Source organism: Nonomuraea jiangxiensis, from assembly GCF_900099965.1.
Taxonomy (GTDB): domain Bacteria; phylum Actinomycetota; class Actinomycetes; order Streptosporangiales; family Streptosporangiaceae; genus Nonomuraea; species Nonomuraea jiangxiensis.
In genome coordinates this window covers 167276-224946 of sequence record NZ_FNDJ01000009.1, presented here as the reverse complement: position 1 = coordinate 224946, position 57671 = coordinate 167276, and the positions used below count along the sequence as shown (strand labels likewise).

Annotated in this window: 45 protein-coding genes (2 of these 45 running past the window's edge); 24 read left to right on the top strand and 21 right to left on the bottom strand. The window is 69.2% G+C overall.

What is annotated here, in order from left to right; translation table 11 throughout:
- Nucleotides 1-1973: the 3' portion of a LuxR C-terminal-related transcriptional regulator gene (locus BLS95_RS21170; RefSeq protein ID WP_090933817.1), read on the top strand. 877 nt of this gene lie to the left of the window's left edge; 1973 of the gene's 2850 nt are visible here — the last part of the coding sequence; its start codon lies off the left edge, out of view; it ends in the stop codon at nucleotides 1971-1973.
- Between the two features lie 100 nt (nucleotides 1974-2073).
- Here the strand turns inward: BLS95_RS21170 and BLS95_RS21165 are convergent, their stop codons facing one another.
- From BLS95_RS21165 to BLS95_RS21130, 8 genes are all read right to left on the bottom strand, one after another.
- A complete protein-coding gene (locus tag BLS95_RS21165) occupies nucleotides 2074-3681 on the bottom strand; it encodes a tryptophan halogenase family protein (RefSeq protein ID WP_090933815.1) in 1608 nt (535 codons plus the stop codon).
- 196 nt (nucleotides 3682-3877) lie between these two features.
- Nucleotides 3878-5335: an MFS transporter gene (locus BLS95_RS21160; protein ID WP_090933813.1), complete on the bottom strand. Its 1458-nt coding sequence runs from the start codon at nucleotides 5333-5335 to the stop codon at nucleotides 3878-3880.
- 340 nt (nucleotides 5336-5675) lie between these two features.
- A complete protein-coding gene (locus BLS95_RS21155) occupies nucleotides 5676-6263 on the bottom strand; it encodes a hypothetical protein (protein ID WP_090933811.1) in 588 nt (195 codons plus the stop codon).
- Nucleotides 6260-6937, bottom strand: a complete 678-nt coding sequence (locus BLS95_RS21150) for a hypothetical protein (protein ID WP_143043815.1) — start codon at nucleotides 6935-6937, stop codon at nucleotides 6260-6262. The genes BLS95_RS21155 and BLS95_RS21150 overlap by 4 nt, the downstream gene beginning before the upstream one ends.
- Before the next feature lie 73 nt (nucleotides 6938-7010).
- The gene (locus tag BLS95_RS21145) at nucleotides 7011-8036 is read right to left on the bottom strand and encodes a COG1470 family protein (RefSeq protein WP_090933807.1); all 1026 of its coding nucleotides are present in this window, start codon (nucleotides 8034-8036) and stop codon (nucleotides 7011-7013) included.
- A 98-nt stretch (nucleotides 8037-8134) separates the two neighbouring features.
- The gene (locus BLS95_RS21140; RefSeq protein WP_090933806.1) at nucleotides 8135-8776 is read right to left on the bottom strand and encodes a hypothetical protein; all 642 of its coding nucleotides are present in this window, start codon (nucleotides 8774-8776) and stop codon (nucleotides 8135-8137) included.
- Between the two features lie 117 nt (nucleotides 8777-8893).
- A complete protein-coding gene (locus tag BLS95_RS21135; RefSeq protein ID WP_218135895.1) occupies nucleotides 8894-14074 on the bottom strand; it encodes a ThuA domain-containing protein in 5181 nt (1726 codons plus the stop codon).
- A 250-nt stretch (nucleotides 14075-14324) separates the two neighbouring features.
- The gene (locus BLS95_RS21130) at nucleotides 14325-15605 is read right to left on the bottom strand and encodes an ROK family transcriptional regulator (RefSeq protein WP_090933803.1); all 1281 of its coding nucleotides are present in this window, start codon (nucleotides 15603-15605) and stop codon (nucleotides 14325-14327) included.
- Nucleotides 15606-15847: 242 nt separating this feature from the next.
- Between BLS95_RS21130 and BLS95_RS21125 the strand changes: the two genes are divergently transcribed.
- From BLS95_RS21125 to BLS95_RS21110, 4 genes are all read left to right on the top strand, one after another.
- Nucleotides 15848-16186, top strand: coding sequence for a hypothetical protein (locus BLS95_RS21125; protein WP_090933801.1), 339 nt, complete (start codon nucleotides 15848-15850; stop codon nucleotides 16184-16186).
- Nucleotides 16187-16663: 477 nt separating this feature from the next.
- The gene (locus BLS95_RS21120; RefSeq protein ID WP_245765190.1) at nucleotides 16664-18010 is read left to right on the top strand and encodes a molybdopterin-dependent oxidoreductase; all 1347 of its coding nucleotides are present in this window, start codon (nucleotides 16664-16666) and stop codon (nucleotides 18008-18010) included.
- 107 nt (nucleotides 18011-18117) lie between these two features.
- Nucleotides 18118-18507, top strand: a complete 390-nt coding sequence (locus BLS95_RS21115) for a hypothetical protein (RefSeq protein WP_218135894.1) — start codon at nucleotides 18118-18120, stop codon at nucleotides 18505-18507.
- On the top strand, nucleotides 18504-20312 hold the full coding sequence (locus tag BLS95_RS21110) for a glycoside hydrolase family 15 protein (RefSeq protein WP_090933795.1): 1809 nt from the start codon (nucleotides 18504-18506) through the stop codon (nucleotides 20310-20312). The genes BLS95_RS21115 and BLS95_RS21110 overlap by 4 nt, the downstream gene beginning before the upstream one ends.
- Nucleotides 20313-20430: 118 nt before the next feature.
- Here BLS95_RS21110 and BLS95_RS21105 read toward each other — a convergent pair whose 3' ends face one another.
- On the bottom strand, nucleotides 20431-21723 hold the full coding sequence (locus BLS95_RS21105) for a retropepsin-like aspartic protease (RefSeq protein WP_176993300.1): 1293 nt from the start codon (nucleotides 21721-21723) through the stop codon (nucleotides 20431-20433).
- Between the two features lie 479 nt (nucleotides 21724-22202).
- Between BLS95_RS21105 and BLS95_RS21095 the strand changes: the two genes are divergently transcribed.
- The 4 genes from BLS95_RS21095 to BLS95_RS21080 all read left to right on the top strand — a co-directional run bounded on the left by BLS95_RS21095 (nucleotide 22203) and on the right by BLS95_RS21080 (nucleotide 23914).
- Nucleotides 22203-22412, top strand: a complete 210-nt coding sequence (locus tag BLS95_RS21095; protein WP_090933791.1) for a heavy-metal-associated domain-containing protein — start codon at nucleotides 22203-22205, stop codon at nucleotides 22410-22412.
- A gap of 73 nt (nucleotides 22413-22485) precedes the next feature.
- The gene (locus tag BLS95_RS21090) at nucleotides 22486-22908 is read left to right on the top strand and encodes an MFS transporter (protein WP_176993299.1); all 423 of its coding nucleotides are present in this window, start codon (nucleotides 22486-22488) and stop codon (nucleotides 22906-22908) included.
- Between the two features lie 14 nt (nucleotides 22909-22922).
- Nucleotides 22923-23381: a GNAT family N-acetyltransferase gene (locus BLS95_RS21085; RefSeq protein WP_090933789.1), complete on the top strand. Its 459-nt coding sequence runs from the start codon at nucleotides 22923-22925 to the stop codon at nucleotides 23379-23381.
- 32 nt (nucleotides 23382-23413) lie between these two features.
- A complete protein-coding gene (locus BLS95_RS21080; RefSeq protein ID WP_218135893.1) occupies nucleotides 23414-23914 on the top strand; it encodes a GNAT family N-acetyltransferase in 501 nt (166 codons plus the stop codon).
- A 204-nt stretch (nucleotides 23915-24118) separates the two neighbouring features.
- Here BLS95_RS21080 and BLS95_RS21075 read toward each other — a convergent pair whose 3' ends face one another.
- Entirely contained in the window at nucleotides 24119-24319 is a 201-nt protein-coding gene (locus tag BLS95_RS21075) for a hypothetical protein (protein ID WP_090933785.1), read from the bottom strand.
- Between the two features lie 572 nt (nucleotides 24320-24891).
- Between BLS95_RS21075 and BLS95_RS21070 the strand changes: the two genes are divergently transcribed.
- Nucleotides 24892-25740 (top strand): tryptophan 2,3-dioxygenase, encoded by an 849-nt coding sequence (locus tag BLS95_RS21070; RefSeq protein ID WP_090933783.1) that lies wholly within the window; start codon nucleotides 24892-24894, stop codon nucleotides 25738-25740.
- Between the two features lie 92 nt (nucleotides 25741-25832).
- Nucleotides 25833-26093 (top strand): ATP-binding protein, encoded by a 261-nt coding sequence (locus tag BLS95_RS21065; RefSeq protein WP_342742741.1) that lies wholly within the window; start codon nucleotides 25833-25835, stop codon nucleotides 26091-26093.
- Between the two features lie 108 nt (nucleotides 26094-26201).
- Here BLS95_RS21065 and BLS95_RS21060 read toward each other — a convergent pair whose 3' ends face one another.
- Nucleotides 26202-26873 carry a nitroreductase family protein gene (locus BLS95_RS21060; protein WP_090933780.1) on the bottom strand — a complete coding sequence of 224 codons (672 nt, stop codon included), beginning with the start codon at nucleotides 26871-26873 and terminating at the stop codon, nucleotides 26202-26204.
- Between the two features lie 400 nt (nucleotides 26874-27273).
- On the opposite strand from BLS95_RS21060, the gene BLS95_RS59065 reads away from it, so the two are divergent.
- Nucleotides 27274-27399, top strand: a complete 126-nt coding sequence (locus BLS95_RS59065; RefSeq protein WP_281250023.1) for an acyl-CoA dehydrogenase family protein — start codon at nucleotides 27274-27276, stop codon at nucleotides 27397-27399.
- Nucleotides 27400-27895: 496 nt separating this feature from the next.
- Here BLS95_RS59065 and BLS95_RS21050 read toward each other — a convergent pair whose 3' ends face one another.
- From BLS95_RS21050 to BLS95_RS21020, 8 genes are all read right to left on the bottom strand, one after another.
- A complete protein-coding gene (locus BLS95_RS21050; RefSeq protein ID WP_090933778.1) occupies nucleotides 27896-28669 on the bottom strand; it encodes a hypothetical protein in 774 nt (257 codons plus the stop codon).
- 18 nt (nucleotides 28670-28687) lie between these two features.
- Nucleotides 28688-29521, bottom strand: a complete 834-nt coding sequence (locus BLS95_RS21045; protein WP_090933776.1) for a hypothetical protein — start codon at nucleotides 29519-29521, stop codon at nucleotides 28688-28690.
- A gap of 133 nt (nucleotides 29522-29654) precedes the next feature.
- Nucleotides 29655-30239, bottom strand: a complete 585-nt coding sequence (locus BLS95_RS21040; RefSeq protein WP_218135892.1) for an O-methyltransferase — start codon at nucleotides 30237-30239, stop codon at nucleotides 29655-29657.
- A 154-nt stretch (nucleotides 30240-30393) separates the two neighbouring features.
- Nucleotides 30394-30525 carry a hypothetical protein gene (locus tag BLS95_RS59060; RefSeq protein WP_281250019.1) on the bottom strand — a complete coding sequence of 44 codons (132 nt, stop codon included), beginning with the start codon at nucleotides 30523-30525 and terminating at the stop codon, nucleotides 30394-30396.
- Between the two features lie 175 nt (nucleotides 30526-30700).
- Nucleotides 30701-32338 carry a glycoside hydrolase family 27 protein gene (locus BLS95_RS21035; RefSeq protein ID WP_090933775.1) on the bottom strand — a complete coding sequence of 546 codons (1638 nt, stop codon included), beginning with the start codon at nucleotides 32336-32338 and terminating at the stop codon, nucleotides 30701-30703.
- 15 nt (nucleotides 32339-32353) lie between these two features.
- A complete protein-coding gene (locus BLS95_RS21030) occupies nucleotides 32354-34165 on the bottom strand; it encodes a family 43 glycosylhydrolase (protein WP_090933773.1) in 1812 nt (603 codons plus the stop codon).
- Between the two features lie 112 nt (nucleotides 34166-34277).
- Entirely contained in the window at nucleotides 34278-34523 is a 246-nt protein-coding gene (locus tag BLS95_RS21025) for a hypothetical protein (RefSeq protein WP_143043814.1), read from the bottom strand.
- Entirely contained in the window at nucleotides 34520-37240 is a 2721-nt protein-coding gene (locus BLS95_RS21020) for a beta-L-arabinofuranosidase domain-containing protein (RefSeq protein ID WP_090933770.1), read from the bottom strand. The genes BLS95_RS21025 and BLS95_RS21020 overlap by 4 nt, the downstream gene beginning before the upstream one ends.
- A gap of 785 nt (nucleotides 37241-38025) precedes the next feature.
- Between BLS95_RS21020 and BLS95_RS21015 the strand changes: the two genes are divergently transcribed.
- Nucleotides 38026-40809, top strand: coding sequence for a glycosyl hydrolase family 95 catalytic domain-containing protein (locus tag BLS95_RS21015; protein ID WP_245765189.1), 2784 nt, complete (start codon nucleotides 38026-38028; stop codon nucleotides 40807-40809).
- Nucleotides 40810-40814: 5 nt separating this feature from the next.
- Here BLS95_RS21015 and BLS95_RS21010 read toward each other — a convergent pair whose 3' ends face one another.
- Complete coding sequence (locus BLS95_RS21010) at nucleotides 40815-41585, bottom strand: FadR/GntR family transcriptional regulator (protein WP_176993298.1); 771 nt, start codon at nucleotides 41583-41585, stop codon at nucleotides 40815-40817.
- A 150-nt stretch (nucleotides 41586-41735) separates the two neighbouring features.
- On the opposite strand from BLS95_RS21010, the gene BLS95_RS21005 reads away from it, so the two are divergent.
- The 4 genes from BLS95_RS21005 to BLS95_RS20990 are packed head-to-tail and all read left to right on the top strand — an operon-like array spanning nucleotide 41736 to nucleotide 45885.
- The gene (locus tag BLS95_RS21005) at nucleotides 41736-42983 is read left to right on the top strand and encodes an ABC transporter substrate-binding protein (RefSeq protein ID WP_218135891.1); all 1248 of its coding nucleotides are present in this window, start codon (nucleotides 41736-41738) and stop codon (nucleotides 42981-42983) included.
- Between the two features lie 4 nt (nucleotides 42984-42987).
- Nucleotides 42988-43884, top strand: a complete 897-nt coding sequence (locus tag BLS95_RS21000; protein ID WP_090933762.1) for a carbohydrate ABC transporter permease — start codon at nucleotides 42988-42990, stop codon at nucleotides 43882-43884.
- Nucleotides 43884-44711, top strand: coding sequence for a carbohydrate ABC transporter permease (locus BLS95_RS20995; protein WP_090933760.1), 828 nt, complete (start codon nucleotides 43884-43886; stop codon nucleotides 44709-44711). Before BLS95_RS21000 ends, BLS95_RS20995 begins: the two co-directional genes overlap by 1 nt.
- Before the next feature lie 25 nt (nucleotides 44712-44736).
- Entirely contained in the window at nucleotides 44737-45885 is a 1149-nt protein-coding gene (locus tag BLS95_RS20990; protein WP_218135890.1) for a mandelate racemase/muconate lactonizing enzyme family protein, read from the top strand.
- A gap of 59 nt (nucleotides 45886-45944) precedes the next feature.
- Here the strand turns inward: BLS95_RS20990 and BLS95_RS20985 are convergent, their stop codons facing one another.
- The gene (locus BLS95_RS20985; RefSeq protein WP_090933756.1) at nucleotides 45945-46685 is read right to left on the bottom strand and encodes a FadR/GntR family transcriptional regulator; all 741 of its coding nucleotides are present in this window, start codon (nucleotides 46683-46685) and stop codon (nucleotides 45945-45947) included.
- A gap of 311 nt (nucleotides 46686-46996) precedes the next feature.
- On the opposite strand from BLS95_RS20985, the gene BLS95_RS58010 reads away from it, so the two are divergent.
- The 7 genes from BLS95_RS58010 to BLS95_RS20950 form a co-directional block, all read left to right on the top strand.
- Nucleotides 46997-49351, top strand: a complete 2355-nt coding sequence (locus tag BLS95_RS58010; RefSeq protein WP_090933754.1) for an RICIN domain-containing protein — start codon at nucleotides 46997-46999, stop codon at nucleotides 49349-49351.
- A gap of 110 nt (nucleotides 49352-49461) precedes the next feature.
- A complete protein-coding gene (locus BLS95_RS20975) occupies nucleotides 49462-50913 on the top strand; it encodes a sugar ABC transporter ATP-binding protein (RefSeq protein WP_090933752.1) in 1452 nt (483 codons plus the stop codon).
- On the top strand, nucleotides 50914-51921 hold the full coding sequence (locus BLS95_RS20970; RefSeq protein ID WP_090933750.1) for an ABC transporter permease: 1008 nt from the start codon (nucleotides 50914-50916) through the stop codon (nucleotides 51919-51921). It begins immediately after the preceding gene.
- Complete coding sequence (locus BLS95_RS20965) at nucleotides 51918-52868, top strand: ABC transporter permease (protein ID WP_090933748.1); 951 nt, start codon at nucleotides 51918-51920, stop codon at nucleotides 52866-52868. Before BLS95_RS20970 ends, BLS95_RS20965 begins: the two co-directional genes overlap by 4 nt.
- Complete coding sequence (locus BLS95_RS20960; RefSeq protein ID WP_090933746.1) at nucleotides 52855-54090, top strand: ABC transporter substrate-binding protein; 1236 nt, start codon at nucleotides 52855-52857, stop codon at nucleotides 54088-54090. The genes BLS95_RS20965 and BLS95_RS20960 overlap by 14 nt, the downstream gene beginning before the upstream one ends.
- 56 nt (nucleotides 54091-54146) lie before the next feature.
- Nucleotides 54147-54980: a sugar phosphate isomerase/epimerase family protein gene (locus BLS95_RS20955; RefSeq protein ID WP_090933744.1), complete on the top strand. Its 834-nt coding sequence runs from the start codon at nucleotides 54147-54149 to the stop codon at nucleotides 54978-54980.
- A gap of 40 nt (nucleotides 54981-55020) precedes the next feature.
- A protein-coding gene (locus BLS95_RS20950; RefSeq protein ID WP_090933742.1) for a ThuA domain-containing protein crosses the window boundary here: on the top strand, nucleotides 55021-57671 show its 5' portion. It continues 829 nt past the right edge of the window; the window shows 2651 of its 3480 coding nt (coding positions 1-2651); its start codon is at nucleotides 55021-55023; its stop codon lies beyond the right edge, outside the window.

Here is a 57671-nt window from a genome sequence, read left to right as displayed (position 1 = left end):
ACCTGTCCACCTCTGCCCGGCAAACCCTTGACATCGCCGCCGTCCTGGGGCCCACGTGCTCCCTGGATGACGTCGCGGAGATGTTGTCGACCAAGGCCGCCTCACTAGTGCCCGAGTTCCAGGAGGCGATGGAGGCCCGGTTGCTGACCAGCAGGTCCGACGAGATCGCCTTCGTGCACGAGGGAATCTGGCAGATGGTGTGGGAGAGCGTGCCCAGCGCCGTGCGGGCCGCGCTGCACCGTCAGGCGGCCGAGATGCTGACCGCCAAGGGAAGCTCGCTCGTCGAGGTGGCCATCCACCTCATTCACGGGGCGCAGCCGAGCGACGACGAAGCGGTCGAGTTGCTCTGCCGGGCGTCCGAGGAAGCGGTCACCGTCGATCCGAAGCGCGCCGCCGAGCTGGCGATCTGCGGGCTGGAGGTGGCCGAGGCCGGCTCCGGCTACCGGCTACCGCTGGCCTGCAACGCCGTACGCGCCATGGTGCTGGTCGGCCCGCTGGACCGGGCGGTCGAGCTGGCCGAGCGAGAGCTGGAGGGCGCCCGGCTGGAGGGCGAGAGCATTCCGCTCAGGCTCTGGCTGGCGGCCGCCCTGCTGCTGCGCGGACAGGCCGGCCGGGCACGCGAGCTGGCCGAACAACTGCTCGAGCACGCTCACCTCCAGCCTGAGGTTCGGGATAATCTCCAAAACACTCGGTTGCTGGCGATCGCGGAGGAATCGTCGAGCGCCGCGGTGCGCAGCGCCACCGAGACGACCACCATGCAGCCGGTCACGTCGCCGAGCCGGGTCGTGGGGCTGACGATCCTGGCCAGGGAACAATGGCAGCGCGGCCGGTTGACCGAGGGGCTCCGTCTGGCCAAGGAGGCGACCGACCTCCTGGGCCAGGGCGAGCGGGTGCTCTGGTACGTCACGCCGCAGGCGACCCTGGCCACGATGCTCATCGTCCTCGGCTCCTACGACGAGGCCTCGTCCCTGGTGGAGCGGCTGCGCGAGGATCTGTCCGTCAAGGGCGCCCAGGTACTGGCCGGGATGTCGCGGATGCTCGAAGCCTTCATCCACCTGGGCGCCGGCCGGCCCGACGAGGCGGAGAGCGAGGCGCGGGCCGGGCTGGAGGCCAGCGCCGACGTCGGCAGCCCCCAGCTCACCTGGATGGCCTGGCTCGTGCTGGCCACGCTGGCGCTGCGCCGCGGCGACCTCGCCGCGGCGGCCGAGCACACCGCGCAGGCCGAATCCCTGCCGGGCACCCCGCTGCCCGTCATGGTGTGGCTCAAGGCCCAGTTCGCCGCGGCGGAGGGTGACCTGCCCAGGGCCATGGAGGTGCTCGCCCCGCTCTACGAGGACCGCGAGCTCCGAACGCGTCTGCTCGCCAACTCGCGCATCGCGGCCGCCTGGCTGGCTCGGACGGCTATCGCGGCCGGCCTGCCGCACCGGGCGGTGGCCGTCACCTCCGCCGCGGAACGGATCGCGGCCGACAACCCCGACCTGCCTTCGATGCTCACCGCCGCCGCGCATGCCCGGGGTGTCGTGGACGGCGACACACAGCTGCTGGAGCATGCGGTCAAGGAGCACATCGATCCGTGGGAGCAGGCCTCGGCCGCCGAGGACCTGGCCGCCGCGCTGGCCGACGTCGACCGGGAGGCGACGGTCTACTGGCTGGAACACGCCCTGGTGGGATACGAGTCGGTGCAGGCGGGCCGGGACAGTGCCCGGGTACGGCTGCGTCTTCGCGACATGGGGGTGCGCCGGCGGCACTGGTCCTACGCCAAGCGGCCGGCCACGGGCTGGGAAAGCCTCACCAAGACGGAGTGGGCGGTCGCCACCTTCGTCGCCCAGGGGCTGACCAACAAGCAGGTCGCCAAGCGGATGTTCCTGTCGCCGCACACCGTCGGCTTCCACCTGCGGCAGATCTTCCGCAAGCTGGAGATCCGCTCACGGGTCGAGCTTGCGCGGCTCGGCCAGGAGCGCACCGTGATCTGACCCGGAGCGCGACCGGGCCTCCGAGCCTCATCCGGATCTTCGCGCCTCATGGGAAGGGGCCCAGACCGATGGTCTGGGCCCCTTCCGCGCATGACGAACTTCAGTGCCTCTGCTCCGTGTGCCCGTGCAGGCTGCGCAGGAACTCGTAGTTGGTCGGCAGACTCTCGACGAGCCTGCGCTGCTCCTCGCTCACCCGCGTGAACAACGCCTCGGCGCTCGCCACGGATTCGGGCATGTGAGCCAGCAGCGGCAACGGGCGCGGCGGCAAGTGGTCCAGGCCGGCCAGCACGCAGTAGTAGTTGCCGTTGTTCCAGAAGTTGCGGAACTCCTCCTCAAAATTGGCGTAGTAATGGCTGGCGTCGTCGCTCGGCGGATTGTTGATGGGCAGCCCGGCGCGATACATGTCCATCTTGTCCTGCATGCCGTCGCCCAGCTTGAGCTCCTTGTTCGCCCGCCAGAAGGGCGTGTCGTCGCGCGGCGCGAAATGGAAATGCGCCTGGATGAAGTCGCGGGTGTCGTCGAACATCGTCTCGATCTCGCGGTTGAACCGATCGATCAGCACCGGGTCGAAGCTCTTGTCCGGGAAATGTTTGACCAGCTGGTACAGCGCGGCGTAGATGAAGTAGATCCCGGTGGACTCCAGCGGCTCCACGAAGCAGGACGACGTGCCGATGCTGACGCAGTTCTTCACCCAGGCACGCCTGTTGCGGCCCACCCGGAAGCGGATCAGGTTCAGATCCGTCCGGTCGGGATCCAGCTCCCACAGGTCGCAGAATTCCTTGACGGCCTCGTCCTGGCCGGCGAACTGGCTGGAGTAGACGTAACCGGTGCCGAACCTGCCCAGCATGGGGATCTTCCAGGTCCAGCCGGACTTCATGGCGATGGCCGAGGTGAACGGCTCCACACCGGTGGTCGCGTCGTCGTTGGGCACGGCCGTGGCGACCGCGCTGTCGTTGAGCAGGTGGTCGCTCATGTCCACGAACGGCTCGTTCAGCGCCTTGTTGATCAGCAGGCCGCGGAACCCGGAGCAGTCGACGAACAGATCGGCGGTCAGGACCCGGCCGGTGGCGGTGCGCAGGCTGGTGAGGTAGCCGTTGGCGTCGAAGGTGACGTCCTCCATCCGGTCCTGGACGTGCTCGACGTCGAGCTTGCCGGTGGAGAAGCGGCGCAGGTAGTCGGCCACCAGGTGGGCGTCGAAGTGCCAGGCGTAGTTGGCGGCGCGCGTGCCGTCCATCCAGCGCGGCGCCTTGTTGGCGTCGAGCAGCAGCGGCTCCCGGTAGCAGGCGTGGTCGAACTCCTGCGCCGTCCGGCCGAGATGTTTCTTGCGCACCCAGTAGTGCGACAGCGGGATGCCCTCGTGGAAGGGGAGCAGGCCGAAGATGTGGTAGAACTGATCGCTCCTGCCGCCGGCGGACCTGGGCCGCGCCGAGCCCTCTCCTCCGGTCCGCCAGTTGATGAACTTGATGGCGATCTTATAGCTGGCGTTCACCTCTCGCATCCATTCGTCCTCGGCTATCCCGAGGAAATCGAAGAATGCCGTCTGGAGGTTGGGGATGGTCGCCTCTCCCACCCCTAGCTTGGGAATGTCCGGTGCCTCGAGCACCGTTATCCTCGCCGTCCCCTGAAGGGCTTTTCCGAGATAGGCAGCGGCCATCCAGCCTGCGGTGCCGCCGCCGAGGATCACGATATTCCTGATGCGTGAATCCATTAACCGACCCCCTGCTCGAGGATTTGCGGGCAGCACCGAGGCTAATCCGGCGGACCGATGATCATCCGGCCGCCGGAAAAACCAGCCGATGTGCGGGGTGCGGTTCTCCCCGGGTGCCGGCACCGTGGCATGAAAGCCCGCGCGATCACATGGGGTGCGCGAGAGGCCGGAACGCGGGCGCCCCGGTTCGGAGAGGTCAGAACGCGTGCGCCCCCGGCTCCACACGCGCGCCGGGCGCGGGCTTCGGCACCAGCAACGCGAGCAGGGCGCTGAGGACGAACACCGCTATCTGGAACAGCAACGCGTTGCCGAAGGCCCCGAGGTAGGAGCCCGCGCTCAGCGTCCCGAAGTACACGACGCCGATCAGCGCCACCCCGATCGCCGCCCCGAGCTGGCCGGCGGTGATCAGGATGCCGGAGGCGGCGCCCGCGTCCTCCGACCGCACGCCCACCAGGACGATGTCGGCGATCGTAGGCGAGACCAGGCCCATGCCGATACCCGCGATCAGCAGTCCTGGCACGAGGTGCCAGGAGGTGAGGCCCTCGCCTGCCCCTGTGACCATGACCATCAGGACGGCCATGCCGACGGCCTTGATCAACGCGCCGATGACGATGAGGAGGCGTCCGAGCTTGGGCACCAGCCCGAAGGAGGCTCCGGCCGCGGCGGCGATGCCGAGCGCGTACGGCAGCAGCGAGAGCCCGGCGTGCAGCGCCGAGAAGCCGAGCCCGGTCTGCAGCGTGATGGCGAGGACCACCAGGAAGCCGGTCACGCCGATGAAGAAGGTGATGCCGGTGAGCAGCCCGCCGGTGAAAGCCCGCTGCTTGAACAGGCGGGGCGGCACCAGGGGCGTGGCCATCCTGCGGTCACGGCGCCCCTGGTACCAGGCGAACAGCGCGAACGCCGGGACGGCGGTGGCCAGCATGACGAACGCCCACAGCGGCCAACCGAGCTCGCGGCCCTGGATGAGGGGGTAGAGCACCAGCAGCAGTGCGAGGGTGAGCAGGCCGACGCCGGGAAAGTCGAAGCGCTGGGCCTCCTCCGACTTGGACTCGCGCAGCAGGATGACCGAGGCGATCAGGGTGAGGATGCCGATGGGCAGGTTGATGAGGAAGATCGCGCGCCAGCCGTACCCGAACAGGTCGGCCTCGATCAGCAGGCCGCCGACCAGCGGGCCGCTGACCTGGGCGATGCCGGAGGCGGCACCGAAGATCGCATAGGCCTTGGGCCGCTCGTCCGGGGTGAACGCCACCTGGATCATGGACAGGATCTGCGGTGTCATGAGCCCGGCGAACACGCCCTGCGCCAGCCGGGAGACGATCAGGACCTCGGCGTTGGGCGCCAGCCCGCACAGGGCGGAGGCCACGATGAAACCGGCCACCCCCCACAGGAACATGCGCCGCCGGCCGAGCGCGTCCCCCATCCGCCCGCCGGTGACCAGCATGACGCCGAAGGTCAGGGGGTATCCGGCGACTATCCACTCCAGCGCTGCCGGGGAGGCATTGAGGTCCGCCTGGATCGACGGGAGTGCGAGGGAGACGATCGCGACGTCGATCAGGTCCATCACCATCGCCAGCATCATCACCCAGAGGCCGAGCCATCGGCGCCTGGCCGGCTCCACGCTCGGGTCCGAGCTTGCCGACTCCTTGAGGGGCATGATTCACCTTCCTCGGACAGTTAACTGCTGAACTCACGTCAGTATAGCCTTGAGTGAAGTTCTGAACCATGCATTGCTGAACTATCTCAATCACGCCGACCGGCTCTGGCTTGCGGCGTTGTCCTGGCTGGTGAACCGCCGCCAGTGGTCGGAGATCCTCCCGGGCCAGGATTCTCGGCATCAGCGACCCCCGGACAGGCATCGACGCTTCCATCGGCACGTCGGCGAAGCGCTCAGTTGGCGGCCTCGTGGCGGGTTCGGGACGGTGGCTCGGGGAAACGGGCCGGTGGCACCGTACCCCGAGCCGGCCGCACGAGCTGGCCCGCAGGCGGGATCTCCTTCAGTGCCGGACGTCTACGCGGTTGCGCCGCCTGGCGAGGCCCATCCAGGTCGCGAGGGCGAGGAGGGCCACGAGGACGATGATGCCGATCTTGAGGGGAATCCCCATCGCGCCGCCTTCATCGTTCATCACGGTCGCCGGCGCGGCGGCCTTGTTCCGCGCGGACGGCGTCGCCGGGGCCGGCGTGGGTGCGGTCACCGCCACGGGCGCGACGGCGACCGTACCCGCCTTCACCGTCACCGTCGCTTTCGCCTTGGAGGGCTCGGTCGCGGTCACGGTGACCTTCCACTCGCCGTCCGGCAGCGGCTCGGCGGAGTGGTAGAGATTCTGGCCCTCGGGCGCCGACCTGAGCGGCACCGGCCCGAAGGAACGGCCGTCGGCCGAGGTCGCGATCAGCGTCGCCGCGACGATTTTCGTGACGGGATGACCGTCCTTCTTGTACGTCACCAGCACGTTGACGTTGTCGGCGCCGTCTCCCGTCACCTCCAGCTTGATAGGTCCGCCGTGGGCGAGGGCCGCCGGTGCGCCGAGCACCAGCATCAGCCCGGCCAGCAGGACGGTGAGGACATATGCCGGTGCCTTGTTCACGAGTCGTGACTCCCCTCGGGTGCGGTGTCGGGGGTGAGCGCCCCTTCGCCGGGTGATGTGGGTAGGAACACGTGCTGGTGACCATAGCCCGCGTCGACGTTCACGGCGTCGAGAGCGGTGGCTCCGACTGACCAGGTGAAGAGCGCGTCGGCGCGTTGTCGTACGGCCAGGTCCATGGCGGCGGTGCGGGCCAGTCCTGTGAGGTCCCGCGCGACCGCGTAGGTGTCCACGGTCGTGGCGATCTGCCGTACGGCGGCGGCGAGACTCGACCTCGCCACGTTGGTGGCGGTCTCACCGGACGGCGGGTCGGCGAAGCCTTGGACGGCGTCGGCGGCCGCCTTCCGCCAGTTCTCGACGTCGGCAGCGGTCACCGCGGCGGGCCCTGCGGTGCCGTCGGCGGGCATGGCCAGGCCCAGCCCGTCGAGCACGGGAACGAGCCGGCCCCGCGTGCTGCGGGCCAGCTCCGTCAGGGTCTTGATCTGCGCTCTGTCTCGGAGGGCGGACTCGGTACGGAGCTGATCGGCCGTCTGCTCGATCGAGCCCGGTCGGGTCACCCAGAACACCACACCACCGGCAATGATCGCGCCGAGCGTGAACGCGACCGTGAGCGCGAGTACGCGGCCCCAGATCGCGGGCCGTACCGGCGTCGGTTGCCTGGGTCGCTTGATGGTCACCACCTCCAGAGGGGCGGATGTCGGTCATCGGGGATGTGAGAGAGGCCACGCGACAGGTGTCGCACCTCGGTGTTCACGCCTCCTGAGGCGTTCCTCGGCCGTTGAGGATGATCAGCTTCTCGATACGCCTGCGGCGCCGGGCACCGATCACCCGGATGGCGACGAGGACAAGGGCGAGGAGGGCGAGGAGGGCGAGCTGTGGCCACGGTAGAGCCCAGGTCGTGAGGTCGATCGCCACCCGATCGGCGGTGACGCCCGGGGGCGGATCGCCCGCGGGCGCGGGAATCGCCGTGATCGTCGTGCCGATGGGCCCCAGCGGCCAGACCCCTGGCACCCGCGCGGCGAACGTGTGGCTGCCGCCCGGCAGGATCTCCCTGGGCCTGGCCTTGGACGTGTCACTCCAGTTGCTTTCACCCGCGAATGTGGAAGTCAGAATCCGGTTGTCCGTGACCAGCCGTACGTTGCCGACATTGACCACGGTGTAGGTCACCTCGACGGATCCCGCGGCGAAGGGGTTCCACGAGCCCGTGTATCCGGCCCGCACGCCGGTCACAGCGACTTTGGCCACGTAATCGCCGGTGACGCGGATGTTCAGGCGGACGCCCACCCGGTTCTGGACCCGCACCTGACCGGAGATGGTCTCCAGGGACGCGGTCACACCCACGGGGTGATCCCCCGGCGTCGCGTTATGGGGGATCGACACCTTCACCGGCACGATGGAGGTGGCTCCGGCGGCGATGGTCACCTTGTCGGGAACTTCCAGCCACGCGCCGCCGTCGGTCGGTGTGGCGTCCGAGGGCCGCATGTCGAAGTAGCCCTTGGAGGTCAGGTAGCCGTCGTTGGCGTCGATCGCGAAGTCGGCCGGCTCGGTGGAGCGGTTGATGACCGCCACATGTTCGACCACCTGCTGTCCCCCGGCGAGTTCGAGGTCGATGACGCTGCGGCCGTCGGGCCCTGCGGCGTTGGCCGGCACGACCGACCAGGTGGTGTCGGCGTCGGACGGGGCGGCGAACGCGACCATGGCGACCAGGAGGGTCGCGCAGACACCATGAAGGACGGCGAGGTGGGCGATGGCGCCCCGCGAACGGCTTTTGGTCAACAGAGGTGTCTCCTGTCTCATCGTGAACGTCCGGGACGCGTGCCGGTAGCGCACGGGTCCCGGACGCGCACAGCGGGCGATGGCGTCCTGCCTCCGGTTCAGGACTGGTTGAACAGGGAAAGCGTCAGCGTCGAGTGGTATTCGCCGGCGGCGACGTCGACGGGAGTCCGCAGCGCGAGGTCGGCGTTGACCTGCCAGGTGCCGATCTCGTCGGCGGAGTTCGCGGTCGACACCAGCAGTTCCTGGCCCTGCAGACCGACGGTGGGCGCTCCGGTGCCGTCGGAGATGACACTGGAGACGGGCTCACCGGCCGCCACCGCCCCGGTGGAGGTATCGCTCAGCAGCCGCGGTTGCCAACCCAGGTACTGCGGGCCGATGGGTGGCGCGGAACCGCCCGTCGAGGTGAACTGGCTCGCCTGGCCGACGACCGCCCAGAAGTCGCCGTCGGGGATGTCCTCGGGACGGCGGGTGTCGGTCACCGTGACCGTCGGCAGGGTGCCGACGAACTGGCGGGCGGCGGCGTTGGATCCGTCCTCCCGCAGGGGCACTCCGCTGTTGTCGGCGACGGTCATGGAGACCTGACCGGGAGTGGTGTTGGGTTCGATCGTCACCGAGACGTCGATGCCGTTGTCGGGGTCGGGGTCCGCCATCGCTGGACCGGCCACGCCGACGCCGGTGCCGGCGAGCGCGACACCGAGCGCCGCCGCGGCGAGTAACTGCATGGTCCTGTTGCTTTTCATGTGATCGCTCCATGTATGGGGGGCGGGGCCGGTCGGCTGATCGTCCGGCCGGCCCCGGTTCTGCTTGGCGGTGTTCCTGGCGCGGGTGGCGCGGTCACCGCGGTCACCGCGGTACGGTCAGCCGCAGCTGATCGCCGGGTAGGCGGCGTCGTAGGACGCGGTCACCTCCTCGCCGCCGATCGTCGCGGTACCCTTCGCGGCCACCGTGCCCGCGTCGATCTGCCCGGCCCGGGCGTTGAAGGACTGGTACGCCTGCTTGCCCGGGGCCACACCGGCCACGGTCTTCGAGCCGAACGGGGTGGTCAGCGTCACCGTCGCGGGCACCTCGGAGTTGTTGACGGCCGTGACGGCCACGTACGCCGAGGAGCCGATGCAGCGTGAGGAGGCGGTGACCGTCAGCTTGACCTGCGATGAGGACGACGAGATGGTCAGCGTGAGGGTCTTGACCTCCTCGACGTTGCCCGCCTTGTCGGTCGAGCGGTAACGCAGCTCGTGCCTCCCCTCGCCGGTGACGTTGACCGGTTCGGTGTAAATGGTCCAGTCGCCGCCATCGAGCTGGTACTCGGTCTTGTCGACCCCGCTGCCGTTGTCCTCGTCGGTGGCCTTCAGCGTGACCGACACAGGACCGGTGAACGGGCCGCCCTCCGGCTGCTCCGGATCGGTCGTCGCCGTCGTCACCGGCGCCGCCGTGTCCTCGTTCGAGGCTCCCTTGGTGAGGTGGAAGTAGTCGAACGTGACCGTCTTCGACGCCGACTGGTTGGTGCCGATGGTGAACACGCCGGCCTTCGCGCCGGTGGCCACCGCGCTGTTCCGCACCGGCGCCGGTGCGCCGTTCGCGGCGAGCTCGGTCCAGGTCTCGCCGTCGGGGGAGTAGGAGCCGGTGAAGGTGTCGCCCTCCTTCTTCAGGCGCAGCCACCACACGCCGGTGGTGAGGTTGTTCACCTGCGGCTGCGGGTTCTGCACGGTTCCGCCGACCTCGCTGCGCAGTTCGATGGTCCGCGCCACGGCCGACCCCGCGGCGTTGGTGGCGAGGAAGTCGAGCTTCACGTAGTCGTCGTCCCCGGCGTACACCATCAGGCCTCCCTGCTGGTACTGCTCGTTGAGGGCCGAGGCGTCCACCTTGGTCTCCAACGTCCAGTCGCCGCTCGGCGCCGTCTGCAGGATGAGGTTCTTCGGGCCGCTGTTGTCGGTCCCGTAGATGTCACCCTTCGTCGTGTCGAGCGCCAGGGTGCCGTTGCTCACCCGCGCCGCCGTGGCGTCGGGGCGCACGATCGCGTTCCAGCGGCAGGTGTCGAGCGCGGTGCCGTCGAACTCGTCGTCCGGGTCCGGCGCGGTCGCCGTGTCGTCCGGCGTGATGTGGAACCAGTCGAAGGACGCGTCCACCACCGCCGGGCCGTTGGTTCCGCCCAGCGAGAGCAGGCCGATCTTCGGGTTGGTGATCCCGCTGAGCGACTTGGTCTCCGGCATCGCGGTGTACGTGGTGCCGTCCGAGGAGTAGTGGGCGGTGATGTTGGTACCGTCGCTGACGTACCGCACGTACACCGTGTCGGGGTAGGAGTCCCCGAGGTTGGCCGTGTTGCTCTGCGGCACCTCGTTCGGGGCGCCGTTCTCCTCCCGGATGAACTGGAAGATGCGGCTGGCGTGGTTGGAGCCCGAGGTCGCCCGCGACTGGAGCACCATCTTGGCGTAGTTGTCGTCGTCGCCGTAGATGATCAAACCCGCCTGCTGGTACGCGTCACGAGCGTCCAGCGTGAGCTTGGCGGTGGCGGTCCAGGCACCCGACGGCGCCGGCTGCACGACGATGTTCGGCGTGTTGCCGCCCGGGTTGTAGATGTCGGTGAGCGAGGTCGGGATCACGAGCTTGCCGTCCACGACCTTGAGGTCCTGGTTCTCCCGGATGACCGACCAGCGGTCACGGTCGAGCTGGTCTCCCGGGAAGTCGTCGGAACGGCCGGTGAAGCACACCGTGGAAGCCGCGTTCACCCTGATCGGGATGCTGGCGGTGGCCGACGCGCCCTTGTCGTCGGTCGCCGTCACCACGGCCGTGTAGGTGCCCGGCACGGTGTAGGTGTAGCTCGCGCCGGCGGTGGTGGGCTGCGGCGCGCCGTCCACCCCGAAATTCCACCTGTAGGTGATCGGGTCGCCTTCCGGATCCGTGGCCGTCGCCACGAAGTCGACCTTCAGCGGGGCGACGCCCGTCGTCGGGGTCGCCGTCGCGGTCACGGCCGGATGCTGGTTCTCCGTGGCGCCCTTGCCGACGAAGTCGACCCAGTTGAAGTTGGCCAGGTAGGCGTCGTTGGCCGCGCCCGCCGGCTTGCGCACGACGAAGTACAGCGGTCCGCTCGCGGTCGGTGGGCTGGTCAGATCGAGCGTGACGTCGGTGAACGTCTGCCAGCCACCGGTGGGCGTCACGGCGACCGAGCCGACCAGCGTGCCGGTCTCGGGGTTGCCCGCCCGGACCTGCACGGTCCCGCCGGCGCTGGCCGAGGAGGCCCGGAACCGGATCGCGGTGAGGTTCGACAGGTTCACCGGGTCGAACGACCACCAGTCGCCGTCCTGGATGAAGCCGATGTTCTGGGTGCCGCCTTGGGGGTCGGCCGTGGTCTCGATCGCGACGCCCGCGGCGTCGGTGCCCGTGCCGCCGGCCACCCGGCCGGTCTGCGTGAAGTGCTCGGCCTGCTTGCGCTTGGGCTCCAGGATGATCTGGCCCCGCCCGGTCAGCGGTTCGGCGTCGCCGGCGCCCTCGTCGGTGTAGCTGGCCTCGATGGCGTAGAAGAGGTTGTCGTCCTCACCGTGGCCGGCCTGCTGGGTCTGCAGAACGCCCTCACAACCCTTGAGCTGGTCGAGCGGGTGGCCGTGGCTGTCGTGGCCGAGGATCGCCTGGATCTGCACCTTGCCGCAGTCGACCGTGCCGTCCTCGGGGTCGGTGACGGTGACCTTGAACTTCACCTGGTCGCCGAACTCGAAGAAGGCGCCGTTCGGCGGGACGTCCACCGTGACGGTGGGACGGGTGTTGCCCGCGGTGATCGACACGCCGGCGGTGGCGGTCCTGCCGTCGGAGTTCGTGACGGTCAGGACCACGCTGTAGGTGCCCGCCGTCTCGTAGGTGAAGGTGGGGCTGGGGTCGGTGGAGTCGGTCTCACCGTCACCGTCGAGGTCCCAGGCGTAGGTGATCGCCTTGTCGTCCGGGTCTCGGCTGCCCTCGCTGGAGAACCTGACGGCCAGCGGCAGGGGCCCGTCGGTCTTGTCCGCCGTGGCCCGGGCGATCGGCGGGCGGTTGCCCTTGGTGTACTCGATGCGGTAGATGCCCGAGTCGGCGTTGTCGCCGCCGAAGCCGGAGCCCCACTCGATCATGTACAGCGCGCCGTCGGGGCCGAACTTCATGTCCATCGGCTTCTTGAACTTCAGGGAGCCGAGGATCGTGTTCATCTCGACGAGTTTGGTGCCGTTCTCGTCGAGCTGGAACGACCACACCTTGTCGTTGTTCCACTCACCGAAGACGGCCTTGCCGTCCCAGTACGCCGGCCACTTCACGTCCGACTCCAGGTCCGGGTCGGAGCGGTAGACCGGGCCGCCCATCGGCGCGCCACCGTTCAACTCCGGGAAGTTCTGCGGGTCGGCCGCGTAGTGGTACCAGATCGTCGCGGGAATCACCGGCGGCAGACTGGTCAAGCCATCGTTGTTGGGCGAGTTGTTGACCGGCGCGGCACAGTTGAACGGCGCCCCCGACTGCCTGGTGGCGAAGTCGTAGTCGATGTACGGGGTGTTGTTGCCGACGCAGTACGGCCAGCCGTAGTTGCCGGGTCGCGAGACGAGGTTCCACTCGACCGTGTTCTGCGGACCCCGGGTGGAGCTCGCCGTGCCGGCGTCGGGGCCGTACTCACCGAGCATGATGTTGCCCGTCTTGGGGTCGAGGCCCATGCGGAACGGGTTGCGGAAGCCCATGCCGTAGATCTCCGGCTTGGTCTTCTCCGTGCCCGGCGCGAACAGGTTGCCGTCCGGGATGGTGTAGGTCCCGTCGGCCTCGGGGTGGATCCGCAGCAGCTTGCCGCTCAGGCTGTTGGTGTTGCCCGCGCTGCGCTGGGCGTCCCAGCTGGCGCGGCCTGACTGCTCGTCGATCGGCGAGTAGCCGTCGGAGGCGAACGGGTTGGTGTTGTCGCCCGTGGCCAGCCACAGATCGCCGGTCCTGGGATCCATCACCATGCCGCCGCCGTGGTGGCAGCACTCGGCCCGCTGCACGGGGACGTCGAGGAGCTTCTTCTCGCTCGTCAGGTCCAGGCTGTCGCCGGTGACGGTGAACCTGCTCAGCCGGTCGACGTTCGTTCCGGTGGGCGAGTAGAAGAGATACACCCAGTGGTTCGAATCGAATCCGGGGTCGAGCGTCAGCCCGAGCAGGCCGCTCTCGTTGGCGGTGAAGACGTTCAGCTTCGCTGCCGTCACCGTGCCGCCGGCAGGCTTGATGATCTTGACCTCGCCGAGCCGGTCGATGTAGAAGACCCGGCCGTCCTTGGCGACGTCCACCATCATCGGGTTCGACGTGTTGTCATCGAGCGTGACCTTCTCAAAGCTGTCGCTCTGCGAGGCCGAGCAGTCGGCCTTGACAGCGCCGGCGGCGGTCTGGATCCCGCCGAGAAGCAGCTTCAGGAAGTTGGGCTCGCTGTAGTTCTCCTTGCGGTGGCCGAGCCCGGTGTACCACGAACGGCCGCCGTCGAAGTCCTGACACCACGTGTTCGGGTGGTCGGCGCCCATCGTGGCACCGGTGTAGGACTTCTCGTCCATCGACGTCAGCACGTGAACCGTGCCACGCGGATTCGCCTGGTAGTCGTACCACTCGTCGGTACGGACCCAGCTCGTCGGCAGATCCTTGGTCGACGGGTGCGCCGGGTCCTCGACCTTGACCGTGGCCTGCTGGATCGCCGGGTGCTGCTTGAAGTACGCCCCGACCAGCTTGCCGTACCAGGCCCAGTTGTACCCGCTGTCGGCGGCGGCGTGGACACCCACGAAGCCGCCGCCCCGCTGGATGTAGCGCTGGAAGGCGTCCTTCTGCTCCTGCGTGCCCAGCGGGTCACCGGTCGTGGACATGAAGACCACGGCCTGGTACTGCGCCAGGTTCTGGTCCGTGAACAGGGCGCTGTCCTCGGTCGTGTCCACCGCGAAGTTGTTGTCCTGGCCGAGCTTCTGCACGGCCGCGATGCCCTCCGGGATCGAGTCGTGCCGGAAGCCGGTCGTCTTCGAGAAGACGAGCACCTTGAACGCGGGCTCCGCCGCCGTGGCGGCCTCGGCGCTCACCGGTGCCATGAGGAGTGTGATGAAAGGGGCGATAAGGGCTAAGGCCATTGTGGCCGCGGTCCGACGCCTCGGGCGTCGTCCGCGCTCTGGCAGGGCCGCGTTGAGCAGCCTGGCCCACGTTCGATGACGTGGTGACATGAAAAACCCTTCCTGACCGGGGGGACGTCAGGCAAGGCGCGCGCCGCCGCGCTTGTTGCCACTTGGTGGTAGCGGATAGTGCGGTTACTGGAGGATGCCGTCTCCAGGTCTGTGGGGGCCGTCAGTAAGGTGCCGGCCTGGGTGGTGAATCCATGATTGTCGTCGGATCGTCGATGATGTGATTGACCACCATGCTCGCGGCGCCTCGGGAGGCGGCGCCGAAACCGAGCGTGGAGGCGACGAATCGGCACTGGGCGGCGGGAGGGGCCACCACGAGCCGCTGCAGCTGGTCCTGCGCGTGGGGGAGCAGCCACTCGGCCAGTGAGGCGAAGTAGCCGCCGATGACGATCACTCCCGGGTTGAGCAGGTTGGCCAGGATCGAGCCGCCGAGCCCGAGCCATTCGCCGACCTGTGCCACCGCCGTCATCATCCGCCGGTCGCCCGAGGCCAGGCCCCTTGCGATGTCGGCGACCCGTTCGCCGGGGTCGGGCACCGGCATGCCCGGCAACCCGTACGCCTGCTCGGGCATGGCCGCACGTACGAGCGCGGCCAGGCCGACCTTGGTCTCCCAGCAACCGATGCGGCCGCAGCCGCACTGGGTGCCGTTCGGGTCCACCGGCAGATGTCCGACCTCACCGGAGAATCCGTCCGCTCCGCGCAGGAGTTCGCCGCCCAGGATGATGCCGCCGCCGACCCCGACCTCGCCGGTGAGGTAGACGAGGTACGGTGTGCCGGCGGCGACCCCCGAGGTGTATTCGGCCAGCGCGGCGAGGTTCGCGTCGTTGTCCACCTGCACCGGCATGCTCAGCGGGTCCAGCATGGCGCTCAGCTGGTCGGCCAGGGGCAGCCCGTGCCAGTAGAGGTTCGGCGCGAGTGTCACGACGCCGCGTGTCACGTCCACGAGTCCGGGAACGGCCACCGCGATGCCGGCGGGGACCGCTCCGGTCCGCCGCATCGTCTCCACGGCACTCTTGGCCACGGCCCCGAGCCGGCGCACGGCGCTGTCCGGGCCACTGCCCATGGCGTCATAGACCACCCTGCGCTCGACCAGGACCCGGCCGCTGAGGTCGGTACCGTGGACCGCGATGTAGTCGACGTTGATCTCCATGCCCAGGGCGCCGACGTGCGCCCCGTGCAGGGCCACCGCCCGCCTGGGGCGCCCGATCGCCCCCACGTGTTCGACGCCGACCTCTCGCACCAGTCGCCGTTCCAGGAGCTCGGCCATGAGGTTGGAGACGGTGGCCCGGTGCAGCCCGGTCGCCTCGGCGATGTGGGCACGGGACAGGGAGGTGTGGTCGCGCAGCTCGCGCAGCACCAGCGAGAGGTTCGCGCGGCGCAGCGCGGCGGGACCCGCCGAAGGAGCGCCGCGCGGGGTGCGGGTGAAGGGCGGCTTGTACGTCATGCGCGCCACCTGCCCTTTGTTTGTCTCCTAGATCAATTAATGGGATTTGTAACACGAAGATGTCCGGACGGCCACCCCTCAGGTTCATAACGAGTTGGCATCGCTCATCTCTGTGCACTTCAGCAGCAGCTCCGGCTTCGGTTACCGGAACGTTACGTAACTTGGAACCGATTTCACCCTTGCACCATCGGAAGGAGCCACCTTTAATTCGGCTAGCCATCCGAACTGATCGAGGAGGAAGCGTGGACCACGGCCGGGCCGACGGCCACGCGACCGGCTCGATGAGTCGCAGCGGGTCCGCGGGTGTTCCCGCGCACCAGGCCACCGTGCGCCGCTCCAACCTCGCCCACGTGCTGCGTCACGTGAGCGCGCGGAGTCCATGCGCCCGGTCGGCCATCGCCGTCGCGACCGGGCTGAGGCTCGCCGACCGGCTCATCCCCGCGGCGCGGCAGGAGTTGGCACGCCTGGGCATGAACGGCGCCGTCGAGCGCTGCCGGTCCGCCGCCTCCGACCTCGGCTTCGGCGCCGCCGCAGGGGTGATCGAGGGAACCCCGATGGGCTTGATCGCCGCACCCACCTGACCCGTGTCCCCGCCACGCAGCCCCGACCTACCGCCCGCCTGACCGTCCTGCTCCACACCACCACGGCGCACCTGCTCATCCCGCGTCCGCGGACGGTGAACCCCCGAAGCCTTTCCCCGGCCATGCCCTTTCCCGCCCAGAACGTCCCGCCCGCCTGATCGGCCGCCCCAAGTCGCGCCGGCACCGTTGACGCCGACCTCGGTGCCGCCGCGGCGATGCCAGCCGGCGCCGCTCAGCCGGGCGGGGCCACGGGACAAGGACGTTGAGATTCTTGCTCGTTCTGCGGCTGGCCTGGGAGAACCCCTCATGGGGATACAGGTGAGTACGCGGCGAGCTCGCCACACACTCGGCACCAAGCTCGCGCCCTCAACCGTCTGGGAGAGCCGGACATTGCCGAATGGGTGCTGGGGCGTGGCTTTGGAAAGACCGTTTCCGGTAAGGAGTCCGAACAGCCGACATTGGATTTCGGGGGGATCGGTGCCGGATGCGTCGCGTGGGCGTGACCGTGAGGTCAAGCCCGACAAGAAGGGCCGCCTGGCCGCGCGCCTAAGGGGGTGGAGCGGGCCGCCCGGGCCGTTCCGGCCGGAGTTCTGGCGCAGCCCGCTCCGCGGCCCCTGGCTGACCTCGGTGCTCGGACTGATCCTGCTGGCCGGGATCACCGCCGTCGCGATCACCGGGCTGGTGTCGTACGCCGCCTACGAGCCTCGGCTGCCGGGCAACGACACGACCCCCGGCAGGGGCCTGCTGGGCTTCTACCTGTTCGACTGGCCCACGGACCCGGTCTGGTTGTACCGGGTCACCCAGGGCGTGCATGTCGTCGGCGGGCTGACACTGGTGCCGATACTGCTGGCCAAGCTGTGGTCGGTCATCCCCAAATTGTTCTCCTGGCCGCCCGCCCGCTCCGTGGCGCAGGCCGTCGAGCGGGCCAGCCTGCTGCTTCTGGTCGGCGGCGCGGTATTCCAGTTCGTGACCGGGATCCTCAACATCCAGCTCTTCTACGTCTTCCCCTTCTCCTTCTACCCGGCCCACTTTTATGGCGCATGGATCTTCCTGGCCGCCTTCGTCGTCCATGTCGTCATCAAGCTACCCCGCGTCATCAGCACCCTGCGGACGTACGGCCTGCGCGACTACCTGCGCAGCTCCGTGGCGGACACCCGCCCGGAGCCGCCGGACCCCGATGGCCTGGTCGCCATCGACCCAGCGCCCCCCACGATGTCCAGGCGCGGCCTGCTGGCCTTCGCCGGCGGTGGTTCGCTGATCATGTTCGGCCTGTCCATCGGCCAGTGCATCGACGGGCCGTTGCGCCGTACCGCGCTGCTCGCCCCCCATGGGCGCCTATACGGTACGGGTCCCAACGACTTCCAGGTCAACAAGACAGCGGCGAGCCTCGGCGTCACCCCAGCCCTGACCGGTGAGTCCTGGCGGCTGACACTCACCGGACAGCACCGGATGGAACTCTCCCGCGAGGACCTGCTGGCGATGCCGCTGTACACCTACGCCTTGCCGATCGCCTGCGTGGAAGGCTGGTCGACCGTCCAGACCTGGACCGGCGTACGGCTGGCCGACCTCGGCCGCCTCGCCGGGATCCGGACCGGCTCGACAGGTGTCACCGCCAGGTCCCTGCAACGTGGGGGCTATTTCGGTGAGGCCTCGCTCAGCGCCGCGCAGGTCGCCGACCCGCGCTCGCTGTTGGCGCTACGGGTCAACGGCGCCGACCTGTCCCTCGACCACGGATACCCGGCGCGGGTCATCGTCCCCAACGCTCCCGGGGTGCACAACACGAAGTGGGTGCGCGAGCTCGACTTCACCCAGGAGGGATCTTGAACGGCCACGGCCGGTGGGCAAGGGCCTACGGCGCCCCTACGTGGCATTTGCTCGCACTCGCCCTCTGTTTTCTGGTCGCTGGTTACGCCGCCACCAAGGTGGTGGAAGTGGGGATCTGGCCGGGCTTTCTGGTGTGGTTCGTGGGGGCCGTCATCCTCCACGATTTGGTGCTGTTCCCTCTTTACTCCGCCGCCGACTTCGCCGCCCGGTCTTCCACCGCCCGTACCCCTCGCCGCCGTCGTACGGCTGCCCGGCCGCCGGGGCGGCGGCCGGCTCCGATCAACTACCTGCGCCTGCCGACCGCGTTCTCCGGCCTGCTGCTGCTGGTGTGGTCCCCGCTCATCCTGCACGGCGCCGAACCCAACTACAGGGCGGCGGTCGGCTTGAGCACCATTCCCTACCTCACCCGATGGATTCTGGTCACCCTGGTGCTCTTCGCCGCCTCAGCCCTGCTCTACGTGCTGCGATGCCTGGCCGCCGGGAGGGCCGGCCGTTGAGCGCCCGGCCGATCGGCGACTACGCGATGCTGTCGGACTGCCGATCCGCCGCGCTGGTCACGTCCGACGGCTCTGTCGACTGGCTGTGCCTGCCACGTTTCGACAGCCCGGCGCTCTTCGCCCGGCTGCTGGACGAAGAGGCCGGCTGCTGGACGATCCGGCCGGCATGTCCGGCCGAGGCGACGCGCCGGTACGTCGAGGACACCCTTGTCCTGGAGACCACGTTCCGGACGCGCGGCGGCACTTTGGTGCTCCTGGACGCTCTCGCGCTGGGCCGTGGCGAACGTGGGCACGCGCTGGGCACGACATCCCCCGGGCTGCTCCTCCGCCGGCTCGCCTGCACCGAAGGGCGGGTCCCTGTGGAGATCGTGTACGCGCCCCGGCCTGAGTTCGGGCTCGTTCGCCCGCTGATGCAGCCGGTCAGCGGCGGCCTGATCGCCCGTGGAGGGGCCGACGCGCTCACCCTGTCCAGCCCGGTGGAATTCCGGACCAGCGGCTCGGTCGCGGACGCCGGTCTCACCCTGCGCGCAGGACAGAACGTCGGTCTGGCCCTGCAGACCGGCGGAGCCTGGGCGCCCGACCCGCCGCGCCGTACCTCCTGGGCCGTCGCGCGCCGGATCCGCGACACCGTCGCGGGATGGCGATCCTGGTCACGCGGGCACGCCGACTACGAGGGACCGTGGCGCCGGCACGTCAACCACAGCGGCCGGGTTCTGCGCGCGATGACCTACGCCCCGACGGGGGCCATCGTGGCCGCGGCCACCACCTCCCTGCCGGAAAGCATCGGCGGGGAGCGCAACTGGGACTACCGCTACACATGGGTCCGCGATGCCAGTTTCACCCTGCACGCCCTGAACACGGCCACCTGTGAGGAGGAAGAGACCGCCTTCTTCACCTTCCTGTCCCGCGCATGCGCGACCCAGGTCGATACGGACCCGGACCTGCAGATCATGTACGGCATCGGCGGCGAGCGCGACCTGAGCGAACGGCGGCTACCGCATCTGCGGGGGTGGCGGGACAGCGCCCCCGTGCGGGTCGGCAACGACGCCTGGCGCCAGCGTCAGCTCGACGTGTACGGCGAACTGCTCGACGCCGCCTACCGGACCTACCGGGACATCGGCCCGTTCGACCCCCTCACCCGCTCGCTGCTGATCGGAGTGGCCGAGACCGCCGCTCGCCGCTGGCAGGAGCCGGATCAGAGCCTGTGGGAGGTCCGTGGCCCCAGCAGGCACTTCACGCACTCCAAGCTGATGTGCTGGGTGGGACTGGACAGGGCGATCACCCTGGCCCCCGTGCTGGGGGCCGCCTCCCGGGTGGCCGACTGGACGCGTGTCCGCGACGAGATCCACGCCGCGATCCTGACCCATGGCTGGAATGAGCAGGCGGATGCCTTCACCCAGACGTTCGGCGGCACCCAGATCGACGCCGCGACCCTGATGATGCCGCTGGTCGGATTCCTGCCGCCGGACGACCCAAGAATCCGCTCCACCGTGCGGGCCGTCGCCACCCAGCTGACCGACACGAGAGGACTGGTGCACCGCTACCGTTCCGCCGACGGGCTACCGGGCCAGGAGGGCACCTTCCTGCTGTGCACCTTCTGGCTCGCCCACGCGCTGGCCCTCACCGGTCAGGACGCCGCGGCCAGGCGGGCGTTCGAGACCGCCGCCTCTTGCGCCAATGACGTCGGCCTGCTCAGCGAAGAGGTGGACACCACGACAGGAGAGGCAATCGGCAACTTCCCTCAGGCCCTCAGCCACATCGGCCTGATCAACGCCGCCCGCGCCATCAGGGACACCCGGCGTTGAGCACTCGAACCCCGGCAGGCCCGACGCATTGCCGTATCGATGCGGGTGCACGCCTTCCCCACGTGCTGCCCGGACCACGAGGTCGGGCCGGGCAGCACGAATGCAAAAGGGCGGGAGGTCAGGGCCGCGAGATGTAGAACCGCATGTCACTGAAGTCGAAGGTGATCGTGAACGGTTTGAAGAAGGCGTGGGTGAAGTTGGCGATGGGGTCGAAGCCCAGCCGTTCGTAGGCGGCGGGCCCGGTGCGGGCGACGCTGTAGACGCCCTTGGCGACCGCCGTGCCGAGCCGCGCCTCGTCGGGATAGCAGGGATAGGCAGGGATGCGGTTGACGGAGGTGGGGCGGTCGTAGTCCACCCGTACCCGCAGGCGTTTTGCCGCCGCTTCGGTCATGGCGAGGCTGTTCCCGAGAGCGCCACCGGTGTCCATGCAGACCACCCGTGGGTCGTGGCCGTTGATACTGCCCAGGGTGAAGGGGAAGTGGTCTCCCGCCAACCACAGCGGCAGGGGTTTCACACCGGCGGCGTGGGCCTCGGCCCGGAAGGCATCAAGCTGTGCCGCGGTCTTCCGGCGCAGGATCAGCGCCTGATTCGCGTAGTCCAGCGTCGTCAGGAAGTGATAGAAGATATGGGTTCCGATGACGCCGGCCGGCTGTGGGTCGCCGAGCTGGGTGGGTTTGTCGATGTCGGCCCAGCTGACGGGAAAGTTACGCAACTCGATGTCGCCCATGCGGAACGAGTCCAGGACACCGAAGTACATGGTGAAGGTCTGACCACCGGCCTGTCCCCGCCCCGTGGACACCGCGCGCAGGCCGGCTTCCTCGGCCACCTCCATCGACAGGCTCAACGACGTCCCGCCGGTGTCGTACATGAACCGCTTCGGCTCACCACCCCGCACCGACGCCTCGACCAGCGGCATGGGATCCATCGCCACGAACGGCACTCGTGTGACGTCCGCACCGTGCACCTGGTACGGGGTCCCCGTCACCGCCTCAAGTTGCCTGGCGTACGGCTCGTTGCCGTAGGCCCGCACCAGCGGCACCGCACGGGTGAACTGATCCTGCCGCACGTAGTTGTCCGCCAACAGCTGCTTGGCGAACTGGTCGTCGGGCGCCAGTTCGACCGCTCGGGTCAGGAGCCGTTCGGCTTCGGTGAAACGGTTGGACAGTAACGCGACGTATCCGCGCTGGGCGGTCGCGTGGGCATTCGTCGGGTCGGTGCTCAGGATCTGCGCGTAGCCGCGATCGGCCTCCGCGAACCGGCCTGCCCTGAACAACTCATCAGGATCGACGCCGGCTGTCGCGGAATCCCAGGCGCTGGTCATCGGGAGCACCGCCGCAGCCCCGGCGGCCAGACCGGTCCGACGCATGAACGTACGCCGGTTCCAGCCGCTGGATGCGTGCTGATCTGCCATCACAACCCCTTCACGTTCCTCACTGGTGTGCCCTGCCGCCGGGTGCGAGGTACGCCACGAAATGCTCCGCACCTGAACCCGGCCGATGGACATCCAACGCGACCGGTTGTTTCCCTGGCGTTACCGCCGCCTCTCGCGGCGCTCCCGGCAGCGTGACATCGTCATCGCCGCTCAGCACGCTCTTCGACAGCGGCGGCCGGTTGTAGGGGTGTGCGTTTCCGCGCCGACCAGCGTGATGTCGCGGTCAAAGCCCTCCCTCCGCAGAGCCTGTACGGCACGCAGCCCCGCCAGGGAGGCACCGACCACAGTGATCTTGTTCAGCGTTCTGATGAACTCCGAGGATACCCCGGGCGGGTATGAGATCCACAATGTGACATGCTTCTCATATACCCCCTGCCCGTACGGCTTGCGTTTTGTGGCGATCAGACATACGTTCCTGCGCATACCCGCTAGGGGTATCGAGCGTAATGGAGTGTGGAATGAGCGCGAGCACGTACAAGGTGTCCGGGATGACCTGCAGCGGATGCGCTGGCAAGGTCACGGCCGAGATCCGCAAGGTTGCCGGGGTCTCTTCGGTTGACGTCGACCTGGCGACAGGGCAGGTGACGGTCACCTCAGACGGGCCTCTTGATGACGAGCAGATCAGAAATGTCGTGGAAGAGGTTGGCTACGAGGTGGTTCCCGCCTGATGCACCAGGATGCTGCCGAACCAGCGAGCTGCCGGTCCGGCAGGGCGGGCTACCGCTGCTGGTCGCCGGCTTCATGGTGCTCTATCCCGCCGTCGCGCCGTCCATGGCGCTGACCACCAACCTGGTCGTGGGCTCGGTGCCGCCGCAGAAGGCAGGGGCGGCCTCCGGCTTGGCCGCCACCTGCAGCGACCTGGGCATCTCGCTCGGCATCGCCGTCATCGGCAGCATCGGCGCCCTCGTCTACCGCGCCCAGGTGAGCATCGCGCTGCCAGGCGACCTGCCGCCCGAGGTGGCGGCGGCCGGCCGCGACAGCCTCGACGGCGCGGTGTCGGCGGCTCAGGGGCTTCCGAACGAGCTGGCCGCGGCGGTGCTCGCGCCCGCTCGCGAGGCCTTCGCCGGCGGGCTCAACGTGGCCGCCGTCGTCGCGGCGGTCATCGCGGGTGGCGCGGCGATCCTGGCGCTCCTCCAGCTACGTCACATTCCTCCCACGTCCTGAGAAGGGAACCCATCATGGTGTCGATCCGTCGTGCCACGGCCGCCGACGCGGCGACCGTTCACGGCTTGATGTGCGAGCTCGCCGAGTATCAGAACCAGGAATCGGCGATCACCGTGAGCGTCGATCGCATGCGAGAGTTCCTCGCCCGCCCCGAGATCACCTATTTGCTCGCGGAGCGGGGTGGGCGGGCGGTCGGTTACGTGTCCTGGTTCGAAAGGGCCAGTCTGTGGTCGGGCACGGACTATCTTGCGCTGGACGACCTCTTCGTACGCGACGGGGAGCGCGGCCAGGGAACCGGGGAGCGGCTGATGCTCGCGGCTTCCGAGGCCGCGAAAGGCAGGGTGGTCCGCTGGGAGGTCGCCGCGGCCAACGTGGCGGCCCAGCGCTTCTACCGGCGCATCGGTGCCACGTTGATCTCCAAGACGATCTGCCGCTGGCAGACGACGGAACCCGGCGCCATCAGGGAGTCGTGATGGCCCGTGCTTGGTCGGCAAGGAGTGAGACTGTGGAATTGCGTCCGGCGAGACATGAGGACGCGCAGGCGGTAGCCAGGATCTGGTGCGAGGGATGGGGCGACGGGCACCGGGGGAACGTCCCCGACGAGCTCGCGGCGGTCCGGACCCCGGAGTCGTTCGGAGAGCGTGCTGCGCAGCGGGTCGAGGACACGGTCGTCGCGATCGTCGAGGGTGCCGTGGCCGGGTTCGTGATGGTGGTCGAGGACGAGGTGGAGCAGGTCTACGTGGCCAGGGAACACCGGGGCTCCGACGTGGCGGCCGCCATGCTCGCTGAGGCCGAACGCCTGGTCGCGGCCAACGGCCACCGGCGGGCCTGGCTGGCGGTCGTCGCCGGCAACACGCGGGCCCGTAGGTTCTACGAACGAAGCGGCTGGTTGGACGAGGGTCTGTTCGACCACCTGGCACCGAGCGAGACCGGCTCCATCGTCGTCCCGGCGCACCGCTACGTGAAAGGCGTCGGCGAGGGCTCGAACGACCTGGCTGAGGGGTGAGCCTTCGTCATCGCGTCGCTCGACGACGTCGCTGAGCGCGCTTCACGGACATGCATGCGCGGTTTGCTTGTCGGCTGCGTCGATTCGATCGCAATCAGGTCCTGGTGTCCCGGCCAGGGCGGGAGTTTCAGCAGGTGCTGCAGCCAGCGCCATGCCGTCTCCCGCCCCAAGGCGTGAGGCTGATCGCCTGCCGCGGCAGAAGAGTCAGAGGCTGGCCCTGACAATCCGGTCCAGGCACATCATGAGGCTGGCGGCGACCAGGAGGCCGGTGAGTGAGAGCAACGTGAGCTTCCATGGAACGCGCCTGACCAGCTCGAAGTAGTCGATGTTGAAGTTCTGGTAGGCGGCCGGGTCGATGCGGAGGTGTGCTCCCTGCGGTCGAGCCGGGCGGGAGAGCTCCAGCACCTGCGGGGCGAAGGCGTCGTGCGAGGTGGTGTTGGCGATGTCGGCCGGGCTCCGGCGGCGCCGCCGTCAGGAACCGACGACCTGGTAGAGCGATGGACCGTGCTCGAAGATGAGATGGACCGGGTTTCGGCATGGCGCGGCGCGGTTGGGCTTCGTGCTGTTGCCGTCGGCAGGACGCTCAGGGGATCACTCGCGTCGATGACTACCCTCCCGGCCAGCTGTTCGGCCGTGTCCCCCCAGGACCTCGTCGGCGGCCGGGTAGGTGAGCACGTTCAAGATGATGTCGGCGCAGGCCGCCGCCCTGCTAGCGACCTGGCTGTGGCCCGGGTCCCAGCCCGCCGGTGACGGCGACGACCTTGTCCGGCATGCGGACGCTATACGTCACGTGATGGCCAGCGACGGATCCAGAAGCGGCCGATTGCCCGCCCGAGTGGACCGGCTCCGGGGGTCCCCAGGCGCGGTGGACTTCGATTCCGGACGTAGAGTTTTGGGTAGACCGGCCGGACCGCAAAGGTCTGCCCCTTCCATGGCAGCAGACGAGTACCCGTTCTCGGCGGAGAGGGAGGGATACCATGGTCGCCCGATCATGGCGCGATCTGCGCCCGGAAAGCGCCGTATCAGGCGAGATCAGCGGGACCACCCGCTACATCGATTACTTCCAGGTTCGGCAGCTGCACACCTTGCAGCGGCCGAGGACGGAAACCGCCTATGAGATGGCCTTCCTGATCAGTTCCCAGGTGATGGAGCTCTACTTCGGGTTGCTCTGCCATGAGCTCGGCAGGGCACGACGCGAAGTCCTTGCCGATGATGTGCCCGCGGCCCTGCGCACTCTGAGACGTAGCGTGGCTCATCTGCGTGCGCTCGAGGCCACCTGGGAGAGCTACGCGGACATGACGCCCTCGGACTGGAACCCGATCAAGGCCCAGCTCGGCAAGGGCGAAGCATCCTCGCTTCACTCGTACATGTTCCGTCACCTGGTGTTCCTGCTGGGACAGAAGTCTGCGGAGATGCTGGAGCCGCACCGGTCCACGCCTCTGATCCACCAGGGGCTGCAGGACGCTCTCAGCGCGCCCAGCCTCTATGACGAGGTTCTGGCCCTGCTGCAGCGCAGAGGGCTGCCGCTGCCGGACTCCGCCGTCCACCGCGACTTCGCCGAGCCGTACGTCGCACAGCCCGAGGTGGAGGCCGCCTGGGTGCAGGTCTACCACGACGAATCCTTCACCGACCTGCGGGAGCTCGGCGAGGCGCTGACTCAGGTCGCCGATCGCTTCACCCGGTGGAAGCAAGTACACCTGACGGTGACCATACGCACCTTCGGCGCCAAACCGGGCTACTACCGAACGCCGGCTGTCGACTGGCTGCACAACAGCCTGGACCAGACAGTCTTCCCCGAACTGTGGAGCGCGCGCACGACCATGTGATCGCTTGGAGAGGCAGGCTTCACCCCTGCCGCAGGGTTCCCGGGGCGGCCAAGTCGTCCTTACCTGTTGGCCTCTAGCTGCAGCTGATCCGTGTGCTGGACGGGGTCGCGGTCATCGTGGTGGACGACGGGGCAGGCATCCCGCCCGCCCACCGCGAACGCGTCTTCGAACGCTTCGTCCGGCTCGACGACGGCCGCCGTCGCGATCCCGGCGGCAGCGGGCTCGGCCTGGCCATCTCCCGCGATATCGCCCAAGCCCACCAAGGAACCCTCAAAGTCGCGGACTCGCCGCAGGGCGCCACGGTGGTGTTGTGGCTGCCGCTCTTCAGCGCGTGGCCCCCACAACACCAGTGACGCAGTCGAGACGCCGCGATCTGACCCGAGGTTTGCCCGTGCTGAACCCGAACAAGGCCAAGGCCTCCCAGAGGGCCGGGAACGCGGCCGATCCCCGCCGCCGGACACTCAGGCCCCGGCCTGAGGGCTCCAGAGAGGGTCCGGGATCTCCACGCCGAACGGCTGCTCCCAGTGCTCCCGGGAGGCCACCTCGTGGACGGGACGGCGGTTGGCCGCCACTCCCCATCTGCCCAGCGGGTAGCCGAAGGCCAGCATCGTCGTCATCCGCCAGCCCTGCTCGACGGGGACGCCCAGCAGCTCGGTGACCTCATCCTCGGCGTACCGCAGGACGAAGGTCATGACGCCGCCGACGCCCTCGGCGCGGGCGGCCAGGAACGCGTTCCAGATCGCGGGGTAGATGTTCGCCCCGCCGAGGTCGTCGATGGCGAAGACGAAGATCAGCAGCGGGATCTCTTCGAAGTGGTCGGTGAAGTAGTCACCGGACGCCTTGATCTTCCGCATCGTCTCGGCTTGGTCCTCGCCGGCCTCGTGCAGGGCCTTTCCCAGGGCGGCGGACTCGGAATCCTCGTACTCCAGCCGCCGGCATCTCCGGTAGATCTCGTGCAGCCTCGCCTTGGTCTTCGGGTCCTCGACGACGAGGAAGTGCCAGCGCTGCGCGTTACCTCCGCTGGGCGCGCGGATCGCGGCGTCGAGGATGCGGCACTGCGTCTCCAGCGGAATCGGGTCGGGCCGCATCCGCCGCATCATCCGCGTCGTGTAGAGGGCTTCGTGGACGTCCACTGGGCATCCCTCCTCGGCTAATCTGGCCTCGGATCGTCCCAGCCCGGTTCGTTGATCATGGGCGCAAAACTTTCTTGCTGATCTTGCGGCTGGGATCACCCCAGGTCATGGGCTCTCGTCGGCCGAGCCCTTCCATGACGCCTCATCCCAGTATCCCACGTTCGCTCAGGGAACAACGGTTCGCGAGCGGCGAGGGCTGGACATTACGACCGAACGAGGAGATCACACCCGGCGGGGCTGCCTGACCTGCGCCGCCTGCGCGCATCTGGCCTACTCCGCCGACCGTTGGTGAAACTGCGTCGCCTACAGCACAGTCGGCGCGGCCCTCGTCATGGGCAGGCCGTCTTACCAGGCTTTGACGACGTAGCGCGGTGGCCCCAGTTCTTCGCGCGAGGAAGGCATCGACGAATACCCAGTCGCCAAGTACCTGCGGGACGCCCGCGTGATGACCCTCTACGAAGGAACGAGCCAGATCCACAAGCTGCTGATCGGCCGCACCCTGACCGGTGTCGCCGCCTTCACCTGAGCCGTCATCCGCCGAGTGAAAGGGAACCCTGATGCGTCGCGTCCATTTCGCCCTGCCCGCCGGACTCCCATCGGCAAATTGCGCGGCTCACGGTCGAGCCTGCGCCCGACAGCCATGGCCTTGAGCGGCTTGATCGCAGGCGTGGGCGCAGGGCAGGGTGTGGTCGTCCTCACCCAGCGTGACTGACCTGTCCGCGGCGGACAACATGAATCCCGAGGTCTGGCACCACGTACATACCCTGGCTGCGGCTGTGACGAAGATCAGCCCAGGTCGCGGCGACCGAATCGCGGCTCCAGTGTCCGGACATGGTGAAGTTTCGCCGCGTGCACCACGCCATCCTTACTGCAGGAGCGACGGTCGTGCCGGTCATCCCGCTGAGCACGGTTGACTCGCCGTCGCCGTGGGCGAGCAGCTCGTGGTCGAGTTCTACTCCCGCTAGAGCGGGCCACCCTTCCGGCAAGCCGGAGGCGGGCCTTCCACTGGGGAGGCCCACTGATCAGGGCGTCAGGGATGGGGACGCCTCTTCCGGTTGCCGGGCCATCGGCAGGAACTGGTCGTAGAAGTCCACCCGCAACTGGTACGCCCGCTGCTCGACCTGCCGGAACCCGTCGGTGTCCCCGTCACGCGCCAGCAACTCGCTCAGCCGCACGCCGAGCCGGTCGGAGTGGCTGGCCGACAGCCGGGAGGTCGTCGCGAGCGGATGCGCCTTCGCGTCATGCACCAGGTGGGGGTAGTAGAAGTAGGACTGGTTCTTGCCGTTGTGCGTCAGCCGCCCCTCCATCCGGGGCCAGAACCGCCCGTATTCCAGTGAGACGAGGATCTCTCCCCAGAAGCGCAGGATCGTCAGCAGCCGCAGATCCGCGTGCTCGGCCCGCCCGGCGTCGGCGATGAGCTCCAGGGTGCCCGTGACGGCGGCCGTCGTCGCCCCGGTCGGCCGGGCCTCGACCAGCGCCTGCCGGGTGACGCCGAGCTGGAGTAGGTCCTCCTTCATGTCCTCGCGGTGCGAGCGCGTGCGGCCGTGGCTGCCCGGATATTCCTCGCGCAGGATCGTACGGGCGATGCGCAGCCCGCTCTCATCGGTCAGCAGGTCGATCGCCAGGTCGTAGGCCGGGGTGAAGGCCAGCGACAGGAAGCGCCGCTGCAGCAGCAGCGTGGCGAAGTCGTCGTCGGAGAGCAGCGGCACGTGGACGAGCACGGGATGCCGCTTGAAGTCCTCGATCAGGCCGTCTTCGAAGCCGTCGAGCTCTCTGAGGAAGCCGGAATCGTCCACGGGACAGTCCTTTCGCGCCTAGAAACGGAGGTTGTTGACCGATCTGCGCCAGTCGCCGGGATCGACGGGGTGGCTGATGTCCCAGATCTTGTCCAGCTCGTGGCGTACGTCGCGGCCCATGCCGGTGTCGCTGCCCTCCACCTCGATCTGGCTGGAGTCGATGGCGAGCTTGCCGTGCAGGAAGGAGCTGACGAAGTAGCGCTCGTCCACCTGGTAGACGGCGACCGACGGCAGCGAGTTGTAGACGTGAACCTGGAGGAGTCCGTGGTGCTCGCCCAGTCTGGCGTGGATCTTGGAGAAGGTCTCCAGGCAGTGCTCCACGCTCTCGCGGACGTTCACCTCGGCGGCGGGCTCGCGATGCCCGGCCAGCGCCTCGTCGCGGAGCAGCGCGACCGGGGACGCGGGATGCAGCAGCAGCACGCGGACCCGGATCCGCCTGTGGACGATGGCGTCCTCCAGCTCCTGCTGGAAGTTCTGCAGGTTGGGGATCCAGGTCTGCAGGATGCGTACCTCGCTGCGGGCCGCGCCGAGGTGCTCCGCGAACACCTGGCCGGGGAACCCGCGGTGCACGCGTGCCACGCCGCCGTATTGGTCACGCAGGCGGTCGCGGACGATCGCGTCCGTGTCGAGCCGTCGTACGACGTCGTGGATGTCGTCGACCACACGCAGCCGGCCGAGCTCCAGCAGGAGGTAGACCACCACCGTGCTGAGGATGAGCAGCGTGATCTTCGGCAGGGCGCCGCCCAGGGCCACGTTGTCGAGTAACCCCAGCAGGCCGGCCAGCGAGATCCCGATGCCCGCGACCGCCATCACCCACTGCACCGCCCGTTCGGCGATCCGGCTCACGCTCATGCGCACCTCCGTCACGGGGCGACGGCGTCGCCTCTTCGGAGCCCGTGGTGACTCTGCCTCCATCTTTGTGCACGGGCGGCGACGGTGCGCGGTGATCGGGCAACGCAGGGCGACGAGTTCAACGACGGGCCGGTCACCGTCGTAGCGCGACCAGTTCCCCCTTGCCGACGTTGATCGTGGTCACGGTCAGCCGTGGCTCCTGCCGCAGCAGGTCGTGCAGCGGGGCGATCTCCTCGGGGTGGGACAGGGCGTTGTCGGCCACGAGGACGCCGCCCTGGCGCAGCACCCGGTAGGGATGCGGCCACCATGACGGGTACTCGGGGCGTTCGGCGTCGAGGAAGAGCAGGTCCACCGCGCCGTCCGGCATGCTCGCGAGCGCGGAGCCGCCGTCGGCGACGCGGAACTCCACGTGATCGGCCAGGCCGGCGTCGGTCGTCGTGCGCCGGGCGTGCGCCTGGGCGTCGGCGTCGGTGTCGAGGCTGAGGACGTGCCCGCCGACCGCGCGGGCCGCGTCGGCCAGCCACAGCGTGGACACGCCGCGGGAGGTGCCCACCTCCACGATGATCCGCGCGCTGATGCTCTGGGCCAGGAACCACAGGAACTCTCCGGCGTCGGGCTCCAGCACCCGCCACCGGTCCAGCCTGTCCTGCTGAGCGGCGTCGTGCTGGGCCGCGGCCTCGTTGAGGTCCTTGATGATCTTCTGTAGCGTCTCGTCCACGGGTATGAGTCTGCCCGACCGAAACCGGATAAGACCGACTTTACGGCCTGTATGGGAGTGGACCCCCGCTCGTCGGGAGCCCAAGGGGGACAGGGTGTGCGCGTGGCCGGCCCCCCCGGTCAGCCCTTCTGGCGTGTCGCCTCCCGCCACTCGTTCAGCGGGACGGCGGTCCCACCGACTTCCTGGCGCGCAGTTCCGCCGGCAGCCGGTGCACGCGGGCCCGCGCACCGTCGCCCAGCAGCGGCTCCACCGCCCGCCGGCCGAGGTCGAAGCGGGGCGGGTCCATGCTCGACAGCCTGGGGTGCGCCAGCGGGCGAGACCGGCATCGCCGAAGGAGTCAATCGGGAGCACTCAGGACCAGGCCGCGCGGCCTGGTCCTGGCCGGTCGCAGGTGCGCCTGTACCTGCCGTTGACGAGAGGGTGGCCCGGGGCTGTCGGGCCGCTCCGCCTGCGAGCGGCTCCTATATCCGGGACCAACGTTGGTTGGCCGCGCCCGTGCAGGTCCAGATCTGGAGCCTGGTGCCGTTGGCCGTGGCGTTGCCCGCCACGTCCAGGCACTTGTTCGCGCCGACGGCGGTGATGCTGCCGTCGGTGTTGAAACGCCATTTCTGGTTGCTCTGACCGTTGCAGTCCCAGATGATGACGCCGGTGCCGTCGGCGGTGCCGGCGTTGTTGACGTCCAGGCACTTGGTGCCGAAGACGCGCAACTCGCCGGCGGCCGTGCCGGTCCACTGCTGGTTGGTTTGCTGGTGGCAGTCCCAGATGATCACTTGGGTGCCGTTGGCCTGGGAGGCGCCGTTCACGTCGAGGCACCTGCCGGAGCCGGTCCCCTGGATCCGGGTGGCCGGGGTGGCGGTGCCGCCGCTGATCCGGAACACGGCGGTGCCGTGCGCGGGCACGCTCGCCGAGATGGCGCCGGTCGTCGTGGTGACGGCGTTCGTCCAGGCGTCACGGACCGTGAACGGGCCGCCGGTCAGGCCGATGGCGGAGGCGGTGGTGCTGATCGTGGTGGTGCTACCGCCCTGGTTGAACAGGGCGACCGCGACGTCGCCGTTGTTCAGCCGCTTGGCCAGAACGCGGCGGGTGCCGTCGTTGGCGACCTGCGTGGCCTGCAGGCCGAGCGGGTCCTGGTTGATGGCGATCAGGTTCGCGTTCTTCATGATCGTCGAGGTGACGGCGTCCATGGTGCGGACGTCGTTCCCGGCGATGAGCGGGGCGGCCATGACGGCCCAGAGGGCGAAGTGGCTGCGCATCTCGGTGTCGTTCATGCCGCCCCGGCCGACGACCATCATGTCGGGGTCGTTGAACTGCCCCGGCCGGGCGCGGCCCGCGAGCGGGACGTTGACGTTGACGATGTTCTGGATGCCCATCGGGTAGCCGTTGGTCTGCCCCGTGTTCCAGGCGTTGGTGATGTCCTCGGTCGTGCGCCAGATGTTGGCGACGTCGCCCCAGTCACGCTGCGGGCCGGTCTTCTCGTGGATGCTGTTGGGGTTGATGCTGTAGAGGATCGGCCTGCCGGTGGCGGCCAGCGCGTCGCGCATCTTCGCGAAGGTGCGCACCTGGTCGTCTATGGTGCCGGTGGGGGAGCACCAGTCGTACTTGAGGTAGTCGACGCCCCAGGCGGCGAACTGCCGGGCGTCCTGGGCCTCGTGACCGAGGCTGCCGGTCGCGCCCGGGTAGGCGCCGAAGTACTGGGCGCAGGTCCGGTCCAGCGGCGCCTGGTAGAGGCCGAACTTCAGGTTCCTGGCGTGCAGGTAGTCGCCGAGCGCCTTCATGCCGCTCGGGAACCGGGACGGGTTGGCCTGGAGGTTTCCGGCCGAGTCGCGGTTGGGATCGAACCAGCAGTCGTCGACCACGACGTACTGGTAGCCCAGGTCACGCATGCCGGAGCTGACGAGCGCGTCGGCCGTTTGCTTGATCAGCGTCTCGCTGATGTTGCACCCGAAGGTGTTCCAGGTGTTCCAGCCCATGGGCGGGGTGCGGCCCACGCCGTTCTCCAGAGCCTGCGCCGGCAGGGGCGGGCCGAGCGCGACGGCCCCCGTCGTCAGGGTAAGCATCATGGTCAGGGCGAGGGAGAAGCGCGTTCGTTTCCTGCTCATCGATGTCTCTCCGGGTCACTGGAAGGAGGCGTCGTCGACGTAGAGGCCGTCGGTGCCGGCGGTCGTCTCGACGTAGAAGGAGGCGTTGGTCAGCGTTCCGGTCCATGACACGGTCGTGGTGCCGGTGAGCTGGGTCCAGCCGTTCGTGCCGACCGTTTGCGCCGGGGTGAGCTGGTGGTAGCTCGTGGTGCCGTTCGCCGTGAGTGTCAGGGTGGCCTTCGCGCTGGGGGTTCCGCTCTGCGACCGCACCCAGACGCTCGTGGTGTAGCTCTTGCCGTTGGTGAGCCTTGCGGTCACGTTCTGGTGGGGGCCGTTCCAGGCCGCGGTACGGCCGGAGTTGAGCAGGGACCGGCTGCCCGCGTGGGCGACGTCGGTGACGGCGGACAGAGTTCCGCCGGAGGAGGTCCAGCCCGTCGTGCCGTTCTCCATGGTGCCGTTCGTCAGCAGTTCGGTGCCGCTGCCGCCGCCCGGCGTGAACTGCCACCAGTTGAGGTTGAGCAGGTAGCCGCTGCTGCCGGCGAAGCGGAGGTAGAGGTCACGCGTGCCGGTCGCCCCGGACACCGGGCAGGTGACCGAGCTCCAGTTCTGCCACCCGCCGGTGCCCGCGACGGTGCAGGTGCCCACGAGAGTGCCGGTGGCGCTGCCGAGCCGCAGCTCGATCCGGCCGCCGCTGGTGCCCGACGCCACGCGGGCGGTGAAGGAGGAGGCGCCGTCGCCGAAGGCGACACCCTTGACCTTGAGGTAGTCGCCGTTCTCGATGAAGCCCACGTTCATGCCGCCCTCGCCGGACGGTTCGGTCTCGACCCCGGAGGCCCAGGCGATCGTCTCGGCCTCCTGGCGGACGAACGGGTTGAGCGTGCCGATCTGGGGCGGTCCGGCAGTGGTCATGGTGATGGTGGGGAACGTGCCGTCGGCGTTGTAGGTGAACTTCTCCACGGCCACCGACCTGGTGTAACCGCCTCCACCGGGGAGGGCGCCGTTGTGGTAGAAGAAGTACGAGCCGCCGTTGAAGTCGATGACCCCGGCGTGGTTGGTGAAGCTGCTGCCCTGGCGCGGCATGATCGTCCCTCGGTAGGTCCACGGCCCGGTGGCGCTGGGCGCCGTCGAGTAGCCGATGAACTCCGAGCAGCACTCGGCGGCGAAGACGATGTAGCACAGGCCGTTGCGCTTGAAGACCCAGGGGCCCTCCTCGTACAGGGTCGGGCGGCCGGTGTTGCCGGTGCGCGTGCCGAAGCCCGCGGTGGTGAGCGGGATCTGGGTCGGGCTGCCGGAGAAGGAGATCATGTCCGTGTTCAGCCGGACGTACCAGAGGCGGGGGTTGCCCCAGTACAGGTAGGCCTGGCCGTTGTCGTCGATGAACACGTTCGGGTCGATCTCGCCGTTGTTGACCAGCGGGCGTCCGATGGCGTCCCTGAAGGGCCCGGTCGGGCTGTCGGCGACCGCGACGCCGATGGCCATCGAGCCGGTGGCGCGGTCGCGGACCGGCACGTACCAGTAGAAGCGGCCGTTGCGGGCGGCGACGTGGCCGGCCCAGGCGTTGGCGTCGGCCCAGGCGAAGGTGGCCAGGCTCATCGGCGAGCCGTGGTCGGTCCAGTTGGCCAGGTCCGAGGAGGAGTAGACGTGCCAGTCACGCATGGTGAAGTACGTGGAGCCGTCCTCGTCGTGGCCGGTGTAGAGGTAGACGCGGCCGTTGTGGACGAGCGGCGCGGGGTCGGCCGTGTAGATGGTCTGCACGATCGGGTTGTCGGCTCTGGCCGCCGACGGGAACAGCACGGTCGCAAGAAGCAGGCCTACGGTACACAGGACCGTGCGCAGGGCGGGTCTCACCTGTTGTCTCCCTCAGGCGGTGGGTGACGGGGATGTTCGTGGGTCCTGGACGCGGCGGACACTCCCAGATGCCGCGTCCAGGACCCGGTTCGCAGAAAGGTCAGCGGGGGAGTCAGCGCTGCAGGGTCAGCAGGCCCGGCCGGTAGGGCAGGAGGCCGTAGTCGCCGCCGGAGTTGGGGCTGCGTCCCTGGTAGAGGAGTTGCAGGTTGCAGGGGTTGCTCTCGGTGGCGCCCTGGACCTCCAGGGCCTTGTTGCTGTGGCGTGAGATGAAGCGCACGTGGCCGTCGGAGCTGTCCTGAGGCGTGAGGCATACGCCCACGAGGAGCAGCGGCGACAGGACCGTGAGCACGCGTCTCACAGGAACCTCCAGAGGGTGTTGTTCGCGCCGTTGTCGTCGGTGAGCACGACCTGCGCACCCTGTGAGGTGCCGGCGAGGCCGAGGACGCGGCCGCCGTTGGCGCACTGGATGCGGAAGGCGGCGCCCGACCCGTGACGCAGCCGCCAGCGGTGGTCGGCGGTGCCGTTGTCGGCCCACTGCACGACCCGCGACCCGGCGACGGTGCCCATGTTCTCCACTCCCAGCACCTTCTGGCTGTGGGAGTTGCGCAGCCGCAGGTAGCCGCCGGTGTCGGCGATCGCCGTCCACAGGTGGTCGGCGGTGCCCGTGTCGCCCCACTGCACGACGAGCGCGCCGTCGGCCGTGGACATGCCGGTCACGCCGAGCACCATTCCGGTGCCCGCGTTCTGGATGCGCCGTGCCCCGTTCGGCATGAACCGCCACTGGTTGTCCGGGCTGCCGTTGTCGGAGTCCTGGACGACCTGGGCGCCGTTGGCCGTCGAGCCGTTCAGGACGCCGAGCAGCTTGGAGCTGTGCACGTTGCGGATCTTGACGGAGCCGTCGCCCGCGTCGGTGATCGTCCAGCGGTGGTCGGCGGTGCCGTTGTCGGTCCACTGGAGCACCCGAGCGTTGTCGGCGGTCGACATGTTCTCGACGCCGAGCACCTTGCCGCTGTGCACGTTACGGAACCGCAGGGCGCTGCCGTCGGCGATCGGGACCCAGTCGTGGTCGGCGGTGCCGTTGTCGGTCCACTGCAGGGCCGGGCCGCCGTCGGCGGTGGACATGTTCTGGATGCCGAGGGCCAGCCCACTGGCCGCGTTGACCAGCCGGAAACTCGCCGCGTCGCTGCCCGTCCCGGTGTTCCAGTAGACGACGTAATTGTGGCCGTGAGCGTCGTGGAACGGTTCCAGCCGCACCGACGCCCCGTTGGCGGTGGCTGTGAAGGACAGGGAGGACGCACTGGTCCGGGTGATCGTGGAGGGGGTCAGGGTGGGGGCCGACGACAGGCTCGTGTCGCCGTAGTCGCCGGACAGCACGACCGGGCCGTAAACAGCGGCGGCGATCGCGGCGTTGTCGTTGGCGGCCTTCATGACCACCCGCATGGGCAGCCGCACGGTCACGGTGTCGCCCGGCGCCCACGACCGGGTGAGGTCGGCATAGGTGCCCGGCGTGGTGGCGATGTTCTGCTGGGCTCCGTTGACGCTGATCGTCGCGCCCTGGGTCCAGCCCGGGATGCGGACGCGCATCGTCCACGATCCGCTCACGTTGCCGGTGACCTGTAACGACGTGGTGTCGGCGGCCGGGTAGGAGGTCGTCTGGGTGACGGTGATGCCCCGCTGGCTCCAGTTGAGCGTGGAGGGCGTGAACAGGTTCACGTACAGGGTGGTGCCGTTGTGGAAGTAGATCGAGTCCATCAGCTTGGTGTTGGTCTCGATCCCGGTGCCCTGGCAGCACCAGAAGGAGTCGTAGTCGGTGCTCCAGGTGCCGCCGCCCCAGGCCGGGCCGACACCCCGCCGTCCGCCGGGATTGAGCGGGGTGAAGTAGGTGACATGCCCGTGCGCGTCGGCCGGGTTCTGCTGCCCGATCAGATGGTTGAGCAGGGCGTTCTCGTAGTAGTCGAAGTAGTCGGCCCGGGACGGCGACAGCAGCCACAGCTCCCGGGTCAGCTTGAGCATGTTGTAGGTGTTGCACGCCTCGCCGGTGTCCCTGGCCAGGTGGGCGGCGATCGCGTCGGGGGCGCGGAAGTGCTCGGCCTGGCTGTTGGAGCCGTTCACGTACGTGTGCGCGCCGATCGTGATGGACCAGGCGTTGACGGCGATGTCGCGGTAGCGGGTGGTGCCCGTCGCCTTGTATTCGCGGGCGGCCCCGATCCACTTGGGCACCTGCGTGTTGGCGTGCAACCCGTTGAGCCGGTCCTGGCCCGCGGCCAGCGGGTCGAACACGGCGGCGTGGTCGAACCGCTGGGCCGTGGCCAGCCAGCGGGCGTCGCCGGTCAGCTGGTACAGGTCCGTCAGCACGGCGTTCATGCCGCCGAACTCGGTGCCGAGCATGGCCTGCGTCTGGGCTGGGCTCAGCCGGGACGTACGCGCGTCCACCCACCCCGCCAGGGCCAGCAGCACGGTCCTGGCCTGGGTGTTTCCGATCAGCCGCCAGACGTCCAGCAGCCCGGCCATGGTCTTGTGGACGCAGTAGTACGGCACGTTGCCGTTGGTCAGGGTGCGGTTCTCGACGGCCGTGATGTCGGACTCGGGGAAACCGGACAGGTAGCCGGCGGTGAATCCGGCGGCGCCGTTGTTCGCCTGGCATCGGGCCAGCTCGGCCACCATGTAGCCGGCCTTGTCCCGGCAGGTGGTGTCGCCGAGCACGGCGTAGGTCTGCGCCCACGCCGTCAGGAAATGGCCCTGCACGTGCGATCGGAACGGGAAGCCGGGCGCGTCCCAGCCGCCGTTGGCCGCCGCGCCACCGGTGGACAGCCGGTGGTTGGCCCGGAAGACGTACAGGAGCCGATCGACGTCGACGAAGCGCAGGTAGGCGAGTGTGCGGTTCTGGTTGTCCAGCCAGCGGCCGGAGGTCAGCCGGACCTGGCCGAGGTCGAACTCGTAGGCCGACACGCCGAGGTCGGATCTGGCCCAGGGGAGCGCGGCCAGCGCGGGGGAGGCGGTGGCCACCTGGCCGGCGACCGAGAGCGCGGCGGTCGCGCCCGCGGCCTGAAGGAGCTGACGACGGCTCAAGGACATACGGAACTCCTCGGTTTCCCTATGTGGTGTTAGCGCTAACAATCCGTCGGTGACGTCACCGGGAACATCTCGGGCGAGGCGAGCTTATTGTTAGCGCTAACAATTCGTGGTGCAGGGGTGTACGAGCCTCCTCCGGTGAGGGCGTTGTCGCGGAGTACATCCGACGGTCCGGCCTGGCGTCAACGAGGGGGAGTCCCCGCCGCCGCGGGTGCCGGCGCAGGAACGCCTTCTCGCCTGGAGTTTCGTCTCCAGGGAGATCACGATGCGTCGCCCGTGCATGTGAAAGTTTCACAGAAGTCATCCCTTGGCAACAGGTAACGTGCCAGAGATTCGACGTTAAGTTGCGGAAGGCCGCGCGCCTCGATGTGCCGGCTCTGCCGGTGCGGCGGGTCACGAATGGCCGCCGAGGCGGGGTCACGCTGCTCTTCCGTCAGACCGGTCCGGGCGGTGCCGCGCCGTTCCTGACGTGGCGAAAGGCGCACACCGGTGGAGCGTACGGCGCCACTCACCGCATTCCGCGTCGAGGGCGGCACCAGGCCGCGGTCGCCGTGCCAGCGGGTTGATCTTAGTTAAGTTACTTCCGGCCGAACGGTTGACGAGCCGCGTCAGGGGCCTTTACCTTCCTCCAGGAAGTCGGCCGAGACATCGTTCACCACCACCTCCCGTCGCCGATGCGCCCGCGGCCCCCCCGCACGCCCGCGACCCTCTAGGGAACGAGAAGCGACATGTCCGATTTATCGCGAAGGCAAGTACTGAGATTCGGCGCGGCCGGTGCCGGATCCGCGATGTTGCCGTTGTCCTGGACGGCCGCCGCCCGGGCCGCCTCGGCGCCTCCCGCGGAGGTACGCGCCGCGAACGACCTGGCCCTGTGGTACGACGAGAGCGCCGGCACGGACTGGCTGAGAGCCCTGCCGATCGGCAACGGCCGCCTGGGCGCCATGGTGTTCGGCAACGCCGACACCGAGCGGCTGCAGCTCAACGAGGACACCGTCTGGGCGGGCGGGCCCTACGACCAGAGCAACCCCCGAGGGGCGGCGGCGCTGGGACAGATCCGGCAACTGGTCTTCCAGAACCAGTGGAACCAGGCCCAGACCCTGATCGACCAGAACATGCTCGGCACCCCGGCCGGCCAACTGGCCTACCAGACCGTCGGCGACCTGCGCCTCACCTTCGGCAGCACCGCCGGCGTCTCGGAGTACAACCGCTACCTGGACCTCACCACGGCCACCACCACCGTGTCCTACCTGCAGAACGGCGTGCGGTACCGACGCGAGGCGCTCGCGAGCGCCCCGGACCAGGTGATCGCCATCCGCCTGACCGCCGACAGGCCCGGCTCGATCACGTTCTCCGCGACGTTCGCCAGCCCTCAGCGGACGACGCGCACCAGCCCGGACGGGACCACCGTGGCGCTCGACGGCGTCTCCGGCGACATGGAAGGCGTGGCCGGCTCCGTCAGGTTCCTCGCCCTGGCCCGGGCCGTCGCCCAGGGCGGCAGCGTCAGCAGCTCCGGCGGCACGCTGCAGGTGCGCAACGCCGACAGCGTGACTGTGCTGATCTCCATCGGCTCCAGCTACCTCGGCTTCCGCGACGTCGGCGGCGACTACCAGGGCATCGCCCGGCGCCATCTCGACGCCGCGGCCGGCAGAGCGTACGACGACCTGCGCGGCCGGCACGTCGCCGACTACCAGCGGCTGTTCGGGCGCACGACGCTCGACCTCGGCCGCACCGCGGCCGCCGACCAGCCGACCGACGTACGGATCGCGCAGCACGCGAGCACCGACGACCCGCAGTTCTCCGCGCTGCTGTTCCAGTACGGCCGCTACCTGCTGATCTCCTCCTCCCGGCCTGGCACCCAACCGGCCAACCTGCAGGGCATCTGGAACGATTCGCTGACGCCGGCGTGGGACTCCAAATACACCATCAACGCCAACCTGCCGATGAACTACTGGCCGGCCGACACCACGAACCTGGCGGAATGCTACGAGCCGGTCTTCAAGATGATCAACGACCTCACGGTCAGCGGCGCCCGCACGGCCCGGGTGCAGTACAACGCCGGCGGGTGGGTGACCCACCACAACACCGACGCCTGGCGGGGGACGTCGGTCGTGGACGGCGCGTTCTGGGGCATGTGGCAGACCGGCGGCGCGTGGCTGGCCACCCTCGTCTGGGACCACTACACCTTCACCGGCGACCTGGAGTTCCTCCGGCAGTACTACCCGGCCATGAAGGGCGCCGCGCAGTTCTTCCTCGAGACCCTCGTGCAGGAACCGAACCTCGGCTATCTGGTCACGAACCCGTCGAACTCCCCGGAACTGGCCCACCACTCGGGCGTCAGCGTCTGCGCCGGCCCCACGATGGACAACCAGATCCTGCGTGACCTGTTCGACGGCTGCGCCAAGGCCACTCAGGCGCTCGGCACCGACGCCGACTTCCGGACGCGAGTCCTGGCCGCCCGTGACCGGCTTCCCCCGATGAAGACCGGCTCGCGCGGCAACATCCAGGAGTGGCTGTACGACTGGATCGAGCCCGAGACCAACCACCGGCACGTCTCCCACCTCTACGGCCTGCACCCCAGCAACCAGATCACCAGACGCGGCACCCCGGCGCTGTACACCGCCGCCCGGCGCACCCTCGAACTGCGCGGCGACGACGGCACCGGCTGGTCGCTCGCCTGGAAGATCAACTACTGGGCGCGCCTGGAGGAAGGCAGCCGGGCGCACGCGCTGCTCCGCCTTCTGGTGCGGACGGACCGGCTTGCGCCGAACATGTTCGACCTGCATCCCCCGTTCCAGATCGACGGCAACTTCGGCGCCACGTCCGGCATCGCCGAGATGCTGCTGCAGAGCCACACCGGCGAGCTGCACGTGCTGCCGGCCCTGCCGGCGGCCTGGCCGAACGGCAAGGTGCAGGGTCTCCGGGGACGCGGTGGCTACACCGTGGACGCGACCTGGAGCTCCGGCGCGGCCACCGAAGTCCGCATCACCTTCGACCGCAATGCGACGATCAACGTCCGCAGCCGCTCGTTCGCCGGAACCCTCCAGACGACCGACACCACGACCGGCGGCCCCGTCACCGTCACCAGGCCCGAGCCGGACGTCATCACCCTGACCGGCCAGGCCGGCCACACCTACCGCACCACGGTGTCCGCCGCGCCGGCCACCTACGTCCGCATCGCCAACGTCACCACCGGCCTCCTCCTGGACAGCGGCGGCAACGTCGCCTCCGGCTCGGTGCTCAAGCAGTGGAGCTACGACGGCAGCACCAACCTGCAGTGGCAGCTCCTGGATCTGGGCGGCGGCTGGTACCGCATCGTCAACCGCACCAACGGCATGGTCATCGACAGCTGGGGCAGCACCGCGAACGGCGCGAACGCGCGGCAGGCGGCCTGGAACGGCGGCGACAACCAGCAGTGGCGCCTCAACGCGGTGGCCAGCGGGCGCTATCAGATCATCAACCGGGGCACGGGGAGCGCTCTGGACGGGATGGGCAACAGCACCGTCGGCTCCACCGTGGCGATGTGGGCGCCGAACACCAGCACCAACAATCAATGGACCATCGCCTCGGTGTGATCGTGTCAGCGCCGCAGGCGCACGGGATCGGCCGTTCCGCTGCGGCGCACGATCCAGGCCTCGGTGATGTGCTGGAACATCGCCTCGGCGGCGCCCTCGGGATCGTGGGCGGCGATGCGCTCGTAGATGCGGCGGTGGCCCAGGTTCGACGCCACGCACAGGGCCCGCTCGGTCCGGCCGAGGTACCGGGCGGTGTTGACGACCTGGCCTTCCAGCGACCGCACGACGCCACGCGCGATGCGGTTGTCCGACGCCCGCATGATCGTGTCGTGGAAGGCGCGGTCGCTCTCGGCGTACGTGACCGGGTCGTCCACGAGCCCGTCCATCTGATCCACCAGGGCGCGCAGCCGTTCGATGGTGTCGGGCCCGGCCAGGCGGGCGGCGACGTTGGCCATGTCGGATTCCAGCACGCGCCGCGTGACGACGAGGTCGTCGAGGATCGCCAGGCTCTCGTCCTCGGCGATGGTCGCGCTGAGGACGAGCTCGTCGAGCATGTCCCACATCGCCGGCGGGGTCACCATGGTGCCGGAGCCCTGGCGGACCTGCACCAGCCCCTTCTCCTGAAGGATCTTGACGGCCTCCCGCACGACGGTGCGGCTCACGGAGAACGCCTCGCACAATGCGGGCTCGGGGGGCAACGAGGTTCCCGGCGGGTGCACACCGCGCACGATGCGCTCGACCAGCTCGGCCGTCACGGCTCTGGCGAGACTGGCCGGGCGGCGTACCCAGGCCGGTTCCGCCGGGACACTGCCGGCTGTTTCCCGCGATGCCGTCATTTCGCCTCCGGTGACCTGGCAAGCAGTATACGCGAACCCCCCTTGTCGTAAGACGTCATACGAATTACGTTTGGCCTCAGTCGGCCGGATCCGGCGGCCACTCCCGGGAAGCGGGCAACGATGAAGCAGCGAACGTTATGGTCGGCTCTGATGGTCGCGGCACTGGCCGTGGCGGGCTGTGGGAGCGCCACCCGGACGGAGTCCCCGCCCGGACAGGCGCAGCAGAAGCAGCAGAAGCTCGTGGTGTGGGACTGGAAGTCCGGTGAGCCGGTCGCCGCGGCCTACATCGAGCAGGCCAAGGCGGACTTCGCCAAGCGGCATCCGGGGGTCACCGTCGAGTTCGTCGCCCAGCCGTTCGACCAGTACTACACCCTGCTCGGCACGGCGATCCAGGCCGGCAAGGGGCCCGACGTCATGCTCTTCAACGGAGGAGGGCAGATCCGCGACCGGGCAGATGCCCTTCTCTCGCTGGACCAGTACCTGGCCCAGGACAAGAGCCGGCTGGCGGGCTGGGACGCGTTCAGCAAGGACGGCAAGGTCTACGCCGCGCCGGTGACCCTGCAGGGGCACCCGATCTACTACAACAAGGCACTCTACGAGCAGGCCGGTCTCGACCCGGCCGCCCCGCCCAAGACCTGGAGCGAGTTCGTCAGCGGCTGCGCCGCCATCAAGAAGGCGACCGGGGCAGCCTGCTTCGCGCTCGGCAACAAGGAGGGCTTCGGCATCCAGTTCTTCCTGTCGGGCCTCGGGTCCGGCGTCCTCACACCCCAGGAGTACGACGACTGGATCGCCGGCAAGCGCGACTGGACCTCTCCTGGCGTCAAGCGGATCTTCGAGCTGTGGAAGGACGCCGGCGACAAGGGGCTCAACAACGACGGCGCCAACTCCACCGCGATGTTCACCGACGTGTTCCGGGTCTTCGAGACCGGTAAGGCCGCTCACATCATCGGCCTCATGTCGGACATCGGGCACTGGAACGACTTCAAGGAGTTCCTGCCGCCCGACAAGATCGGCGTCATGCAGGCTCCGGTCGTCACCGACGGGGCCACCCCGAGCCTCCCGTACGACGGCGGCATCGGCTACGCGGTCGCGAAGTGGACCAAGGCCCCCGACCTGGCCGCCGATCTGGTGCGATCCCTGACCTCGACCGGCGCCCTGACGGCGTTCTACGGCAAGGCCGGCGCGATCGTGTCCGACACGACGATCGACGTCTCGCAGGCCGGCCCGGCCGTCGCCACGATCGCCTCCGGGATCAAGAGCGGCAAACCCGCCCTGCACGTGGCGCTGTCCTCCAAGACCCTCGACCTGATGGGCAGGCTGTCCCAGCAGCTCCTGAGCGGGTCGACCACGGTGGACAAGGCTCTGGAGCAGCTGGCCGCCTCCGACCGGAAGGGCTGACCGCGTGCGGATCGCAGGCCCCTCGTCGTCCGCCCGCAAGGCGCGCGCCGAGCGCCTGGCTCCCTACGTCCTGGTCGCCCCGGCCGTACTGATCATCGTGGCGCTGCGGCTGTGGCCCTTGGCCCTGGGCGTCAACTTCTCCTTCACCGGTGACGGCGAGCTCAACGGCACCCCCGTCGGGCTGGGCAACTATCTGGAGCTGGCCGGCGACCCGCTGTTCCACATCTCGCTGCGCAACGTCGGGCTGCTGGTGCTGCTGCTGCCCCTGGCGGTGGCGATTCCGGGCCTGCTCGCGACCTTCATCTACCTGCGCGTGCCGGGCCACCGGGTCTACCGCAGTGTCTACTTCTTCCCGGCCGTGCTCTCACCGGTGATCGTCGGCGCGATCTTCAACCTCATGCTCGGGTACGACGGCCCACTGAACTCCCTTCTGGGGTCGATCGGCGCCGGCCCCGTCGACTGGCTCGGCGATCCGGGCATCGCCATGTTCACGGTCGTGGGCGTGCACGTCTGGGCGACGTTCGGGATGGCCCTGGTGGTGTTCCTCGCGGGATTCAGCACCCTGGACTCCTCGCTGCTGGACGCCGCCCGCGTGGACGGCGCGTCGCTCCGCCAGAGCATCTGGCACGTGATCATCCCGAGCCTGACCCGCACCATCCAGTTCGTCTTCGTGACGACGATGATCGGAATGCTGACGTCCATGTTCGGCCTGCTCTTCGTCATGACCAGCGGCGGCCCGGAAGGGGCCACCTACCTGCCGGAGTACTACATCTGGCACCAGCAGGGACAGATGAACCGGCCGGCGCTCGCCTCGGCCGCCTCGACCGTGCTCTTCGTCGTCATGCTCGTGGTGGGGCTCCTGCAGATCACCCTGCTCCGTCGCGCGGGGAGGCAGGACTGATGCCCGGGGCACGCCTGGCCAGGTGGGCGGCCGCCGTTCCGATGGCCGGTCTCGCGCTGGCGACGATCTATCCACTCGTGTTCACCGCCAACGTCGCGATGAAGACCCGTCGCGACTACGTCCTCGACCGGTTCTCCCCGGCGGGTTCCCTGCGCTGGGACAACCTCGCCGAGGCGTGGACCGGCGCCGGGATGGCGCGGTACTTCGTCAACTCGTTCGTCATCGTCACCTGCGCCGTGGCGCTGCTGCTCCTGCTGGGGTCGATGGCGGGCTTCGCGCTGGCCCGGCTGCGGTTCCGCGGTTCCTCGATGATTTTTCTGGGCTGTCTCGCGGGGCTGTTCATCCCGTTCCAGGTGATCATGGTCCCGCTCACCCGGGTCATGGCCGACAGCGGGCTCATCGACACCTATCCGGGACTGATCCTGGCCTACGTCGCCCAGTACCTCCCGTTCACCGTCTTCCTGATGACGAGCCATTACCGGACCATCCCTGCGGAGATCGTCGACGCGGCCAGGATCGACGGCAACACGGTGTACGGCGTGTACCGGCGGATCATGCTCCCGCTGGGCGTGCCGGCGCTGCTGTCGGTCGGCATCCTCGACGCTCTGTTCTGCTGGAACGACGTGCTCATCGCCCTGCTCATGATGCCGTCGCCGGAACACCGCACCCTCATGATCGGGGTCAACGCCCTGCGCGGGCAGTACACCGACGACGTTCCTGCCTTCGCCTCGGGTGTCCTGATCGCCGCGGTACCCGTGCTGATGATCTATCTGTTCCTCCAGCGGCAGATCGCCGACGGCGTCACCGCCGGTTCCACGAAAGGCTGACATGCGGATCACGGGGTATCGCACCATGACGACGGTCCAGGAATGGGGCCGTCCCGTCGGGGACGTCAACGGCGTCTTCGCCGACGGAGCCGTCCCGGTGCCGCTCGTCCTGGTGGACACCGACGAGGGGATCACCGGCGTCGGCCTCGGGCCGCACGTGGAGATCGAGACCGTCTTCGCCGCGATCGAAGGTGAGGATCCGCGCGGCGTGACGGCGCTCTACGACCGCATGCTGCGGCGGACCTTCAAGGCGGGCCACGCCGGTGCCGTCTTCGGCACGATCGGCGCGCTCGACACCGCCCTGTGGGACATCAAGGCCCAGGCGGCCGGTGAGCCGCTCTGGCGCCTGCTCGGCGGGCGCGACCGGGGGGTGCCCGCCTACGCCTCCGGCCTCGACATCGGCCTGACCGACGACGAACTCGTCGCGGTCTACCAGATCTACGCCCAGTACGGGCTCCGCGCGGCCAAGATCAAGGGCGGCCTCGACATCGAACGCGACCGGCGCCGTCTGACGCTGGTCCGGGACGTCCTGACCGAGGCCGGGCGCGGCGCGCGGCCGGGCCTGATGCTCGACGTGAACGAGGCCTGGACCCGCAAGCAGGCCGTCCGGCACGTCTGCGAGCTCGAACGCACGCTGGATCTCACGTGGATCGAAGAGCCGGTGCGGCGGTGGGACGCCGAAGGCCTGGCCACCGTCGGCCGCGGGATCCGCGCCTCCGTCGCCACGGGGGAGAACCTCACGGGGCTGGAGCAGTTCCGCCCGCTGCTGGCCGCGGGGGCCGTGGACATCGTCCAGACGGCCGCCGTCTGGGGGGTGTCCCACTTCCTGCGGGCGTCCGCGCTGGCGCACGCACACGACCTGCCGGTCAGCCCGATCGGCAACACGCCCGTCGCGCTGCTGCACGCTGCCACGTCGGTGCCGAACCACCTGGCCAGCGAGTTGCAGGATCTGCAGCCGCCACTCGGACTGTCACTCGACCTGCGCATCGAGGGCGGCACGTTCATCCTCGGCGACTCGCCGGGCCTCGGCGTCACGGTCGACGAGCGGGCGATCAACGCGTTCCGCCGGCCTGCCGCCGGCCCCGCCGATGGCCCCCACATCCGGCCGGAGGACGCCGGACGGCGGCTGCTGGCGGTCGCCGACCACTCCTCCCCGACGCGGTCCCCGGGATGAGCGGAAGCCTGCCCCGCTCCCGCTCGCCCGGGCAGGCCGACCCGTCCGGGACGGATGCCTCAGTGGGACGAGAAGAAGAGGCGCTGCTGAATCTCCCTGCGGTAGTCGTCGAGGGTGTTGTCGATGTGCCTGGCTGCGGCCTGCGCGGCCGCTTCGGGATCGCCGGCGCGAATGGCCTGGTAGATGGCCTCGTGCTCCTCGACGGCCTTGGCGGCGTGCCCGCCCACCGAGCCGCGCAGGCCGATCAGGCTCGACTGCGCCTGCAGCCTGCGGGCCTCCCGCACGGCGACCTGCAGGAACATGTTGTGCGAGGCCGTGGCGATGGCGGTGTGAAAGGCGTCGTCGCCCTCGTTGAACAGGTCCTCGCGTCCGGTCTCGAAGCCGTGGCGGCACACGCCGGCCGCTTCTTCGACGGCCCGCAGCTCGGCAGGGGTGGCCCGGCGGGCGGCCAGCCGGCTGGTTTCCATCTCCTGCGCCCGGCGGAACTCGAACAGCATGTAGACATGGTCAAGGTCGGTCGGCAGGAAGAAGGACCCCCAGCGCCCGGTGCCGAACATCCCTTCGTCGTCGGCCACGTACAGGCCGCGGCCCTTCTGGGCGCGCACCCGGCCGAGCGCGGAGAGTATCTTCACCGCCTCGCGCACCACGGTACGGCTGGTGCCCAGCTGCTGGGCCAGCTCGTTCTCGGTCGGCATGCGATCGCCCGGACGCAGGCCGAGCCGGACGATCAGTTCCAGCACCTGCTCGGCCGCCACCTCATAGCCCGGCCGGTATCCGCTCTCGCGCGGAGTGTCGGTCACCGTGTTCCCTTCTTGCCGTTCCCCGCATGAGTATGACCGATGAGCCGGGCCTCCCCGCGACGCATGCTCCGCGATGAGTACGACACATATGAACGGTTCATCTGCGACCGATCGGCGTAGAGGATGCGCAGGTGCCGATGTTCCTGCTGGTAAATACAGGTGCCGATTCACTCTGGTCGTACGCTCAATGTGCGAATCGTGAAATAAGCCCGCCTAATCTCTTGACGGGCCCCCATGATCCGAAGGTAATTAGTAGGCAGGCCGGCGCCCCTACCCCCAAAGGAACGACTGTGCCCTTACCTTCGCCCGTGATGATGCCGAGACCCGCCCTGGTCGGCCTCGTCACCGCCGTGCTGGCCGCGGCGTTCGCCCTCATCGCCCCCGCCCCTCCGGCCCTCGCGGCCACCACGACCCTCTACGCCGCGCCCGCCGGCACCGGCGCCGCCTGCACCTCCACCCAGCCGTGCTCGCTGGCCGCGGCGCAGACGGCGGTCCGCTCGCTGAACGTCGCGATGTCCGGTGACATCGTCGTGGTGCTGGCCGGCGGGGTGTACCGGCTCTCCACGCCGCTCCGGCTGACCGCCGCCGACTCCGGCAACAACGGCTACTCCGTCAAGTGGCAGGCCGCCGCGGGGGCCGTTCCGGTCATCAGCGGAGCCAGGGCGGTCACCGGCTGGTCGCTGGCCGACTCCGGCAGGAACATCTGGCGCGCCAACGTCGGCGCCGGGATCGACACCCGGCAGCTGTACGTCGACGGCATGCTCGCCACCCGGGCGCGCACCAGCGTGAACCGGTCCGACTTCACCGCGAGCAGCACCGGGATGAGGTTCACCAGCAGCGCGCTGAGCTATCTGAACAACCTCGCCAACCAGGGCCGGGTCGAGATGGAGAGCGTCGGCTCGTTCACCGACCGGTACGCGCCGGTGCAGAGCATCAGCGGAAACCTCATCACGATGCGGCAGCCCGCCTGGAACAACAACAACTTCGGATACGACACCTTCTCCAGCCCGCACCGGGCGGGGCCGCTGTATCTGGTCAACGCCTACGAGTTCCTCGACGCGCCGGGGGAGTGGTACCTCGACTCCGCGACCGGCGCCCTGTCCTACATCCCGCTCGCCGGGCAGAACATGGGCAACGTCAGCGTGGAGCTGCTGGTGCTGCAGTCGCTGGTGCAGGTCGGAGGCACCTATGACGCGCCCGCGCACCACATCACGTTCAGCGGGATCACCTTCACCGGCACGAGCTGGCTCGGCCCCAGCGGCAACCAGGGCTTCGTGGACCAGCAGACCGGCGCCTACATCGCCGGCAACTGGAGCTGGCCCGACTTCACCTCCTGCCACCAGGGCTGCCGGCAGTTCGAGGCGACCCGGCCGAACTGGTACCAGATGCCCGCCGCCGTGCAGGTCTCCGCGGCGAACACCATCACCTTCACCGACTCGCGCTTCCTCAACCTGGGACAGACGGCCATCGGCATCGGCAACGACGCCAACGCGCACGCCAGCGGGGTCGGCCTGGGCGCCGGCAACATCACGGTCACCCGGTCGGAGATCGCCCGCAGCTCGGCCGGCGGCGTCGTGGTCGGCGGCGTGCGCGCCGACGCGCATCACCCGAGCGACCAGCGGATGGTCAACCGGAACATCACCATCAGCCACAACCGCATCCACGACCTCGGCCTGGACCACCGGGGCATCGTCTCGGTCCTGACCACCTACGTCACCGGCACCGACGTGTCCCACAACGAGATCTACAACCTGCCCTACACCGGCATGTCGATCGGGTACGGCTGGGGCGCCAACGAGCCGGGCGGCAGCACCCACTACGCCGACCGCGGCCTGTACGACTTCCAGCCGCGCTACACCACGGCCACCACCGCCTCCGGCAACCGGCTCGTCGGCAACTACGTGCACGACGTCATGCAGCAGATGACCGACGGCGGCTGCATCTACACGCTGTCGTGGAACCCGGGTGCGGTGATCAGCGACAACCACTGCCTGCGCACCAACGGCTGGTTCGGCATCTACTTCGACGAGGGCTCCAGGTACTACACCGTCAGGAACAACGTGCTGTCGAACACCGGCACCTGGGCCACCGCCAACTACTGGTACGGCGAGAACATGGGCAACTTCACCGTCACCGGCAACTGGTCGACCAACGGCAGCACCAACGTGACCAACGGCGACCGCGGAAACGTGGTGAACAACAACGTCACCGTCGCCAACGGCGCCTGGCCGGCCGGCGCCCAGGCCGTGATCGCCGCCGCCGGGCCCGGGGGCGAGCCTTCGGGCGGCACGAGCGCGTTGAAGGGCGTGGGGTCGAACCGGTGCCTGGACGTGAACGGCGCCTCGCAGGCCAATGGCGCGGTGGCGCAGCTCTGGGACTGCAACGGGCAGGCGAACCAGCAGTGGACCAGTACCAGTGCCGGTGAGCTGCGGGTCTATGGCGGTAAGTGCCTGGACGTGACCGGTGCTGGGACGGCAGACGGTACCGCGGTGATCATCTGGGACTGCAACGGCCAGAACAACCAGAAGTGGCGGCTCAACGCCGACGGCACGATCACCGCCGTCGGCGCGAACAAGTGCCTGGACGTCGGCGGCACCGCCAACGGCACCAAGGCACGCATCTGGACCTGCAACGGAGGAAGCAACCAGCGCTGGACCCGCGTCTGAAGCAGTCCGTCCCCCAGGGTGGCCGGCGCACGCCGGCCACCTCCCTCCGTATCCCGCGTCAGGAGACTCATGAGGTTGCGATCCACCGTTCGGCCACGAAGGCAGGCCAGATGCTGAGCATGCGCGGCATCGGCAAGAGCTTCCTGGGCGTGCGGGTGTTGTCCGGGGTGGACCTGGAGGTGAGGGCCGGCGAGGTCCACGCCGTCGTCGGCGAGAACGGCGCCGGCAAATCCACCCTCATGAAGATCATTTGCGGGGTCCACGCGCCGGACGAGGGCCTGATCGAGATCGACGGGAGGCCCGTCTCCTTCGGCCATCCGCTCGAGGCGCAGCGCTCCGGCATCGCGATCATCCACCAGGAGTTCAACCTGCTGCCCGAGCGCACCGTCGCCGAGAACGTGTTCCTCGGGCGCGAACCCGTCAGGCGCGGCCTGGTCGACCGTGCCGCCATGGAGAAGGCGACCGCCAGGCTCCTCGACGAGCTGGGCGAGGGACCCTTCGGCCCCCGCGACACCGTCAAGCGCCTGCCGGTGGCCCAGCAGCAGATCGTCGAGATCGTCAAGGCGCTGTCGGTGAACGCCCGGCTCCTCGTCATGGACGAGCCCAGCGCGGCGCTCGCCGAGCACGAGGTCGAGCTGCTCTACCGGCTGATCGGGCGGCTGAGGGACCGAGGCGTCGCCGTCGTGTACATCTCCCACCGATTACGCGAGGTGTTCGACCTCGCCGACCGGGTCACCGTGCTCAAGGACGGCGCGCGCGTCACCACGCTCCCGATCGGCGAGGTGACCCGCGACGAGCTGATCCGCCTGATGGTGGGCCGCGACCTCGGCACCTACTACCCGCCCCGCTCGGCGGGCGCCGGCGAGGTGCGGCTCAGCCTGCGCGGGGCCGGCAACCACAAGCTGCGTGACATCGATCTGGAGCTGCGCGCCGGGGAGATCGTCGGCATCGCGGGCCTGCAGGGGTCGGGCAGGTCGGAGCTCGCCAAGGCGATCTTCGGCGCGGAGCCGTTCACCACGGGCGAGATGACCCCTTCGCGCCCGCGCTCGGTCCGGGAAGGCGTGGCCCTGGGCATCGGGCTCGTGACCGAGGACCGCAAGGCCGAAGGGCTCGCGCTGCGCCAGTCCGTACGCGACAACGTCCTGCTCGTCGCCCGCGCGGTCGGCGCCGGGAACCGCGCCGGGAATCGCGCCGGTGTCCGCGGCCTGCTCGAACGGGTGCGCCTGTCGCCCGCGCACCGCGAACAGGAGGTCCGCTACCTGTCCGGCGGCAATCAGCAGAAGGTCGTCCTCGTCAAATGGATGACGATGGCGCCACGGGTGCTGCTGTTCGACGAACCGACCCGGGGCGTCGACGTCGGGGCCAAGGCCGCGATCCACGACCTGATGCGTGAGCTGGCGAACGACGGCATGGCCATCATGATGATCTCGTCCGAGCTGCCCGAGCTCATCGGCATGAGCGACCGCGTCGTCGTCCTGCGCGACGGCCGCGTCGCGGGCACGTTGCCGGCCGGGGCCTCCGAGGAGGCCGTCATGCGCCTGGCCGCGGGAGAGGTGACCTGAGTGGACCTGCTCACGCGCGCCCGCCGCCCCGCCCGCCGGTCGTACGGCGGCCTGGCGAGCCACCTGCGCGACCCCGCGCGGGTGGTGTTCCTCGCGCTGTTCGGCCTGGTCGCGGCCGGCTGGGCCCTCGTCGCATTCGACGGCGGCCAGTTCCTCACCCTGGAGAGCGTCGTCGGGATCCAGCAGCGTTCCGCGGCCCTCGGCATCGTGGCGATCGGGCAGACGCTGGCGATCCTGGCCGGGTCGCTCGACCTGTCGGTGGCGTACCTGATCAGCCTGACCTCGCTGGTCGCGGCGGAGATCATGGCGGGCCAGGACCGGAACGCCGGGCCGGCGATCGCCGCGGTGCTGGCCATCAGCGCGCTGGTGGGACTGGTCAACGGGCTGGTCATCACCCGGCTCCAGGTCCACGCCTTCATTGCCACGCTCGGCGTCGGCCTGATCATCAAGGGCGTCGTCGACCACCTGTACGACGGACCGGCGGGCAAGGTGCCCGAGTCGTTCCAGCTCCTCGGCTACTCGCGCGTCGGTCCGATCCCCGTCTCCGCCATGCTCTGGGCGGGCGTGGCCGTCGTGGCCTGGTTCCTGCTGAGCAGGACCCGGCTGGGCTACCGGATCTACGCGGTGGGCGGCAACGAGGAGGTCGCCCGGCTGTCCGGGATCCGCACGTCCCGCGTCATCGTGATCACCCATGTGCTGTGCTCGTTCTGCGCCGGCATCGCGGGCCTGCTGCTGGCCGCCAGGCTCGGGGCGGGAGCGCCCACGGTGGGCACCGACGGCGGGTACGAGCTGGAGTCCATCGCCGCGGTCGTGCTCGGTGGGACAGCGCTGGCCGGAGGCAGAGGCGGGGTCGCAGGAACCGTGGGCGGGGTCCTGCTGCTGGCCGTCCTGGACACCCTCTTCAACCAGCTCGAGGTCAACTCCTTCGCCAAGGACGTGGTCCGCGGCGCGGTCATCGTCATCGCGGTGGCCGTCTACGCTCGACGCGGCACGAGGCGGGTGGCATGAAACGGGCACTTCCCATCCTCGCGGTCCTCGTGGTGCTGCTGGCCGCGATCGCGATCGCCAACCCCTTCTTCCTGGAGCCCGCCGGGTTCCTGGCGTTCCTCAAACGGGCCGCGCCGCTGGTGATCCTCGCCGCGGGACAGTACTTCGTCGTCGTCTCCGGCGAGTTCGACCTGTCGGTCGGCTCGCTGGTGACGGCCGAGGTGGTGATCGCCGCGCGGCTCATCGACGGCGACGAGTCGGCCACCTGGCCGGTCCTCGCCCTGCTGATCGTCGCCGGGCTGCTCGTCGGCCTCGTCAACGGCGTGCTCACCACCAAGCTGCGGGTGCCGTCGTTCATTGTGACGCTCGGCATGCTGCTCGTCCTCAGCGGGGCGGTCTTCCTCTGGACCGGTGGCGCGCCGCGCGGTGCGCTGTCGGAGGGCTTCAGGACGTTCGGCCGCGGCGGCCTCGGGACGCTGCCGTGGTCGGTGCCGATCCTGCTGGTCGCGGGCGCGGCGGCGATCTGGCTCATGCGCGCCGACTTCGGCAGGACGTTGAAGGCCACCGGCGACAACGAGCGTGCCGCGGCACTGTCCGGGGTGCGGGTCGACCGGGTCAAGATCTTCGCCTTCATGCTCTCCGGCCTGTCCGCGGCCGTCGCGGCCATCCTGCTCGGCGGTTTCGCCGGAGTCTCGGCGCAGGTGGGCCAGGGGCTGGAGTTCTCCGCCATCACCGCGGTCGTCCTCGGCGGCGTGGTGCTCGGCGGCGGCCGCGGCTCCGTGCTCGCCGCCATGGCCGGGGCGGTCACGTTGGAGGCGCTGTTCACCCTGCTCAACCTGTACGGGGTCTCGGGGGCGCTGGAGTCCACCGTGCAGGGCGTCATCATCATCGCCGCGGTCGCGGCAGGAGCCATCCGGCTTCCCCGGAAACCCACCCCCCGAAGAGGAGACGCACATGCCGCGTCCTAAGGCCGCAGTCGCCGTGCTCACCGTGCTCACCGTGCTCGGCGCACTCGTCGCCGCCGGTTGCACCACGGACAAGCCGACGGCCACCACCTCGTCCGCGGCGCCCGCCGCGAGCGATCAAGCTTCCGGCACGGGCGATCAAGCTTCCGGTACGGGCGCGCAGTCGAAGTTCTTCGTACAGGCCGACTTCGACGCCCAGCTGGCCATGCGCTCCCAGACGCCTGAGGGCCCCGCGAACAAGCCCTGGGAGCAGGCCATCGCCCCGAAGATGATCGACACGGCGCGGTACAAGAAGGACGGTCCGTACCACCTGTGCTTCTCCAACGCGGCGGTCAACAACCCCTGGCGCCAGGTCGGATGGAAGACGATGCAGGCCGAGGTGGGCCTGCACGAGGAGATCGAGAAGTTCACCGCGCTGGACGCCGAGGGCAAGGACGACAAGCAGATCTCCGACATAGCCGAGCTGCAGGCCAAGGGCTGCGACGCGCTGATCGTCTCGCCGAACACCACGGCGACGCTCACCCCCGCCGTGAAGGCCGCCTGCGGGAAGGTGCCCGTGATCGTGTTCGACCGGGGCGTGGAGACGGACTGCCCGGTGACGTTCATCAAGCCCATCGGCGGCTACGCCTTCGGCGCCGACGCCGCCGAGTTCCTGGCCGAGAAGGTACCGGCGGGCGGGAAGGTGCTGGCGCTGCGCATCCTGCCCGGCGTGGACGTGCTGGAGACCCGCTGGTCGGCGGCGAAGGTGGTCTTCGACAGGAGCCGCCTCCAGGTGGTGGGGGTGGAGTTCACCGACGGCGACGCCGCCAAGACCAAGAGCATCGTCAGCGACTACCTCCAGCGGCACGGCACGATCGACGGCGTCTGGATGGACGCGGGCGCCACGGCGGTGGCCGCGATCGAGGCGTTCGAGGACGCCGGCCTGCCGGTGCCGCCGATCAACGGCGAGGACCAGCAGGACTTCCTGCAGAAGTGGAAGGACACCGGCCTCACCGCCGTCGCGCCCACGTACCCCACCTACCAGTGGCGCACCCCGGTCATCGCCGCGCTGAAGATCCTCAAGGGCGAGGAGGTGCCCGAGATGTGGAACCTGCCGCAGCCGAAGGTCACCAGCGAGAACCTGCCGGCCTACCTCAAGCCCAACATGCCGCCTCTGCACTACGCGCTGTGCGGGTGCGAGGACCTGCCCGGCTTCCCGGAGAACTGGGGCGGGAAGAGGAGCTGACCGGCTCCTTCCCCCTGACGACCCCCTGACGACCCCTGACGAGGAGGAGGAACGCCATGTTCTCCATCGGAGTGAACACCTGGGTCTGGGTCTCCCCGCTGACCGACGACGACCTGGCGCGGCTCGCCCCCCGCATCGCCCGCTGGGGCTTCGACGTCATCGAGCTGCCCGTCGAGCGGCCCGGCGACTGGGACCCGGACAAGGCCGCGGCGGTGCTGGCCGAGCACGGGCTGACCGCGTCCGTGGTGCTGGTCATGCCGCCGGGGCGCGAGCTCGTGGCCGCCTCCCCGCAGACCGTCCGCGACACCCAGGACTATCTGCGGCACTGCGTCGACGTGGCGGTGACCGTCGGCTCACCGGTGATCGCGGGGCCGGCGTACGCCTCGGTCGGCCGCACGTGGCGGCTCTCGCCGGACGAACGCCGGGCGGTCTACGCCGAGCTGCGTGAGCGGCTGCGCCCCGTCCTGGACCACGCGGCCGGGCGCGGGGTGAAGCTCGCGGTCGAGCCGCTCAACCGGTACGAGACCAGCCTCCTCAACACCGTCGAGCAGGCGCTCGACGCCCTGCCGGAGGACTGCCACCTGGCCCTCGACGTCTACCACCTGAACATCGAGGAGAAGGACCCCGCCCGGGCGGTGCGGGCCGCGGCGGATCGCCTCGCGCACGTGCAGGTGTGCGGCACCGATCGCGGCACGCCGGGGGCCGACCGCTTCGACTGGCCGGGCTTCACCCGGGCGCTGCGAGACGCCGGCTACGAAGGCCCGCTCGTCATCGAGTCGTTCACCGCGCACAACCGGACCATCGCCACCGCGGCCTCCATCTGGCGGCCTCTCGCGCGCAGCCAGGACGCCCTGGCCGTGGACGGCCTCGCCTACCTGCGCGCGCTCTGAACGTTCCCACCGTTGCCGGCACCCCCTCAGGAGATCCTTCATGCGAAGATCACGCCTGTTCTGCGCCCTGGTCGCGGCCTTGTCCGGGCTGCTGCTGTCATTGTCGCCGCCGGTCGCGCACGCGGCCGCGCCCCAGTTCAAGGTGCTGCTGTTCACCGAGACGGCGAGTGGCGCCTTCCGGCACGACTCCATCCCCGCCGGCGTCGCGATGTTCCAGCAGCTGGCGGCCGACAACGACTTCCAGCTCGACCACAGCGAGGACTCCTCCGTCTTCACCGCCGCGACGCTGAGCAGCTACGACGCGGTGATCATGTTCCAGACCAACGGCATGGTGTGGGACAACGACGCCCAGCGCCAGGCCTTCCAGTCCTACGTACGCAGCGGCCGTGGCGTCGTGGCGATCCACAACGCCACCGACATGAACATCGAGGCGCAGTTCCCCTGGTGGGACCAGGTCGTCCTGGCCGGCGCCCACATGACCGCGCACTCGTCGATCCTGCAGGGCACCGCCAAGGTGGCCGACCAGGCCCACCCCGCCACCAAGGGGCTGCCGGACCGGTGGGTGCGCTCGGAGGAGTGGTACAACTTCGACAAGAACACGCGGGGCTCGGTGCACGTGCTGGTGACCGCCGACGAGACCACCTATGACGCGGGGCCGAGCAGGATGGGCGCCGACCACCCGATCTCCTGGTGCCACAATCCGGAGGGCGGCCGGGTGTTCGCCACCGCGATGGGCCACCAGACGTCCTCCTACGCGGAGCCGCTGTTCAAGCAGCACCTGCTGGGCGCGGTGCGGTGGGCGGCGGGCGCGGCGTCCGGCGACTGCGGCGGCACGGTCGCGGCCCGCTTCCAGAAGGTCACCCTCGACGGCGCGCCGGACCAGCCGATGGAGCTGGACGTGGCCGCCGACGGCAGGGTCTTCTACATCTCGCGCTCCGGCAAGGTGAACCTCATCCCCGCCAACGGCGGGGGCACGCGCGTCATCGGCACCCTGCCGGTTTACGACGGCGGCGAGGACGGCGGCATCGGGCTGGCGCTGGACCCGGGCTTCGCCACCAACGGCTGGATCTACGTCAACTACTCGCCCGCCGGCGGCGGCGAGGTGAACCGCGTGTCGAGGTTCACCTTCAACGGCACCGGCCTCGACCTGGCGAGCGAGAAGAAGGTCATCGAGGTTCCGGCGTACCGCAACGTCGACGAGCCCGGCCACACCGGCGGCTACCTCGCGTTCGGGCCGGGCGGGAACCTGTACATCGGCCCCGGCGACGACACCAACCCCAACGGCTCCAGCGGCTACGCCCCGATCGACGAGCGGCAGGGCCGGGAGCACTACGACGCCCAGCGGTCCTCGGCCAACACCAACGACCTGCGCGGCAAGATCCTGCGCATCCACCCCGAGCCCGACGGCACCTACACGGTCCCGTCCGGCAACCTGTTCGCGCCCGGCACCGCCAGGACCCGGCCGGAGATCTACGCGATGGGCTTCCGCAACCCGTTCCGCTTCTCGGTCGACAAGGTGACGGGCTGGATCTCGGTGGGCGACTACGGCCCCGACGCGGGCGCCGCGAACCCCGACCGCGGCCCCGAGGGCACCGTCGAGTGGAACCTGATCAAGCAGCCGGGCTTCTACGGCTGGCCGTACTGCGTCGGCAACAATCTCCCGTTCAACGACTACAACTTCGCCACCGGCACCTCCGGCGCGAAGTTCGACTGCTCGGCGCCGGTCAACAACTCGCCCAACAACACCGGCCTGACCAGCCTGCCGGCGGCCAAGCCCGCGACCGTGTGGTACAACTACCACGCCTCGGCCGAGTTCCCCGAGATCAACTGCTGCGGCGGCGCCGCCCCGATGGGCGGCCCCTTCTACCGCTACGACGCGACCGGCGGATCGGACCGGAAGTTCCCCGCCTACTACGACGGCACGCCGTTCTTCTACGAATGGAGCCGCAACTTCGTCAAGGAGTTTCGCCTGGACTCCTCGGGCAACCTTCTGAAGATCAACCCCTTCGTGGCGCAGCTCGCCCCGCGGGCGCCCATCGACATGAAGTTCGGCCCGGACGGCGCCCTCTACATGGCCGACTGGGGCAACGGCTTCGGCCACGCGAACACCGACGACAGCATCTACCGCATCGACTACGTGGCCGGAAACCGCGCGCCCCTGGCCAAGGCGAGCGCCAGCCCCGACTCGGGCACGGCGCCGCTCACGGTGGCCTTCTCCTCGGCCGGCTCGGCCGACCCCGACGGCGACGCCATCACCTTCGCCTGGGAGTTCGGCGATGGCGCGACCTCCACCAATGCCAACCCATCCCACACCTACACCGCCAACGGCACCTACACCGCCAAGCTGACCGTACGGGACGCGGCAGGCAAGACGGGCAGCGTCACGGTGCCCGTCGTCGTCGGCAACACCCGTCCCAAGGTGGCCTTCTCGGCTCCGCCCGACGGCGGATTCATCGACTTCGGCGACCAGGTGGACTACACGGTGAACGTCACCGATGCCGAGGGCGGCGCCATCGACTGCGCCAAGGTCAACGTGATCACCGCGCTCGGCCACGACCAGCACGCCCACGACACCGGCCAGTACACCGGGTGCACCGGGACGGCCACGACCTCGGCCTCCGGTCATGACGAGGCCTCCAACGTCTACTACGTCCTGGCCGCCGACTACACCGACTCCGGCGGCCTGAAAGG

Coding starts and splice junctions, on each gene's coding strand:
- BLS95_RS21165 (WP_090933815.1), bottom strand. CDS start 3,681: ATGGATTCACGCATCAGGAATATCGTGATCCTCGGCGGCGGCACCGCA.
- BLS95_RS21160 (WP_090933813.1), bottom strand. CDS start 5,335: ATGCCCCTCAAGGAGTCGGCAAGCTCGGACCCGAGCGTGGAGCCGGCC.
- BLS95_RS21140 (WP_090933806.1), bottom strand. CDS start 8,776: ATGAAAAGCAACAGGACCATGCAGTTACTCGCCGCGGCGGCGCTCGGT.
- BLS95_RS21135 (WP_218135895.1), bottom strand. CDS start 14,074: ATGGCACCGGTGAGCGCCGAGGCCGCCACGGCGGCGGAGCCCGCGTTC.
- BLS95_RS21130 (WP_090933803.1), bottom strand. CDS start 15,605: ATGACGTACAAGCCGCCCTTCACCCGCACCCCGCGCGGCGCTCCTTCG.
- BLS95_RS21105 (WP_176993300.1), bottom strand. CDS start 21,723: ATGGCAGATCAGCACGCATCCAGCGGCTGGAACCGGCGTACGTTCATG.
- BLS95_RS21095 (WP_090933791.1), top strand. CDS start 22,203: ATGAGCGCGAGCACGTACAAGGTGTCCGGGATGACCTGCAGCGGATGC.
- BLS95_RS21090 (WP_176993299.1), top strand. CDS start 22,486: ATGGTGCTCTATCCCGCCGTCGCGCCGTCCATGGCGCTGACCACCAAC.
- BLS95_RS21085 (WP_090933789.1), top strand. CDS start 22,923: ATGGTGTCGATCCGTCGTGCCACGGCCGCCGACGCGGCGACCGTTCAC.
- BLS95_RS21070 (WP_090933783.1), top strand. CDS start 24,892: ATGGTCGCCCGATCATGGCGCGATCTGCGCCCGGAAAGCGCCGTATCA.
- BLS95_RS21045 (WP_090933776.1), bottom strand. CDS start 29,521: ATGAGCGTGAGCCGGATCGCCGAACGGGCGGTGCAGTGGGTGATGGCG.
- BLS95_RS59060 (WP_281250019.1), bottom strand. CDS start 30,525: ATGGACCCGCCCCGCTTCGACCTCGGCCGGCGGGCGGTGGAGCCGCTG.
- BLS95_RS21035 (WP_090933775.1), bottom strand. CDS start 32,338: ATGAGCAGGAAACGAACGCGCTTCTCCCTCGCCCTGACCATGATGCTT.
- BLS95_RS21020 (WP_090933770.1), bottom strand. CDS start 37,240: ATGTCCTTGAGCCGTCGTCAGCTCCTTCAGGCCGCGGGCGCGACCGCC.
- BLS95_RS21015 (WP_245765189.1), top strand. CDS start 38,026: ATGTTGCCGTTGTCCTGGACGGCCGCCGCCCGGGCCGCCTCGGCGCCT.
- BLS95_RS21010 (WP_176993298.1), bottom strand. CDS start 41,585: ATGACGGCATCGCGGGAAACAGCCGGCAGTGTCCCGGCGGAACCGGCC.
- BLS95_RS21005 (WP_218135891.1), top strand. CDS start 41,736: ATGGTCGCGGCACTGGCCGTGGCGGGCTGTGGGAGCGCCACCCGGACG.
- BLS95_RS20995 (WP_090933760.1), top strand. CDS start 43,884: ATGCCCGGGGCACGCCTGGCCAGGTGGGCGGCCGCCGTTCCGATGGCC.
- BLS95_RS20990 (WP_218135890.1), top strand. CDS start 44,737: ATGACGACGGTCCAGGAATGGGGCCGTCCCGTCGGGGACGTCAACGGC.
- BLS95_RS58010 (WP_090933754.1), top strand. CDS start 46,997: ATGATGCCGAGACCCGCCCTGGTCGGCCTCGTCACCGCCGTGCTGGCC.
- BLS95_RS20975 (WP_090933752.1), top strand. CDS start 49,462: ATGCTGAGCATGCGCGGCATCGGCAAGAGCTTCCTGGGCGTGCGGGTG.
- BLS95_RS20965 (WP_090933748.1), top strand. CDS start 51,918: ATGAAACGGGCACTTCCCATCCTCGCGGTCCTCGTGGTGCTGCTGGCC.
- BLS95_RS20960 (WP_090933746.1), top strand. CDS start 52,855: ATGCCGCGTCCTAAGGCCGCAGTCGCCGTGCTCACCGTGCTCACCGTG.
- BLS95_RS20955 (WP_090933744.1), top strand. CDS start 54,147: ATGTTCTCCATCGGAGTGAACACCTGGGTCTGGGTCTCCCCGCTGACC.